The following is a 55527-nucleotide window of genomic DNA, read 5'->3' on the forward strand; positions in this document are numbered from 1 at the left end:
GTTGCGCCAGGTGATCGACAAACCGTTCGACAAGCCGTTGCTGCACACCGTGCACGGCGTTGGTTACCGCCTGGCCGAGGGCCGTGATGGAGTTTAAGCAGAGTCTTGCCCAGCGCATCATCATCGCCTTTGCCCTGATGAGCGCGTTGGTGGCGGGGGCCTTTGCCATGGGGATCGTCGCCACGGTCCACCTGGTCGAGGAAAAACTCATCTCTGCCGGCCTGGGTGGGGATCTGCAGCGCCTGCTGTTGATGGACAGCGTGGGGGACTGGAGCCACCGGCCCGAGCCCGACCAGTTGTTCTACTACAGTGGCGGCAAGGGCGATTTCGAGTTGCCCAAGGATTTGCGCCACCTCGATCCCGGATTTCATGAAGTCTTTCGCGAACAGCTGTCCTATCACGCCATGGTCGAGGTCGTCGACGGCCGGCGCTACGTGCTGCTGCAGGACCAGAGCGACTTCGAGGAGCGCGAGCGGGTGCTGTTCGCGGTGGTGCTGGTGGGATTTGTCCTGGCCCTCGCCCTGGCGGTGTTCCTCGGCTGGGTCCTGGCCCGACGGGTGATGGCCCCGGTGGTGCGGCTGGCCCGCCAGGTACGTCACCGTGACCAGTTGCTCGGGCTCGCACCGCCCCTGGCGCCCGACTATGCGGCGGATGAGGTGGGTGAGTTGGCGGTGGCGTTCGACGCGACGCTGGGACGCTTGCGTCAGGCCCTGACCCGCGAACGGCTGTTTACCAGTGATGTCAGCCACGAGTTGCGCACGCCCCTGATGGTGCTGGCCAGTTCCTGCGAGCTGCTGCTGGAAAACCCGGCGATCGATCAGCGCGGGCGTAATCAGGTCGAACGTATTGCCCGGGCCTGCGAGGAAATGCGCGAGCTGGTGCAGACCTTCCTGATGCTGGCCCGTGCCCAGCGTGAAGACGCCAGCATGTCACCGCAGGTTTCGCTCAAGCTGGTGGCCGAGGATCTGATCGGCCTGTGGCGGGCGCCTATCGAAGAGAAAGGCCTGGAGCTGATCTTCGAGCCGGGCAGTCCCCTGGATACCCGTTACAACGCGACCTTCCTGCATGCGGTGATGGGCAATCTGTTGCGCAATGCCCTGCACTACACCGAACACGGCTTTATCCGCCTGACCCTCGAACCGTCGGGGTTCGTGGTCGAGGACAGCGGTGTCGGGATCCCGGAAGAAAAGCGCGCGGCGATGTTCCAGCCTTTTGTGCGGGGTGATGAGAAACGGGGTGAGGGCCTGGGGCTGGGGCTTTCGCTGGTGCAACGGATCTGCGAGAACCAGGGCTGGTCTGTCAGCCTGACGACCATGGAGCCCAGTGGTTGCCGCTTCCATGTGGACCTGGCGCGGCCCGCTGCCTGATTTCCTGCCGTGCCCTGTTTCTTCAGGGCACAGACTTCGTCGAAGTGTACAGATATGGCCCTCGGCTATCACGTCTAGCCTGTAAAACTTTGTAATGGTTTGTTCGGGACAGAACAAAATTTTCACGAGGGGACGACCTGTCGCTAACACGCACCGACCTAATGTAGCGCTGTCAGCTACAGGAGATGGTGATGAATTCCCCGATAAAACTTGAATTTTCCGACAAGTACGACGACAAACATGCTCAACAGTATCTGCTCAAGCACAAGGATGGCTTGGCTCGTCGGTTGTCCCACAAGCGTGATGAGCAACTGGCGCGTGCCGCGTTGGCCCTGGCGGGCGAGCCGGGCCTGGTGCTCGACTTGCCCTGTGGGGCCGGACGGTTCTGGCCGCTGCTGGCGGAGAAGCCCAACCGGGTGATCATCGGTGCCGATAACTCGGCGCCCATGCTGGAAACCGCGCTCAAGGCGCAGCCGGCCGAGGTGGTCAAGCGGATACGACCGCTGCAGACGTCGGCATTTGATATCGACTTGCCTGATAACGCCGTCGACAGCATTTTCTGCATGCGTCTGCTACACCATATCGGCGAATCGGCGCATCGTGTGGCATTGCTGGAGGAGTTCCAGCGGGTAACCCGTGACAGCGTGATCGTTTCACTCTGGGTCGACGGGAATTTCAAGGCCTGGCGGCGCAAGCGGCTGGAGCGCGAACGACAGGCCGACGGTGCACAGGACGGTTACCAGAACCGCTATGTGTTGCCTGCGGCCAAGGTAGAAGAAGAATTCAGGCAAGCGGGTTTTCGCATCCAGGAACACCTGGATTTTTTCCCGCTCTACGCCATGTGGCGGGTTTATATATTGCGCAAGAGGTAACAGGATGACCGTTGAGTACGTATCGCACGCGAAAGATGTCACCGAGAATCGCTTCGAATATTTCTGGCAACAGAAGGGCGAGTGGGTTGAAGAGCCCAACCAGCGCCGAGGCGGGGAAAGTGGTGTCCAGCGGTTGATGGGTACGAGCGGTCGACTGTTGTATGTGAAACGCCAGGTGGGGCATACCTACCGCAGCCTGTTGCACCCCTTCGGCCGACCGACGGTCCTGCGCGAGCAGGCTGCGCTGAAGGGGTTGCGCATGCTTGATGTGGCGGTGCCCGAGTTGGTGTTCTGCGGCGCCCGGCGCAGCAGCGAGGGGGCATGGCAGGCCCTGCTGGTGACGGCGGCCCTGGACGGTTTCATCGAGATCGAGAACTGGTATGCCGAAGGTGGTCGCGAGCGCCACGGCGAGGCCGTGCATGATCGTGTGCTGCAGGAGCTGGCCGGCACCCTGGCGCGGATGCATCGCGGTCGCTGGCAGCACGGCTGCCTGTATATCAAGCACGTGTTTGTCCGGGTCAGTGGCGAGGGTGAGTCGGCCAATGTCGAGGTGGCCCTGCTGGACCTGGAGAAAGCCCGCCAGCGCCTGAGTCGTCGTCGGGCGGCCGCCCATGACATGAAACAACTGCGGCGCCATTCGTCGTGGAATGACACGGACTGGAACAAGCTGAGCTACTTTTACGGTATGGCGTTCGGCAGCACCATCAAAGGTTTACGGCGATGAAGTTAGAAATAGCTCGAGGTTTGTTTTTGCTCAGTGCACTGGCTATTGCGTCGCTGGCCCTGGTGGCCTGGGAGCAGCCAGGCACCCGGATACTCACCACGGCCAATGGCACCGGGCACTGTCCGTTGCCGCGGGTGGCCAAGGTGGGTGGGGACGTCAAGCCCGATCATGATCTGCTGTTGTTCATGTTCGGTCTTTCCCAGGGACTGAAGCCGCAAAGTTGACGCGCCCTTGCCCTCTCGAAAAGCCTCGTGACCCACGAGGCTTTTTCCTTTGTCCGGCCGGTCTGTCGGTACGGCCCGTCGAGGCTAGCGCCTCGCTGACAGATAGGCGTCGTAGTCCGGAACCCGATACTCGTGGGCCTGTTCCATCAGCGGGCTGCTGAGCAGGTAGTCGGCGGTGCATTCGTTACAGGCCACGGGAATGTTCCAGACCGCCGCGACCCGCAGCAAGGCCTTGATATCCGGATCGTGGGGCTGTGGTTCGAAGGGATCCCAGAAAAACACCAGCAAATCGACACGCTGCTCGGCGATCCGCGCGCCGAGCTGCTGGTCGCCGCCCAGCGGGCCGCTGATCATGCTTTCCACCGGCAGGCCGAGGCGCTTGTTCAGCAGCAGGCCGGTGGTGCCGGTCGCCACCAGTTCGTGCCGGGCCAGGCGCTCCTTTTGCCGCTCGGCCCAATCGAGCAGGAATACCTTGCAGTGATCATGGGCCACCAGGGCGATACGCTTGCGCGCCGCCATGGTGTTGCGGGTAAAACTGATACCTATCATCGGTCCTGCTCCCTGCCCGTCGCTTCGTTGCCTGTGCGCTTATTCCGCGTTGCAAAGAGCCAGGCAGTTATCCAGCATGCGGTTGGAGAAACCCCACTCGTTGTCGTACCAGGCCAGGACCTTGAGCAGCTTGCCGCTGGCCTTGGTGTGGTTGGCGTCGAAGATCGACGATAGCGGATTGTGGTTGAAGTCACTGGAAACCAGCGGCAGGGTGTTGTAGCCGAGGATCTTCGAGTGCTGGCTGGCTTCCTTGAGCAGTGCGTTGACCTCGTCGGCGCTGGCTTCGCGCTTGAGCTGCACGGTCAGGTCGACCAGCGATACGTTGATCACCGGCACACGCACGGCCATGCCGGTCAGCTTGCCCGCCAGTTCCGGCAGTACCAGGCCGACGGCTTCGGCGGCACCGGTCTTGCTCGGGATCATGTTCTGGGTCGCCGAACGCGCGCGGTACGGGTCGGTGTGGTAGACGTCGGTCAGGTTCTGGTCGTTGGTGTAGGCATGGATGGTGGTCATCAGGCCGCTTTCGATGCCCAGCTCGCGGTGCAGCACCTGGGCCACCGGGGCCAGGCAGTTGGTGGTGCACGACGCGTTGGAGATGATCTGGTGCGACTGGCGCAGGATGTCATGGTTGACCCCGTACACCACGGTGGCATCGGCGCCTTTGGCCGGTGCGGAAATAATCACTTTGCGGGCGCCGGCGCTCAGGTGCGCGGCGGCCTTGGCACGGTCGGTGAACAGACCGGTGCATTCGAAGACCACGTCGATCTTTTCGGCGGCCCAGGGCAGTTCGGCCGGATTGCGGATCGCGCTGACCGAGATGCGGTCGCCGTTGACGGTCAGGCTTTCGTTGTCATGCTCTACGCTGGCATCGAAGGTACCGTGGACGGTGTCGTACTTGAGCAGATGGGCATTGATGGAGCTATCGCCCAGATCGTTGATGGCGACGACCTGCAGGTCCTGGCGGTAACCTTGGGTATAGAGTGCGCGCAGGACGTTGCGGCCGATACGGCCAAAACCGTTGATTGCGATTCGTAGCGTCATGAGGAAAGCGCCTGTCGTAGTTTTGTTGTTGGAATTACAAGATTATTCGCATAAAAATAGAAAACAAGCCTTTTTAGTGGCAATATTTTGTTTTATCTACAACGAGTGACCTGATTCAACAGGTCCAGATGATTGAAAAGCCCTGTCCTGCGCGGCTTTCGGTCAGCTTGGAACCACAGGTCGCCACATCCGTTAGCCTGGAGTTCTACACATGCATCCCCGCGTTCTTGAGGTCACCGAACGTCTTATCGCCCGCAGTCGCGCCACCCGCGAGGCATACCTGGCACTGATTCGCGGCGCCGCCAGCGACGGTCCGGTACGCGGCAAGCTGCAGTGCGCGAACTTCGCCCACGGCGTGGCCGGGTGCGGCACCGAAGACAAAAACACCCTGCGCATGATGAATGCCGCCAACGTGGCAATTGTTTCGTCATATAACGACATGCTCTCCGCCCACCAGCCTTACGAAACCTATCCGGAGCAGATCAAGCAGGCGCTGCGCGAGATCGGCTCGGTCGGCCAGTTCGCCGGCGGTGTGCCGGCGATGTGCGATGGCGTGACCCAGGGCGAGCCGGGCATGGAGTTGGGGATCGCCAGTCGCGAAGTGATCGCCATGTCCACTGCCGTGGCGCTGTCCCACAACATGTTCGATGCCGCGCTGATGCTCGGTATCTGCGACAAGATCGTGCCTGGCCTGATGATGGGCGCGCTGCGTTTCGGTCACCTGCCGACGATCTTCGTGCCGGGCGGGCCGATGGTCTCGGGCATTTCCAACAAGCAGAAGGCCGACGTCCGCCAGCGTTACGCCGAAGGCAAGGCCAGTCGCGAGGAGCTGCTGGAGTCGGAGATGAAGTCCTACCACAGCCCGGGCACCTGCACGTTCTACGGTACCGCCAACACCAACCAGTTGCTGATGGAAGTCATGGGCCTGCACCTGCCGGGCGCGTCCTTCGTCAACCCGAATACCCCGCTGCGCGATGCGCTGACCCGCGAGGCGGCCTTCCAGGTCACGCGCCTGACCAAGCAGAGCGGCAGCTTCATGCCGATCGGCGAAATCGTCGACGAGCGCTCGCTGGTCAACTCCATCGTGGCCCTGCACGCCACCGGCGGTTCGACCAACCATACCCTGCACATGCCGGCCATCGCCCAGGCCGCCGGGATCCAGCTGACCTGGCAGGACATGGCCGACCTCTCCGAGGTGGTGCCGACCCTGTCCCACGTCTACCCGAACGGCAAGGCCGACATCAACCACTTCCAGGCGGCGGGTGGCATGTCGTTCCTGATCCGCGAACTGCTGGAAGCCGGCCTGCTCCACGAAAACGTCAACACCGTGGCCGGTCACGGCCTCAGCCGTTATACCCGCGAGCCGTTCCTGCAGGACGGCGAACTGGTCTGGCGGGAAGGCCCGATCGAAAGCCTCGATGAAAACATCCTGCGTCCGGTGGCCCGTGCCTTCTCCCCCGAGGGTGGCCTGCGGGTGATGGAAGGCAACCTGGGCCGCGGTGTGATGAAGGTCTCCGCCGTGGCTCCGGAACACCAGGTCGTCGAAGCGCCGGCGGTGGTGTTCCAGGACCAGCAGGACCTGGCCGATGCGTTCAAGGCCGGTCTGCTGGAGAAGGATTTCGTGGCGGTGATGCGCTTCCAGGGCCCGCGCTCCAACGGTATGCCGGAGCTGCACAAGATGACCCCGTTCCTCGGCGTGCTGCAGGATCGCGGCTTCAAGGTCGCGCTGGTGACCGACGGGCGCATGTCCGGCGCCTCGGGCAAGATCCCGGCGGCTATCCATGTCTGTCCGGAAGCCCATGTGGGCGGCGCGCTGGCGCGGGTACGGGACGGTGACGTGATCCGTGTCGACGGTGTCCACGGGACGCTGAAGGTGCTGGTCGATGACGCCGAATTCGCCGCGCGCGAGCCGGCGATCGGTCTGCTGGGTAATAATACCGGCTGTGGCCGCGAACTGTTCGGCTTCATGCGCATGGCCTTCAGCTCGGCGGAGCAGGGGGCCAGTGCGTTCACTTCGGCCCTGGAGACCCTGAAATGAAATTGGCCCTGGTTGGCGATATCGGCGGCACCAACGCCCGCTTCGCCCTGTGGAAAGACAACGGCCTGGATTCGGTCAAGGTGCTCGCCACCGCCGATCACGCCTGTCCGGAAGACGCCATCAAGGTCTATCTGAGCGAGCTGGGACTGGAATTGGGCGCGGTCGGCGCGGTCTGCCTGTCGGTGGCCGGCCCGGTCAGCGGTGACGAGTTCCGTTTCACCAACAATCACTGGCGTCTGAGCCGCAAGGCCTTCTGCGCGACCTTGCGGGTCGATGAGCTGTTGCTGGTCAACGATTTCTCGGCCATGGCCCTGGGCATGACCCGCCTCGAGCCCGGTGATTTCCGCGTGGTCTGCGAAGGCACCGCGGAGCCGCTGCGCCCGGCCGTGGTGATCGGTCCGGGAACCGGCCTGGGGGTTGGAACCTTGCTGCACCTGGGCGACGACCGCTTCATGGCGCTGCCGGGCGAGGGCGGACACGTCGACCTGCCGTTGAGCAGCCCGCGGGAAACCCAGCTCTGGCGGCACATCCACGATGAGATCGGCCATGTCAGCGCCGAAACCGCATTGAGTGGCGGTGGCCTGCCGCGGGTCTACCGGGCCATCTGCGCGGTGGATGGGCATGCACCGGTGCTGGAGACGCCGGAAGCGATCACCGCCGCGGGGTTGGCGGGCGATCCGATCGCCCTGGAAGTGCTGGAGCAATTCAGCTGCTGGCTGGGCCGGGTCGCGGGCAACAACGTGTTGACCACGGGCGGACGGGGTGGCGTGTATATCGTCGGTGGCGTGATTCCGCGCTTTGCCGACTTCTTCGTCAAGAGCGGCTTTGCCCGCAGCTTCGCCGACAAGGGCTGCATGAGCGACTACTTCAAGGGCATCCCGGTATGGCTGGTGACGGCACCGTATTCCGGCCTGATCGGCGCGGGGGTGGCCTTGCAGCAGGCGTTTGCGAACTGATCCGCAATGTTGATGGTTCCTGCGTGGTCCGTAGGAATCATCAGCGATCAGTACAGGCAACACAGCTTCACGGCTTAATCGATTAAGGCATAATCCGCGTTTCGGTCCTACCCACAACAACAAGGACGCCCACCGTGAGCGCAGTCAGTAAGTCCATTCTTCTGGTCGACGATGACCAGGAAATCCGTGAACTGCTGGACACCTACCTCAGTCGTGCCGGTTTCCAGGTGCGCACGGTCGGTGATGGCGCCGGTTTTCGCCAGGCGCTGAACGATGCCCACAGCGACCTGGTCATCCTTGATGTGATGCTCCCCGACGAAGACGGCTTCAGCCTCTGCCGCTGGGTCCGCCAGCACCCGCGCCAGGCCCAGGTGCCGATCATCATGCTCACCGCCAGTTCCGACGAAGCCGACCGGGTCATCGGCCTGGAGCTGGGTGCCGACGATTACCTGGGCAAACCCTTCAGCCCCCGCGAACTCCAGGCCCGGATCAAGGCGCTGTTGCGTCGTGCCCAGTTCGGCCAGGAACGCAGCGGCAGCGAAGTGCTGGCCTTCGACGAGTGGCGCCTGGACACGGTCAGCCACCGGCTGTTCCACGTCGACGGCGAGGAAGTGATTCTCTCCGGCGCCGACTTCGCCTTGCTCAAGCTGTTTCTCGACCATCCCCAGGAGATCCTCGATCGCGACACCATCGGCAATGCCACCCGTGGCCGTGACCTGATGCCCCTGGACCGGATCGTCGACATGGCCGTCAGCCGCTTGCGCCAGCGCCTGCGGGACACCGAGAAACCTCCCCGGCTGATTCGCACGGTGCGCGGCAGCGGTTATCAGTTGGCCGCCAACGTCACCACCGCCAATGCTCTCTGATCTGCGCCGGCGCTTGCCGGTCCCGCGTTCGCTGCTGGGGCGGATGCTGCTGTTGACGCTGTTCGCGGTGCTGCTGGCCCAGACTCTGTCCAGTGCCATCTGGCTTTCGCAACTGCGCGCTACCCAGCTCGAAGGCCTGGTGACCAGTGCCCGCAGCCTGGCGCACTCGATGACCGCCAGTGTCAGCTACCTGCGCTCGTTGCCCCTGGCCTACCGGCCACTGGTGCTCGACCAACTGCGCAGCATGGGGGGGACGCGTTTCGTCGTGACCCTGAACGACAAGCCGCTGGACATGAAACTGCTGGGACCGACCCCGCGCAAGACCGCGGTACTCGATGCCGTCCACGAGGTGCTGCGCCAGTCGTTGGGCAACGATGTCGATATCTCGGTGAATTTCGTCAGCCCCGACGACCTGCGGATCTTCAACGGTGGCCTGAAGCTCGACGAGCTGCCGCGTTCCTGGGCCCACTACGCGCTGACGCTGGAGCCGGTCAATCCGCCGGTGCTGGTGACGCAGATCCAGATGTCGCCGGGCGAGTGGCTGTATATCGCCTCGTTGCTACCCGAGCCCTACACCAGCCTGGAGGAGGAGGGGCTGCCGTCCCAGCAGCTGTGGTTCATCCTGCTCACCAGCGGTTTCCTGCTGTTGTTCATCGGCCTGCTGGTGCACTGGCAGAGCCGTCCGCTCAAGCGCCTGGCCCGTTCGGCCCGGGATATGTCGCTGGGGGCGGAGGAAGTGCGGCCGGTGCTGGAGGGCGGCGGCAGCGAAGTGATGGAGGTCGGCCGGGCCCTCAATACCATGCGTGAACGCATCAGCCGCTACCTGACCGAGCGCAGCCAGTTGTTCAGCGCTATTTCCCATGACCTGCGCACACCCATCACACGCCTGCGACTGCGGGTCGAACTGCTCGAGGACGAGAAGCTGCAAGTGAAGTTCGGCCGTGATCTCGACGAGCTGGAGATGCTGGTCAAGGGCGCCTTGCAGTGTGTGAAGGACACCGATATCCACGAGAATATCGAGCCGGTGGACCTCAACCACGCCCTCGATTGCCTGATCGAACCCTACCTGCCGCCCAACGGCAACGGCCGGGTCACGCTGGATGGTCGTGCCCTGGCGGCCTTTCCCGGCAAGCCGCTGGCGCTGCGTCGTTGCATGGGCAACCTGATCGACAACGCCCTCAAGTACGGTGACAAGGCTCACCTGCATATCGAGGACGATGACGAGGTCTTTGTCCTGCACGTCGATGACGAAGGTCCCGGGGTGCCCGAGCAGCGCCTGGAGCAGGTGTTCGAGCCGCATTTCCGCCTGTCCGGCCAACAGCAGGGCTACGGCCTGGGGCTGGGCATCGCGCGCAATATCGCCCACAGCCATGGCGGCGAAGTGAGCCTGCAGAACCTGCGTGAAGGTGGCCTGCGGGTTACTTTGTACTTGCCGCGAAATGCCGACTGATTGATAGCAGCGCCTGTTCCGGACTGATCGTCAGCGACGCTTCCGGGGTGTTCGGCAACTGGCTGTCGGCTGAGGCGGCCGTCTGCCGGGCCTGGCCGATGGCGGCCTGGATACGGTGCTCACGCAGGCGCGAATTGGTCTGGCTGAAGTGTTGCTGCAGGGTTTCCATGGCCTTTTCATAGGGCTCGTCACACAGCGCCAGCTGCCGTTGGCGTTCAGCCAGGGCTAGGCGCTTGGCCTGTTCCTCGCCATAACGCTCGACACTGAAACTCCTGCTCAGGCTGTAGCCGTGAATCCGCGTACTGGCGCGCCAGTAACCGGTGTTGTTGGACTCCACCCGCAGGACACCCGGATGACCGCTGGTGTTGTGCGGCAACAGGCGTTGGCGGCTTTCGGTGGTGGGCATGGGCTGCATCTTCAGCACCAGCGCATTGCGACATGACTCGGCCGCCAGGCGCGCGCCCTGTTCGCCACCATGCTCGGCGAAGGTGAAGGTCTTGCTCAGGGGCTGGCCGTCGCGTCGCACTTCCACTTTCCAGGCGTACTGCATCCCTCCCCGGTGCAACGGAAAAATGCAGCACTGACGGGCCAGGTGCGGGTTGTCGTTAACCATGGGGCATGCCTCCTTGCGGGCGTGGGCTTTCATGGGTCATGTCATGGATGAAGTCTGGAAGGTTCGCCCAGGCAACGGCGGCCTTCAATGTGGGAAAACTGCTTAGGGAGCGCTCCTACACTGAAAAGGGACGCGGCCTAATCGGCGTTTTTCCTACCGGATGGCAAAAGCCCTGATGCGGCGGATTGTCGGGACAAGGCATTGTCACCGGCTGGTGACATTTTCACCGGCCTTCGTTACCTGTTGTCCGCGGGGTGCTGGTTAGAATCCGCAGCATGGCGGGCCTGCGACCCGGCTCTGAACAACAAGACTGAATAACAAGAAAAGGCGACGCCCATGACTGGCGACAGCGTTGAATTTCCGTCCGGCAGTTGGCTGGATGCTCCTGCTCACCACGCCTGGTTGATGGCAGAAGGACAGCGCCTGCTGTCGTTCGCCAAGGCCTCCAGGCTGCCCGAAGGTTTCGGCAATCTGGATGCGCGTGGCTGCCTGCCGCCCGGGTCCATGGCCGAAACCATGAACACCGCGCGCATGACCCACAGTTTCGCCATGGCCCATGTCCAGGGGATTCCCGGTTGCCGCGAGCTGGTCGACCACGGTGTCGCCGCGCTCTGGGGGCCGCTGCGCGATGCGACCTTCGGCGGTTGGTATGCCGTGGCCGAGCATCGCGATGGCAACAGTGGCAAGGCCGCCTACCTGCATGCCTTCGTGGCGCTCGCCGCCAGCTCGGCGGTGGTCGCCGGCAGCCCGGAAGCTCCCGGCCTGCTGGCCGAGGCGATCCGGGTGATCGACACGCATTTCTGGAGCGAGGAAGAGGGCACTCTGCGCGAGTCCTTCACCCGTGACTGGAGCAACGAGGAAAGTTATCGCGGCGCCAACAGCAACATGCACGGCACCGAGGCTTTCCTCGCCCTGGCCGATGTCACCGGCGACAGCCGCTGGCTCGACCGCGCCCTGCGCATCGTCGAGCGACTGATCCACCAGCAGGCGGCGGCCAACGGCTTCATGGTCATCGAGCATTTCGATCGTCACTGGCAACCCTTGCCGGGTTACAACGAGGACAACCCCGCCGACGGTTTCCGCCCCTACGGCACGACCCCGGGTCACGGTTTCGAATGGGCGCGGCTGGTGCTGCACCTTGAGGCCGCCCGCCGTGCGGCCGGGCTGGAGACGCCGCAGTGGCTGCTGGCGGATGCCCGTGAACTGTTTGCCAGCGCCTGCCGCCATGGCTGGGCGGCGGACGGTGCGCCCGGTGTGGTCTACACCCTGGACTGGGAAAATCGCCCGGTGGTCCGCGAGCGCCTGCACTGGGTGCATTGCGAGGCGAGCGCGACGGCGGCGGCACTGCTGCGGCGCACGGGCGAGGAGCAGTACGAAACCTGGTACCGGCGCTTCTGGGACTTCAACGAGCTGCACTTTATCGACCGGCTGCACGGCAGCTGGCATCACGAACTCGATGAGCATAACCAGCCCGGTGCACGCATCTGGGGTGGCAAACCCGATCTCTATCATGCCTACCAGGCGGTACTGTTACCCTGCCTGCCACTGGCACCGAGTCTCGCGAGCGCTCTGGCACGGGCCTCGGCGCCAAAAAAACGGTTATAGATACATGTAACCATGCCGTGACATTTGCACGTCCCTTCGTTACCTGCGACGGGGCGTGCCTTGACTAGAATCCCATGCAGCGCAAGCACCAGACTTGCATGCATAACAACAAGAAAGGTACTCAGATGAATTCGATTTCTCGCCTCGCCGCAGTGATTTCTCTCGCCTCGTTGTTTCCTCTCAGCGCACAGGCCGCAGACTCGAAAGGGACTGTGGAAGTGGTTCACTGGTGGACGTCCGGTGGTGAAAAAGCGGCTGTCGATGTGCTCAAGGCCCAGGTTGAAAAAGATGGTTTCACCTGGAAGGACGGCGCTGTCGCCGGCGGTGGCGGCGCCACGGCCATGACCGTGCTGAAAAGCCGCGCGGTTGCCGGCAACCCGCCAGGCGTCGCGCAGATCAAGGGTCCGGACATCCAGGAATGGGCGTCCACCGGTCTGCTCGATACCGACGTCCTGAAGGGCGTTGCCAAGGAAGAGAAGTGGGACAGCCTGCTCGACAAGAAAGTCTCCGATACCGTGAAGTACGACGGTGAATACGTGGCCGTGCCGGTGAACATCCACCGCGTCAACTGGCTGTGGATCAACCCGGAAGTCTTCAAGAAAGCCGGGATCGAAAAACCACCGACCACCCTCCAGGAATTCTACGCTGCCGGTGACAAGCTCAAGGCCGCGGGCTTCATTCCGCTCGCCCACGGCGGCCAGCCTTGGCAGGACAGCACCGTTTTCGAAGCGGTGGTGCTCTCGGTCATGGGTGTCGATGGCTACAAGAAAGCCCTGGTCGACCTGGACAACGCCACCCTGACCGGTCCTGAAATGGTCAAGGCGCTGACCGAGCTGAAGAAAGTCGCGACCTACATGGACGTCGACGGCAAGGGCCAGGACTGGAACCTCGAAGCGGCCAAGGTCATCAATGGCAAGGCCGGCATGCAGATCATGGGCGACTGGGCCAAGAGCGAGTGGACCGCGGCCAAGAAAGTCGCTGGCAAGGACTACGAGTGCGTAGCCTTCCCGGGCACCGACAAGGCCTTCACCTACAACATCGACTCCCTGGCGGTGTTCAAGCAGAAAGACAAGGGCACCGCTGCCGGTCAGCAGGACATCGCCAAGGTCGTGCTGGGTGAAAACTTCCAGAAAGTCTTCAGCATCAACAAGGGTTCGATCCCGGTTCGCAACGACATGCTGAGCGACATGGGCAAGTACGGTTTCGACTCCTGCGCCCAGACCGCGGCCAAGGACTTCCTGGCAGATGCCAAGACCGGCGGCCTGCAGCCGAGCATGGCGCACAACATGGCGACCACGCTGGCGGTACAGGGTGCGTTCTTTGACGTAGTGACCAACTACATCAACGACCCGAAAGCCGATCCGGCCGATGCCGCCAAGAAGCTCGGCGCGGCGGTCAAGTCCGCCAAGTAACCGGAAACCCCCTGTAGGAGCTGGCTTGCCAGCGATAGCGGAATGTCATCCAGCGGATTTATCCACTGACACACCGTCATCGCCAGCAAGCCGGCTCCCACGAGGGATCTGCATGTAGTCTTTTTCCCTGTACTGGATTTTCCCATGAGTTCTGTTGCTGTGTTCAGCAAAGCCTCGCCGTTCGATGCATTGCAGCGCTGGCTACCCAAACTGGTGCTGGCGCCCAGCATGTTCATCGTCCTGGTGGGCTTCTACGGCTACATCCTGTGGACGTTCGTTCTGTCGTTCACCAACTCGACTTTCCTGCCGACCTACAAATGGGTAGGCCTGGCGCAATACGCGCGGTTGTTCGACAACGACCGCTGGTGGGTGGCGAGCAAGAACCTGGCGGTCTTCGGCGGGTTGTTCATCGGCGTCACCCTGGTGATCGGCGTGCTGCTGGCGGTGTTCCTCGACCAGCGCATCCGTCGCGAAGGCTTCATCCGCACCATCTACCTGTACCCGATGGCGCTCTCGATGATCGTCACCGGCACCGCCTGGAAATGGCTGCTCAACCCTGGCATGGGCCTGGACAAACTGCTGCGTGACTGGGGCTGGGAAGGCTTCCGCCTGGACTGGCTGATCGACCCCGACCGCGTGGTGTATTGCCTGGTGATCGCCGCGGTATGGCAAGCCTCGGGCTTTATCATGGCGATGTTCCTCGCCGGCCTGCGTGGTGTCGACCAGTCGATCATCCGTGCCGCCCAGATCGATGGCGCGAGCCTGCCGCGGATCTACTGGAAAGTGGTGCTGCCCAGCCTGCGTCCGGTGTTCTTCAGCGCGGTGATGATCCTGGCGCACATCGCGATCAAGAGCTTCGACCTGGTGGCGGCGATGACCGCTGGCGGTCCTGGCTACTCGTCCGATCTGCCGGCCATGTTCATGTACTCCTTCACCTTCAGTCGCGGCCAGATGGGCATGGGCTCGGCCAGTGCGATCCTGATGCTCGGTGCGATTCTCGCGATCATCGTGCCTTACCTGTACTCCGAGCTGAGGACCAAGCGTAATGACTAGTTTCGCCGCCAAACCTTCCATCAGCCTGAGTCGCATCGCGATCTACGCGGTGCTGATTCTCGCCGTGCTGCTCTATCTGGTGCCGCTGGTAGTGATGCTGCTGACCAGCTTCAAGTCGCCGGAAGACATCAGTACCGGCAACCTGCTGAGCTGGCCGACGGTGATCACCGACATCGGCTGGGTCAAGGCCTGGGCCACGGTCAACGGTTACTTCTGGAACTCGATCAAGATCACCGTCCCGGCGGTATTGATCTCCACCGCCATCGGTGCGTTGAACGGCTATGTGCTGTCGATGTGGCGCTTTCGTGGTTCGCAGCTGTTCTTCGGGCTGCTGCTGTTCGGTTGCTTCCTGCCGTTCCAGACCGTACTGCTGCCGGCCTCGTTCACCCTTGGCAAGATGGGCCTGGCCAGCACCACCACCGGCCTGGTGTTCGTCCATGTGGTCTACGGCCTGGCGTTCACCACGCTGTTCTTCCGCAACTACTACGTGAGCATTCCCGATGCGCTGGTGAAAGCGGCACGCCTCGATGGCGCGGGTTTCTTCACCATCTTCCGGCGGATCATCCTGCCGATGTCGACCCCGATCATCATGGTCTGCCTGATCTGGCAGTTCACCCAGATCTGGAACGACTTCCTGTTCGGCGTGGTGTTCTCCAGCGGTGATTCGCAGCCCATCACGGTGGCGCTGAACAACCTGGTCAACACCAGTACCGGGGTCAAGGAATACAACGTTGATATGGCAGCGGCGATGATCGCCGGGCTGCCGACCCTGCTGGTCTATGTGGTCGCAGGCAAGTATTTCGTGCGCGGGCTGACGGCCGGCGCAGTCAAGGGGTAATCATGGCAACGCTCGAACTTCGCAATGTAAACAAGACCTACGGCACCGGCTTGCCGGACACCCTGAAGAACATCGAACTGTCGATCAAGGACGGCGAGTTCCTGATTCTCGTAGGGCCTTCGGGCTGCGGCAAGTCGACCCTGATGAACTGCATCGCGGGCCTGGAAAACATCACCGGCGGCGCCATCATGATCGGCGACCAGGACGTCAGCGGCATGAGCCCGAAGGACCGTGACATCGCCATGGTGTTCCAGTCCTACGCGCTGTACCCGACCATGAGCGTGCGCGAGAACATCGAGTTCGGCCTGAAGATTCGCAAGATGAGCCAGTCGGCCATCGACGAGGAAGTCGCGCGGGTCGCCAAGCTGCTGCAGATCGAACACCTGCTCAACCGCAAGCCGGGCCAGCTGTCCGGCGGCCAGCAACAGCGCGTGGCCATGGGTCGGGCACTGGCGCGGCGGCCGAAGATCTACCTGTTCGACGAACCGCTGTCCAACCTCGACGCCAAGCTGCGGGTCGAGATGCGCACCGAAATGAAACTGATGCACCAGCGCCTGAAGACCACCACCGTCTACGTCACCCACGACCAGATCGAGGCGATGACCCTGGGCGACAAAGTGGCGGTGATGAAGGACGGCATCATCCAGCAGTTCGGCACGCCGAAACAGATCTACAACGATCCGGCCAACCTGTTCGTCGCCAGCTTCATCGGCTCGCCGCCGATGAACTTCATTCCGCTGCGCCTGCAACGCAAGGATGGTCGCCTGGTCGCCCTGCTGGACAGCGGGCAGGCCCGTTGCGAGTTGCCGATGAACATGAGCGACGCCGGCCTCGAAGACCGTGAGGTGATTCTGGGCCTTCGCCCCGAACAGATCGTGCTAGCGTCCGGCGAGACTGCGGGTGTGCCGAGCATCCGTGCCGAGGTGCAGGTCACCGAGCCGACCGGCCCGGACACGCTGGTCTTCGTCACCCTCAACGACAGCAAGGTCTGCTGCCGCCTGGCGCCGGATGTGGCGCCCCAGGTGGGTGAAACCCTGACACTGCAATTCGACCCGGCCAAGGTGTTGCTGTTCGATGCCAAGACCGGTGAACGCCTGGGCCGAGTGGGCAAGCCCGAAGCGCAGGCGCATACCGACAACGTGGCGCAATTCAAGGGCCGCTGAGTTAGCAGCGGGTGGTTCGCCACCCGTCGCGATCGATGTAAACCACGTTCAATAAAAACTGTTAATAAAAATAAGACGAGGATGTAGGGATGAAAAAGAAGAACACCAACGCCCAACTTATCTGCCAGTTGTCAGCGGTGGCGGCGTTAATGCTGGCCGGGAGCGCGCATGCAGCCGACGCTTTCAGCTCTGATTCGAAATGGATGACCGGTGACTGGGGTGGTGAGCGGACCAAGCTGATCGAGCAGGGTATCGATATCCAGGCCGACTATGTGGGTGAAGTTGGCGGCAACCTCGGCGGCGGCTACAACAACGACAAGACGGCACGCTACAGCGACCAGTTCGGTCTGGGCGTCAAGTTCGACCTGCAAAAGCTGCTGGGCTGGGATAACACCCAGGCCAAGATCCAGCTGACCAACCGTAATGGCCAGAACATCTCCAACGACCGTGTGGGCGACCCGCGTGCCGGCACCCTGAGCTCCTCGCAGGAAGTCTACGGGCGTGGCCACATGGTCCGCCTGACCCAATTGTGGGTGCAGCATCAGTTCCTCGACGGCAAGCTCGACGTCAAGGCCGGCTACTTCGGTGAAGGCGAAGACTTCAACACCTTCCCATGCGACTTCCAGAACCTGGCGTTCTGCGGTTCCCAGGTGGGTAACTGGGCGACCGGTATCTGGTACAACTGGCCGGTCAGCCAGGCGGCACTGCGCGTGAAGTACAACATCACGCCTGAGTTCTACGCGCAGATCGGTGCGTACAACCAGAACCCATCGCAACTGGAACACGGCAACGGCTTCAAGCTCAGCGGCAGCGGCACCAAGGGCACCGTGCTGCCGGTCGAACTGGTCTGGTCGCCGAAGGTCAACAACCTGCCGGGCGAGTACCGTGTGGGCTACTACAAGAGCACCGCCGACGCCAATGATGTCCGCGAAGACAGCAATGGCCAGGACGCCGCCACCACCGGCAACGGTTTCCGCGTTCACAACAGCAAGCACGGCTACTGGTTCGTTGCCCAACAGCAACTCACCAGCCACAACGGCGACGCTTCCCGCGGTCTGAACGTTGCGGCCAACGCCACCTTCCACGACAAGGACACCAACGTCGTCGACAACTACCAGTCGCTGATGTTCGTGTACAAGGGCCCGTTCGATGCCCGTCCGAAGGATGACATCGGCATCGGCTTCGCCCGTATCCATGTCAACGATGACGTGAAGAAGAACGCCGAACTCGCCAACGCCGCCATTGGTGTGAGCGACTACGACAACCCGCTGTACTCGCCACTGCGCGACACCGAGTACAACTATGAGCTGAACTACGGCATCCACGTCACCAACTGGCTGACCGTACGTCCCAACCTGCAGTACATCACCCATCCGGGTGGCGTGGACAAGGTGGATAACGCCGTGGTCGCCGGCCTGAAAATTCAGTCGGTCTTCTAAGGCTCCGGCTGATAAGCTCTCTCTCTATGTGCGCATCTTGCGGATGGTCCACCAGACCGTCCGCTTTTTTTTGGTGGGTGCGGTGAGGACGGTTTGCCAGGGCAATACGCTTGGCAGACGCCGCATAACCTGTGGGAGCCGGCTTGCCGGCGAAAGGGCCCTCGAGGTCGCCAAAAGCTTCGTGGGTAAGCTCCGCTCCCACAGTCACATGGATACGGCAAAACGATTTTCAGGATTCGCGGCACATGCACGAGCAACCGCTACAACGCTTTTTCAAATCGCGGCGCGAACAGCCGGTCTTCCAGTGGGAGCGCTTTCAACAGCGCGAAGTGCTGGTGATCGACCATCCACTGTGCCAGGCGGTGTTCAGTCGCCAGGGTGCGCAGTTGCTGCATTTCCAGCCACGGGGACAGAAACCCTGGCTGTGGTGCGCGGCGAAGTGGCCGCAGGTCGGCGCGATTCGCGGTGGCGTCCCCGTATGCTGGCCCTGGTATGGCCGGCACCCGAGTGAAAATGCCTGGCCCTCCCATGGCTGGGCCCGGCTGATCGACTGGAAGCTGCTGCAAAGCAGTTCCGATGACGAAGGAGTCAGCCTGCATTGGCGCCTGCAGTTGTGCGACTGGCAGGTCGACCTGCATGCTCGCCTCGGTGAAACCATGGAACTGCGCCTGAGCACCGAGCACCAGGACAGCGAACCCTGTCAGCTGAGCCATGCGCTGCACGCCTATTGGCGTATTGGTGACGTTGGCGAGGTAGCGCTGTCTGGGCTGGAAGGCGCCCAGGGCTATGACCAGTTGAATCGCCAGGTTTGCCAGCAGGAAGGCGAACTGCGGGTCGATGGCGGTTGCCAGCGGGTGTTCCAGCACGAGGGTGAATTGCACCTCAAGGATCACGCCTGGCAGCGCGAGTTGTGCATCGATACCGGTGACAGTGCCGACACCGTGGTCTGGCATCCGGGGCACCGGCCGTTGCTGGGGGTGAGCTGGAACGAAGTGATGGGTTTTGTCTGTGTCGAGGCCGCCAGTGGCGGCACCGACAGCCTGTGCCTGGCGCCGGGAGAGCGCGCGCACCTGAGCTTGCAGGCGCGGGCTGCCTGAAGCGGCGTCAGTCGAACTCGTCACCCACCGGGTAACGACTGGCGTTGAGGCTTTCCTTGATCTTGCGCAGGTGCGGCTGGAAGTCCACGCCACGGCGCAGGGTCATGCCGGTGGCCAGCACATCGAGCACCGTCAACTGGACGATTCGCGAGGTCATCGGCATGTAGATGTCGGTGTCCTCGGGCAGCGGGATATTCAGGCTCAGGGTGCTGGCCTTGGCCAGTGGCGAGCCGGCGGCGGTCAGGCCGAGTACCGAGGCGCCATTGGCGCGGGCGATGCGTGCCACCTCCACCAGTTCCCGCGTGCGTCCGGTGTAGGAAATGATCACGAACAGCTCGCCGGTATGAGCGACCGAGGCGATCATGCGCTGCATCAGCACGTCGACGTGGGCGGTGACCGCCATGTTGAACCGGAAGAACTTGTGCAGGGCGTCCATGGCCACCGGCGCCGAGGCGCCCAGGCCGAAGAAGTGGATCTGCCTGGCCTGGGTCAGCAGGTCGACGGCGCGGTTGATCAGCGCCGGGTCGAGGACCTGGCAGACACTGTCCAGCGAAGCGATGGCACTGCCGAAAATCTTCTGGGTATAGGCTTCGGCGTTGTCGTCGGCCTCTACCGCGCGGCTCACATAGGCCGCACCGCTGGCCAGGCTCTGGGCCAGTTGCAGCTTGAGTTCGGGATAGCCGCTGACGTCGAACGAGCGACAGAAACGGTTGACCGTCGGTTCGCTGACCGAAGCCGCCTGGGCGAGGGCGGCGATACTGTAGCGGGTCGCCTGCTGCGGGTTGAGCAGGATGACTTCGGCGACTTTGCGCTCGGCCTTGTTCAGGTCTTCGAGACGGCTCTGGATCTGTTCCAGCAGGTTGCGGATGCGGTCCATGTGGGTGTTCCTTGGTTCTGCGATGCCTATAAGAACGTGCTTTGGCGGCTTTCGGCGGTGGCCTATCCTACTGATGGCGTCTGTGGACCACCACTCGCAATCGTCATTTTGATAAAATGTTATGGTTATTACTACATTTTTCCTTGAGTGATGCCTCGAAAAAAGGTATTTATCGTTTAACTTGATAAAAGAACAAACATCATGCCTTCGATAACGGTTGAACCGTGCACCTTTGCCTTGTTCGGCGCCCTGGGTGACCTCGCGCTTCGCAAGCTTTTTCCTGCCTTGTATCACCTCGATAGCGCCGGTCTGCTGCACAAGGACACGCGCATCCTCGCGCTGGCCCGTGAACCGGGCAGCGTCGACGAGCACCTGGCGACCATCGCCACCGAGTTGCGCGAGTTCGTCGAGGCCAGGGAAATCGACGAAGTGGTCGTCGAGCGTTTCCTCGGCCGCCTGAGCTACCAGCACGTGGATTTCCTCAAGGCCGACGACTACGTGGCCCTGGCGGAAACCGCCGGCACGGCCGAGCGGCTGATCGCCTATTTCGCCACGCCGGCCTCGGTGTATGGCGCGATCTGCGAGAACCTGGCGAAAGTCGGCCTGGCCGAGAACACCCGGGTGGTGCTGGAAAAGCCGATCGGCTCGGACCTGGAGTCGTCACGCAAGGTCAATGACGCGGTGGCGCAGTTTTTTCCGGAAAACCGTACCTACCGTATCGACCACTACCTGGGCAAGGAGACGGTGCAGAACCTGATCGCCCTGCGTTTCGCCAACAGCCTGTTCGAAACCCAGTGGAACCAGAACTACATCTCCCACGTGGAAATCACCGTGGCCGAGAAGGTCGGGATCGAAGGTCGCTGGGGCTATTTCGACAAGGCCGGCCAGCTGCGGGACATGATCCAGAATCACCTGCTGCAGTTGCTCTGCCTGATCGCCATGGACCCGCCGGCCGACCTCTCGGCCGACAGCATCCGTGACGAGAAGGTCAAGGTGCTCAAGGCCCTGGCGCCGATCAGCCCGGAAGGCCTGACCACCCAGGTGGTGCGTGGCCAGTACATTGCCGGGCACAGCGAAGGCAAGTCCGTGCCGGGCTACCTCGAAGAAGAGAATTCCAATACCCAGAGCGACACCGAGACCTTCGTCGCCCTGCGTGCCGACATTCGCAACTGGCGCTGGGCCGGTGTGCCGTTCTACCTGCGTACCGGCAAGCGCATGCCGCAGAAGCTGTCGCAGATCGTCATCCACTTCAAGGAACCGTCGCACTATATCTTCGCCCCCGAGCAGCGCCTGCAGATCAGCAACAAGCTGATCATCCGCCTGCAACCGGACGAAGGTATTTCCTTGCGCGTGATGACCAAGGAGCAGGGCCTGGACAAGGGCATGCAACTGCGCAGCGGGCCGCTGCAACTGAATTTCTCCGACACTTATCGCAGTGCGCGGATCCCGGATGCCTACGAGCGTCTGTTGCTGGAAGTGATGCGCGGCAACCAGAACCTGTTTGTCCGCAAAGATGAAATCGAAGCCGCGTGGAAGTGGTGTGACCAGTTGATCGCCGGCTGGAAAAAGTCCGGGGATGCGCCCAAGCCGTATGCGGCCGGGTCCTGGGGGCCGATGAGCTCCATTGCACTGATCACGCGGGATGGGAGGTCGTGGTATGGCGATATCTGAATTGAAACTGCCGCAGGGCGTGACCGGGCACGAATTCCGTACCCCGGCGCTGTTGGCCGAGGGGCAGGCCAGGGACGTGGCGCAACAGTTGCGCGCAGCCATTGCCGCCCGTGGCGTAGCGACCCTGGTGGTTTCCGGCGGGCGCAGTCCGGTGGCGTTTTTCCAGGGCCTGGCCAAGCAGGACCTGGACTGGAGCAAGGTAGTTATCAGCCTCGCCGACGAGCGCTGGGTGCCGGTCGAGCACGCCGACAGCAATGCCGGCCTGCTCAAGCGCTACCTGTTGCAAGGCCCGGTGGCCAAGGCGCGGTTTATCGGCCTGTACAACGCCGCGGCCAATCTGGAAGAGGCCGCGCAGCAAGCCGATCAGTTCCTCGCCGAGTTGCCGGATATCGATGTACTGGTCCTAGGCATGGGGGATGACGGTCACACCGCGTCGCTGTTCCCCAACAGCCCGAACCTGGAGGCCGCCTTGCAGGTGGATGGCAGCCGGCGGGTCTGGCCGATGCTGGCCCCGACCGTGCCGCACCAGCGCCTGACCATGAGCCGGGCCCTGCTGTCCTCGGCGACCTTTACCGTGCTGGCGATTTCCGGCCAGTCGAAATTGACCACCCTGGACGCCGCGTTGGCGGGCGACGAGCTCGCCGTCATGCCGATTCGCGCGTTTCTGAAACCTACTTTAGAGATTTACTGGTGCCCATGAGCCAAGGATCAGCTGCTATGAAAAACAATGCCCCGACCGTCTCCATGGCAGACAAGGTCGCCCTGATCGACGAACTGTGCGGCCGTGCGCGGATTCTCCCGGTCATCACCATCGCCCGCGAACAGGATGTCCTGCCGCTGGCCGATGCCCTGGCCGCCGGCGGCCTGACCGCCCTGGAAGTGACCTTGCGTTCGCAGTTCGGCCTCAAGGCCATCCAGATCCTGCGTGAGCAGCGTCCGGAGCTGGTGACCGGTGCCGGTACCGTGCTCGATCGCCAGATGCTGGCGGCGGCGGAGGCGGCGGGCTCGCAGTTCATCGTCACCCCGGGGATTACCCGCGACCTGCTGGAAGCCAGCGTCGAGAGTCCGATCCCCCTGTTGCCGGGCATCAGCAATGCCTCGGGCATCATGGAGGGTTATGGCCTGGGCTATCGCCGCTTCAAGTTGTTCCCGGCGGAAGTCAGCGGTGGCGTGGCGGCGATCAAGGCGCTCGGCGGTCCGTTCGGCGAAGTGAAGTTCTGCCCGACCGGCGGCGTCGGCCCGGCCAATATCAAGAGCTACATGGCGTTGAAAAACGTCATGTGCGTGGGCGGTAGCTGGATGCTGGATCCGGAATGGGTCAAGAACGGCGACTGGGCCCGCATCCAGGAGTGCACCGCCGAGGCCCTGGCCTTGCTGGATTGATTCACCGCTACTGAATTCGTTGTGTGTTCTACGGCTTTACGGTGCGCTTGGTCGGCGCACCGTTTTTTTTTGCCAGCAGAAAGCCCCTCGCTTGCCTGGGGGCGAGCCACCCTGTGGGAGCGGGCTTGCCCGCGAAGAGGCCCTTGAGGCTTACAGCGCCCTTGCGGCCGTCTTCGCGGGCAAGCCCGCTCCCACAATGGCCTGGTCAACCTTGTATACGCAGTCAATACAAACCCTGCGTGCTGGCTTGCTGGCGATAGCAATAGGCCTGGCAATTACGGCCTTCAGCTCATGCGCTCAAATCGGCGAGGGCCCTTGTCAATAAGCCGATATCTTCGGCCGAGGTGGTGAACCCCGGGGTAATGCGGATGCACGGCCCGCAGGCCGAGCCGCTGCGGGACACGGTGAACAGGTTGTAGTCCTGCAGTAGCCGATCGACCATCGCCTGCTGGTTCGCCTGCCGGGTAAAACGCATCGAGGTGATCGCGCAGTACAGGCGCGGGTCGTCCGGTGTCAGCACCTCGATACCGGGCATCTTGCGTGCTTCGCCGACCCACAGGTCGCGCAGGTAATTCAGGCGTGCGCCCTTGGCCGCCGCGCCGCCGATCTGCCGATGCTCGTCGAACACCATGGGCAGGGTCATCAGCGCCGGAATGTTCGGTGTGCTGTGGGGCGTGCGCGAGCGGACATCCGTGACCGGGTAATGCATTTCGCCCATGTCCGGGTCGATATCGGCCAGGCGCTCGGGATCGATATGGATCACCCCCAGGCTCAATGGCGCGCCGATCCACTTCTGCAGGTTGAAGCCGGCGAAGGCCACGCCCATCGCCCGCAGGTCGAATTCGATCTGCCCCAGGGCATGGGCGCCGTCGAGAATGACATCGACCCCGTGTTCCTGGGCCGCCTCGGCAATCGCCTGGACCGGCATCACCAGTCCGGTACGGTGGGTGACATGGGTCAGCGCCATCAGCTTCAGGCGCGGATGGCGCACGAACGCCTCGCGGTAGGTCGCCAGCAACGACTCGAAACTCGCCGGGTGGGCATGCTCGATGCGGATCACCTGGACCCCACGATGGCGTTCGAGCCAGTTCAGCGCGCCCTTGACCGTGTCGTATTCCAGGTCGCTGTACAGCACCTGGTCGCCCGGTTGCAGGCGATTGTAATTGCGGATCAGCGATTGCAGGGCGTCGGTGGCGCAGCGGGTGAGGGCAATCGCCTCGTCGCTGACGCCCATCAGTTCGGCCAGTTCGGCGCGAATCGCGACGCTGCCGATCTTGTCGAAGTGCTGGCGGACATGCAGCGAGTTGCTGCGGTTGATGAACTCGATGTTGTGCCGGTAATCCTCGATCACCCGGCGGCTCATGCGACCGAAGTAACCGTTTTCCAGATTGAGCGGGCCGGGTTCGACATCGTAGCGCTGGGCCACGGTTTGCCAGAAGTGTTCGTCGCGGGCGTTGTCTTCATTCCTTGGCATGGCGGGGCTCGTCGGGTCAGTGGCGGGGTTTGGGTTTGCCGTGCTTCGCACGTAGCGGGTCGAGCAGGTCGGCGAGGCCGTTGTGGTCGATCTCCTGCATCAACGCCAGCAGGCCGCCGAGTTCACCCTGGGGAAAGCCTTCGCGGGCGAACCAGTTCAGGTACGGTCCGGGGAGGTCGGCGATGATCCGCCCCTTGTACTTGCCGAAGGGCATTTCGCGGGTGACCAGCAGTTCGAGTTTTTCGGGGTTCATTCGGGGACTTGCCTCCGGTGTTCAAGCGACTGGAAAAATACAGGCATTCTGCATGCAGGCCAATTGACAGATCATGCAAATAACAGGGATACAGATTTTTCGATTATTTATAAGTTACTGAAATTAAACATAAAAACTATAAGCTGAAGGCTGGCATGGCGACTGCAACGGTATACCCAACTTCCACCACCAGAAGGAATTGAGTCATGACCAACTTGAACAAAGAAACCATTTCGGTTCTCAACCACCTGATTGAAGTCAGCAAGGATGGCCAGGAAGGCTTCAAGACGTGCGCCGAAGATATCAAGAACCCCGAGCTCAAGGCGCTGTTCCAGAAACGTTCGAGCGAGTGCGCGTCGGCGGCCGTGGAATTGCAGGCCGAAGTGCGCAAGCTCGGCGGCGATCCGGAAACCTCCACCAGCGTCTCCGGTGATCTGCACCGTCGTTGGGTGGACGTGAAGGCGCTGTTCACCGGCAAGGGCGAAGAAGCGGTGCTCAACGAAGCCGAGCGTGGCGAGGACCACGCCAAGAAGGCTTATCGCGAAGCGCTGGAGAAACTGGCCAAGCACGACACCCTGCTGAGCTTGCGTGACCTGGTGGATCGTCAGTACCAGGGCGTGCTGCGCAACCATGACCAGGTCAAGGCACTGCGTAATATCGCTCGCGCCAGCTAAGTCGCCGATATTGCCCCTATGGGGCTGGCTTGCCAGGGAAGGCGAGCCTCAAGGCCCTCTTCGCTGGCAAGCCCGCTCCCACACAGGGATCGGCGTTTCGACACAACTGTCGCGGCTGCCTCCAATCCCCTGTGGGAGCTGGCTTGCCAGCGAAGAGGGCCTCATGAGCGCTGCAAGCCTCAAGGTTCTCATCGCCAGCAAGCCGGCTCCCACAGTTTTTGTCATCATCAGCCAATGGTGATCGGTGGCGGGCTGGTCAGGGTCACGGTCTGCTGCTTGCGAGGGGCGAGGATTTCCGCTTCGCCGTCGACCACCAGTTCATCGCGCTGGTTGAATACGCGGGTGGCGATACGCACACGAAACTTCGGCAGTTTCTCGAGGATTTCCAGGCGCACGGTCAGGGTGTCGCCAATCTTCACCGGCTTCTGGAAGCTCATCTGCTGGCCCAGGTAGATGGTGCCCGGTCCGGGCAGTTCGCACGCCACCGCGGCGCTGATCAGCGCGCCACTGAACATGCCATGGGCGATGCGTTCCTTGAACATGCTCGCGGCAGCGAATTCGGCATCCAGATGCACCGGGTTGTGGTCACCGGACATCGCGGCGAACAACTGGATATCGCGTTCTTCCACGGTCTTGCTGTAGCTGGCGGTCTGGCCGACTTCGAGGGCTTCGTACGGCGTATTGGTCACCTGGGTCATCTGATACCTGTCCTGTGAAAGTTTGTTAAAATCAACTAATTGATTTTAAAGGAAAATAATCATTCTGAGCGGGCTGGTCGACGGTGCGCCAGGGTCTGCTCCAGCCAGTGCAGCACGTCGGCGGTCACTTCATCGCGATTGGTTTCATTGAAAAGTTCGTGCCGCGCCTGTGGGTAGACGCTCAATTGCAGGTTTTGGCTACCGGCTTCGCGCAAGGCATCGGCGAGATCCTTGAGGCGCTTGCCTTCGCTGACCGGATCGCGCTCGCCACCCATCACCAGCAACGGCAGGCCGGGGTCGATCTGCTTCAGGTTGCGCGCCTTGCTGATCTGTTGCAGGCCGCCCAGCAGATCGATCCACAACTGGTTGGTGCAGCGGAAACCGCAGAGCGGGTCGCTGACGTACTTGTCGACTTCCTCCGGGTCGCGGCTCAGCCAGTCGAAGGCCGTGCGGGTGGGCTTGAAGGCCTTGTTGAACGAACCGAACGACAGCCAGTCGATCAGTGCGCTGCGGCCCGTGGCGCCCTGGCGCCAGCGTTCGCCGCGGGCGATCGCGGAGGCGGCGCGGTATAGCGCCACCGGCTGGAAGTTCGAGCCGCTGAGGATCGCGCCCTGCAGGCTGGCGCTGTGGTGCAGCAGGTAGGCCTGGGCAATGTAGCTGCCCATGCTGTGACCGAGCAGGATGATCGGCTTGCCCGGCTGCTCTTCGCCAATGCGCTGGTTCAGGCTCGCCAGGTCGCTGACCACCGCGCACCAGCCGTCGCGATCGGCGAAATGCCCGAGCACGCCGTGTTCGGCGGTCTTGCCGTGTCCGCGCTGGTCATGGGCGTAGAGTCCGTACCCGGCCTCGCACAGGGCCGCGGCCAGGCGGGCATACCGGCCACTGTGTTCGGCCATGCCATGGGACAGCAGGACCAGTGCCTTCGGCTCGCCTTCCGGCAACCAGCGATTGACGTGGAGGCGGCTGTGGTCACTCACGGTCAGCCAGAAAGTGTCATGGGTCATGGCGGTTCCTTTGCTCAAGATGAGACGGCGGCACGGGACGAGACAGGGCACGGGATGGCATGCGGAGTCGATCCATTGTATAGCGCATCCTCGCCGAGGAAGCAGGTCATGCTGCGCATTGGCAGCAAGATTCATGATGTTGATGACTGTGTCCGCCATATTTGCCTGATTCCACATTGCTGCTAACGTCCGCTAAGCACCGCTTTTTCGCTTCGCGCGAACGCGGCCCCGGAGAGGCTCAGGCAAGAGGACAAGAACAATGCAAGCTGATTTCTGGAACGACAAGCGCCCCGCCGGCGTACCCCTGGATATCGAGGCGGGCGCCTATAGATCCGTGGTCGAGGTATTCGAGCGCTCCTGCAAGAAATTCGCCGACCGTCCGGCCTTCAGCAACATGGGCGTGACCCTGACCTACGCCGAACTCGAACGCTACAGCGCGGCCTTTGCCGGCTACCTGCAAGCCAATACCGACCTGCAGCCCGGCGACCGGATTGCCGTCCAGTTGCCCAACGTCCTGCATTATCCGATTGCCGTGTTCGGCGCCATGCGTGCCGGGCTGATTGTGGTCAACACCAACCCGCTGTACACCGTCCGCGAGATGCGCCACCAGTTCAAGGACTCCGGTGCCCGGGCGCTGGTCTACCTGAACCTGTTCGGCGCTCGGGTCCAGGAAGTGCTGCCCGATACCCGGATCGAGTTCCTGATCGAGGCGAAGATGGGCGACCTGATGGCGCCGGCCAAGGGTTGGCTGACCAACCTGGTGGTCGACAAGGTGAAGAAGCTGGTGCCGCCTTACCAGTTGCCCCAGGCGATCTCGTTCAAGAGTGCCTTGCACCTGGGCCGGGGCCAGAGCATCCAGCCGCTCAAGGTCAGCCTCGATGACCTCGCGGTGCTGCAATACACCGGCGGCACCACGGGCCTGGCCAAGGGCGCGATGCTCACCCATGGCAACCTGGTGGCGAACATGCAGCAGGCGCGGGCCTGCCTGTCCCAGCCCGGGCCCGACGGTCATCCGCTGCTCAAGGAAGGCCAGGAAGTGATGATCGCGCCGCTGCCGCTGTACCACATCTATGCCTTCACCGCGAACTGCATGTGCATGATGGTCACCGGTAACCACAACGTGCTGATCAGCAATCCACGGGATATCGGCGGCTTCATCAAGGAGCTGAAAAAGTGGCGCTTTTCCGCGCTGCTGGGGCTCAACACCCTGTTCGTGGCGCTGATGGAGCACCCGGACTTCAAAACCCTGGATTTCTCCAGCCTGAAGCTCACCAACTCCGGCGGCACCGCCTTGGTCAAGGCCACCGCCGAGCGCTGGGAGAAGGCCACCGGCTGCCGCATCACCGAGGGCTACGGCCTGACCGAGACTTCGCCCATTGCCTGCACCAACCCTTATGGCGACAAGGGCCGCCTGGGCTCGGTCGGCATCCCGGTGCCCGGCACCAGCCTGAAGATCGCCGATGACAACGGTGTCGAGCAGCCGCTGGGCGAGCGCGGCGAGTTGTGCATCAAGGGGCCGCAGGTGATGAAGGGCTACTGGCAGCAACCGGAAGCGACCCGCGAAGTGCTGGATGCCGAAGGGTGGTTCAAGACCGGCGATATCGCGGTGATCGACCCGGATGGTTTTGTCCGTATCGTCGACCGCAAGAAGGACATGATCATCGTCTCCGGTTTCAATGTGTACCCGAATGAAATCGAAGACGTGGTGATGGCCCACCCGAAAGTTGCCAATTGCGCGGTGATCGGCGTTCCGGACGAGCGTTCGGGCGAGGCGGTGAAGTTGTTCGTGGTGGCGCGGGAGGCGGGGGTCAGCGTTGAAGAACTGAAGGCCTACTGCAAGGAAAACTTCACCGGCTACAAAGTACCCAAGCATATCGTGCTGCGGGATTCGCTGCCGATGACGCCGGTGGGCAAGATCCTGCGGCGGGAGTTGCGGGATAACCCGTAGGCCACGATCGATGGGAGGTTATTGAGGAGCCCTTCACGACACCGCGGCAAGCCCGGTTCCTGCAGTTTTCGGTGGTACGCAAATAAGGTGCACAACTGCGAACTGCAGGAGCCGGGCTTGCCCGCGAAGTTTTAGAAAAGGGCTGAAACCCTCGAAGCAGAGCTGAATTCCGGGTAATAGACTTTTTACTCTAAAAATGACCATTGCTGTTTCTTGAGTCATATTCATGACCGGCGAGCCCGTCTTTGGCTCTAGGCGACCCTTGGCAAAGCTGCTACTCTCGGCGCGCTTTGTGACTTCTCGGCGTAAGTTAAAGCCAGATTCACCCAATAAAAAACACAGATAAATAATAATCGCATCAAATGCGGTGCTGAATTCGCGTTGCTGAGGAGTGGGCTTCCATGATCGAAGACTTTTGGAAGGATAAGTACCCGGCTGGGATTGCTGCCGACATCAATCCCGATGAGTACCCGAATGTTCAGACGGTATTGAAACAGTCTTGCCAACGATTCGCCAGCAAACCGGCCTTTAGCAACCTCGGCAAGACGCTCACTTATGGTGAGTTGTACGAGTTGTCCGGTGCTTTCGCCGCCTACCTGCAACAGCACACGGACCTGCAACCGGGCGATCGGATCGCCGTGCAGTTGCCCAACCTGCTGCAATACCCGATCGCCGTGTTCGGTGCCATTCGCGCCGGGCTGATCGTGGTCAACACCAACCCGCTGTACACCGCGCGGGAAATGGAACACCAATTCAACGACTCCGGCGCCAAGGCCCTGGTGTGCCTGGCGAACATGGCGCACCTGGCCGAAGCGGTGGTGCCCAAGACCGGCGTGCGGCATGTGATCGTCACCGAAGTGGCCGACCTGCTGCCCCCGCTCAAGCGTGTGCTGATCAACAGTGTCATCAAGTACGTGAAGAAGATGGTGCCGGCCTATCACCTGCCCAAGGCCGTCAGGTTCAACGACGTGCTGAGCAAGGGCCAGGGCCAGCCGGTCAAGGAAGCCAATCCGGCCAGCAGCGACGTCGCGGTGCTGCAATACACCGGCGGCACCACCGGCGTGGCCAAGGGCGCGATGCTCACCCATCGCAACCTGGTGGCGAACATGCTGCAGTGCAAGGCACTGATGGGTTCGGACCTCAATGAAGGCTGCGAGATCGTCATCACCCCGCTGCCGCTGTACCACATCTATGCCTTCACCTTTCATTGCATGGCGATGATGCTGATCGGCAACCACAACATCCTGATCAGCAACCCGCGCGACCTGTCGGCGATGGTCAAGGAACTGTCGAAGTGGAAGTTCAGCGCCTTTGTCGGCCTCAACACCCTGTTCGTCGCCCTGTGCAACAACGAGACATTCCGCAAGCTGGACTTCTCCGCGCTCAAGGTCACCCTGTCGGGGGGCATGGCCCTGCAACTGGCGGCGTCCGAGCGTTGGAAGGCGGTGACCGGCTGTTCCATCTGCGAAGGCTACGGCATGACCGAAACCAGCCCGGTGGCCTCGGTGAACCCGAGCCAGAAGATCCAGCCCGGTACCATCGGCATTCCGGTGCCGTCGACCCTGTGCAAGGTGATCAACGACGAAGGCGTCGAGCAGCCGCTGGGTGAGATCGGCGAACTGTGCATCAAGGGCCCGCAGGTGATGAAGGGCTACTGGCAGCGCCAGGACGCCACCGACGAGATCCTCGACAGCGAAGGCTGGCTGAAGACCGGCGACATCGCGATCATCCAGCCGGACGGCTACATGCGCATTGTCGACCGCAAGAAGGACATGATCCTGGTGTCCGGTTTCAACGTCTATCCGAACGAACTGGAAGACGTGCTGGCGACCTTGCCGGGTGTGCTGCAATGCGCGGCCATCGGCGTGCCGGACGAGAAGTCGGGCGAAGTGATCAAGATCTTCATCGTCGCCAAGCCGGGCGTGACCCTGACCAAGGACCAGGTGATGGAGCATATGCGGACCAACGTGACCGGCTACAAAGTGCCGAAGTCCGTGGAATTCCGCGATGCACTGCCGACCACCAACGTCGGTAAGATCCTGCGCCGCGAGCTGCGCGATGAAGAACTGAAGAAGCTGGGCCTGAAGAAGATCGCCTGACCCTGCATAAACGACAAAGCCCCGCCGATGCGGGGCTTTGTCGTTTATGCCTGGCGAGCAGGCTTGTGTCGGAGCCGTGCTTGTCGGAACGCCGCTCGCCGCGAAGCTTCCAGCGTCCTCAAGGGCCTTATCGCCGGCAAGCCGGCTCCTGCAGGTTTCAGGGTTGCTGGAACTGCGCGAATCCTACACCGGCCCCCGCCGGCCGCACGTCCTTGAGGAACGAGTCCTTGTCGGCGCTCAGTTCCAGGCTCAGCTCCGGCTTGCGCTTGCCGGCGTTGCGCACCACCAGGCCCTCCATCCGTTCGCGCAGGAACACGGTCGGCACCTTCAGGTGCAGCAACTCGTCGGTGGCCGGGGTATGCAACAGCAGGTGCACCCATTCGTATTGGCCGATCGCCAGGCGCGCCAGGGGGATATCGAACCACCAGATGTTGCGGTTGCGGTTCAATTCGGTGAAATGGCAGTTGTTCACGCCGAGCACGGCACCGCCCAGTTCCTGGTTCCTGCGGGCAATGGCCTGCTTTTTATCGAGTTTCATCACTTTCCTACCGTTATCGATCTTCAGCGCCTGAGCCTGAATCTGGCGGCTATTCTCATGGGTCGGCGGGCAAACATAAAGGCAAACCTGCTGTCTGTGATCAACAACCGGTCGAAAATAATTGAAACTCCGTGCAAAAGCCTCGGGTCAACCTTATGTCGGGACACTGACGCCCCGCACTCAACTGATGGAGAACGACCATGAGCAGCACTGGCGATAAGATCAAAGGCACAGCGAATCAAGCGGTTGGTAACGTCAAGCAGGCCGTCGGCAAAGCCACCGACAACAACCGGCTGCGCGCCGAAGGCAAGGCCCAGGAAGTGAAGGGCGACGCGCAGAAAGCGGTGGGCAAGACCAAGGAGGCGATCAAGAAGGCAGTCGATAAATAGACCGCGTTCCGATCGATCGAGCGGCCATCCCAGGATGGCCGTTCTTGTGTATCGCAGTTGCAAACGAGACAGGGCAATTGTTCAGCGCTGGCCAACTGCGCTACCGTGGGACCTATTACCCTAGGCAAGAAACCAGCCCTTGAGTCGCCTGCTGACCTGGCCCCCATGATTGCGGCGAAAGGAGACGCTATGATTTTTCCGGACTTGCGTGGTCTTCCCCTGCACCGAGTGCTGATACGCACGGTTCAGGAGTTCGTCGACGACGAAATGTCGACCTATGCCTCGGCACTGGCCTACCAGATGCTGTTTTCGCTGTTCCCCTTCCTGCTGTTCCTGATTGCCCTGATCGGCTTCCTGCATCTGCCGGACTTCTTCACCTGGCTGCGCATGCAGTCGGAGCTGGTGCTGCCGCCCCAGGCGCTGGACCAGGTCAACCCGGTGATCGATCAGTTGCAGCAATCCAAGGGCGGCCTGCTCTCGGTGGGTATCGTCATCGCCCTGTGGACCGCCTCGGCCGGCGTCCGGTTGATGATGAGCGCGATGAACGCCGCCTACGACGTGGTCGAGGCCCGGCCGATCTGGAAGCGCTTCCCGCTGTCGATCTTCTACACCGTGGGCATCGCCGGCATGTTGCTGGCCGCCGCCGCGCTGATGGTCCTCGGGCCGCAGGTGATGAGCTGGCTGGCCGGGCAGATCGGCATGGAAGACTTCGTGGTCACCCTCTGGACCATCCTGCGCTGGCCGGTGATCGTGCTGTTGCTGATGTTCGCCGTGGCCCTGATGTACTACGTGATGCCGGACGTGAAGCAGAAATTCGTGTTTATCACCCCCGGCTCGGTGCTGGCGGTGGTGGTGTGGATCGTGGCATCGCTGGGTTTCGGCTACTACGTGAAAACCTTCGCCGATTACAACGCGATGTATGGCAGTATCGGTGCGATCATTGTGCTCCTGCTGTACTTCTATATTTCCGCGGCGGTGCTGCTGCTGGGCGCGGAAATGAATGCGGTGATCGAACATATGTCGTCGGAAGGCAAGAATCCCGGCGAGAAGGACTTCCACGAACACCACGACAAGATGCCCGTCTCCGGACTGGGGCGCGACCATTCCCTGAAACCGACTACTGACGAAACCTGATCATGATCCGTGAAATCCTGAAAATGGGCGACGAGCGCCTGCTGCGCATCGCCCCGCCGGTTCCCCCGGAGATGTTCGACAGCGCCGAGCTCTGGCAACTGATCGACGACATGTTCCAGACCATGGAGCATGTCGGCGGGGTCGGCCTGGCCGCGCCGCAGATCGGCGTCGACCTGCAACTGGTGATCTTCGGTTTCGAGCACAGCGAGCGTTATCCGGACGCCGAGGCGGTGCCCCAGACGATCCTCATCAACCCGCTGATCACACCCCTGGGGCCGGAGCTGGAAGAGGGCTGGGAAGGCTGCCTGTCGGTGCCGGGGATGCGCGGTGCGGTGGATCGCTACGCGCGGATCCGCTACGAAGGTTTCACGCCCAAGGGCGAGCCGCTGGTGCGTAGCGCCGAAGGTTTCCACGCGCGTGTCGTGCAGCACGAATGCGATCATCTGATCGGTCGCCTGTATCCGTCGCGGATCAGCGACTTCCGCAAGTTCGGTTTTACCGAAGTGCTGTTCCCCGACCTCGATCCGAGCGCCGACGACTGATCCTCAGCGGGCCGCCACCTTGCCGGGCTTGACGAAGCGCAGGGTCAGGCGGTCCGACTCACCGATGGCCAGGTACCTGGCCTTGTCCTGCTCGCCCAGGCGCAGCGACGGTGGCAGGGTCCAGACCCCAGCGGCATAGTCCTTGGTGTCCCTGGGATTGGCGTTGATCTCGCTCTGTCCCTCCAGCACGAAGCCGGCATCGGTGGCCAGTTTCACCACGTAGGCGGTGGGCAGGTAGCCGCTCTGCCTGATGCTCTCCAGATCCGCACCGTCCCTGGCCCGATGATCCACCACGCCCAGCACGCCGCCGGGCTTGAGCACCTTGAAGAACGCCGAGAACATGGCCGGCGCATCGTCGGCCATGACCCAGTTGTGCACGTTGCGGAAGGTCAGCACGCGGTCGGCCGAGTCCGGCTTGCCGAGCACCGGCGCCTGGGGATCGAACTCGACGACGGCCGCCTTGGCGTAGTGCGTCGGGTCCTCTGCGAATTTCTGTTTCAGGCCGTCGGCCGAGCGCCTGGCGTAATCGCTGCTCGAGGCGGCCTGCACGGCGGCGATGTACTGCCCGTGATCCTTGAGCAGGGGCGCCAGCACCTCGCTGTACCAACCGCCGCCGGGGGTGATTTCGATCACCGTCTGGTTGGCCCGCAGGCCGAAGAACTGCAGGGTCTGCCGCGGGTGGCGATAGACGTCACGGACGCTGTTTTCCGGGGCACGCCAGCTGCCGGCCAGGATCTTGGCGTACTGGGCGTCGCTGATGACCGCCGTGACGGCGGCCTGGCCGAGGGCTGGAGCGAGCAGGGCGGTGAAGGATAAAGCCACGAGGGTGCGGTTCATGATCATCCTGGCAGGAACGGGTGGACGAACGAGGCTATCACGCAGCCCCGAGCGGCCGATCACACATTTTTCTCGGTCGATCTAACCAATGGTTCTATGCCCAGTGCCACCAGCGGCTTGCTGCGCGAGTAGCGTGCCAGACGGTCCGCCAGGGGTTGGGGCAGGGTCGTGGCGAGGCTGAAGCCCTGGCGCGTGTAGAAGTCCCGCAGGTCAGGATGGCAGAACAGCCAGACCGGGCCCTCGGCATCGCGCCGCGCCCGGGCGATCAACTGGCCGGCGATGCCCTGGCCCCGCCAGCGCGGATCGACCAGCAGGCCGGTCAGCCAGAAACCTTCGGCGACCGCGGTGAGGGACAGCCCGGCGATGATCCCGTCGCACCGCGCGACCCACAGTTGGCCGTCTCCGGCAGAGCGCATCGACGAGTTGTGGGCGCGATAGAACTTGTTCAGCAGCGGTCGCAAGGGCTCCGGGAGCTGGGCGTAGTCGGCGGTCGGCATGAGGGGCGGGCAACGGCAGGGCGGGGGCCGATTATAAAACAGCCGGCGCCCGCGGATAGGTGTATACCTGAATCTAAATCCTGACGGAGTGCGCATCATGAGCAAGGGCATGGATTCAAAGAAAGCCGCGAAGAAGAAACCGGCCAAGACCGCCGACGAGAAACGGGCGGAGAAGAAGGTCAAGAAAGCCAACGTGTTCGGGCACTGAGTTGCAATCGTTCTAAGCTGATAACCAATCGATCTGCAAGATTTTGCGTTGCTGATGCACATCAGGGGATAAAGCCGGGGTTTGTCCCTCGGCCTGTCCTGTGCGAAGCCGATCGATGCCCAACTACCTCGACCCTGTTCACCGTGAAGAAATCCTTTCCCTGTCCCGCACCTTTACCGGGCGTACCGAATGGCCGACCTGGCTGTTGCTGATCGCCGTCCATGGCGGCTGGTTCGCTGTCCTGCTCGGCAGCCCGCACCTGGGGCTGTGGCCGAGCACGCTGTTGCTGATCGTGCTGGTCGCGTTGTGGCTGTCGGTGCAGCACGAACTGCTTCACGGTCACCCGACGCGTTTCGACGGCTTGAACAAGCTGCTGGGCTACGCGCCGTTTGCCGTGTGGTATCCCTACACGCTGTATCGTGACAGCCACCTGATCCATCACCGCGACGAAGACCTGACCCTGCCCGGTATCGACCCCGAGAGCCGCTATCTGCGGCAGCAGGACTGGCAGCGCTGTTCCCTGTTCGAAAAGGCCCTGCACCGCTTGAACAAGACGGTCTTCGGTCGCCTGCTGGTGGGCGCGCCGCTGGCCCTGCTCACCCTGGTGCGTGAAGAAAGCCGGCGCTTGCGGCGCGGCGAGCGCCGGGCCTGGCTGATGTGGCTGACCCACGGTGCATTGACCGTGCTGATGCTGGTGTTTGTCGCCCGCCACAGCATTATCCCGGTCTGGCACTACCTGCTGCTGGTCAGTATCCCGGCGTTGTCGGTGGCCATGCTGCGTTCCTACTACGAACATCGTCCCCACGCCGAACCCGAGCAGCGCACGGTGATCAACGAAGCCGGCTGGCCCTGGAGCTGGTTGTTCCTCAACAACAACCTGCACTTGATGCACCACGACCTGCCGAAGCTGCCCTGGTACTTCCTGCCCCGGGTCTACCGCGCACGCCGTGACCAGTGGCTGGCGCGCAGCGGCGGCTTTCTAGTAAAAGGCTACGGCGAGCTGCTGCGGCGCCATGCCGTGAAAGCCATCGACAGCCCCCAACACCCGTTTTCCTGAGGAGTCGCCATGACTGCCCGCTACGCCGAATTGCTCATGTACGTGGCCCCGCCAGCCGTGCAGCAGGTCAACGAACAATGGCTGGGGCGGATTCTCCAGACGCTCGGCGTCAGCCGCCTTCCGGCCGCGGAGCTGGACCTGAGGCAGCTGTGGCTGTCCCCGCAATTGCTGCTGACGCAGACCTGCGGCTACCCGCTGATGACCCTGCTGCGCGGCCAGGTGACGGTTATCGGGCGCCCGCGTTATGAACTGCCGGACGCCAGCGCGGGCAATCATTGCAGCCTGCTGCTGACCCGCGAAGACAACCCGCGCGTGACCCTGGAGGACTTTCGCGACAGTCGCGGCGTGCTCAATGACGAAGGCTCCAACAGTGGCATGAACCTGCTGCGCCAGTGCCTGGCCCCGCTGCAGCGCGATGGCCGCTTCTTCGCCAGCGTCGACTACAGCGGCGCCCACCGTGAAAGCCTGCGCTGGCTGCGCGAAGACCTGGCCGACCTGGCGGCGGTGGACAGCGTGACTTTCGCCTATCTGGCGCGCTTCGCCCCCGAGGAAGTGGCCGGCCTGAGGGTAGTGCAACGCAGTGCGCCGAGCCCTTGCCTGCCGTATATCGGGCCGGCGGGCCTGGACGAAGAACAGCTCGGGCGGTTGCGCGAGGCGATGAACCAGGCCTTGCGCGAGTTGCCCGCAGTGGCCGAGGTGCTGGGCCTGGCCGAGGTGCTGCCGGCCAGCGAGGCGGACTACCAGATCCTCCTCGATTACCGGGATGAAGCCCAGCGGTTGGGGCTTGTCCGACTGGGCGCATGACGCCCTCTGTCAGCGTCCCCCTGTAGGAGCCGGCTTGCGGGCGATAGCGGTTTATCAGGCGACAGCGATGTCGACCAAGCGCTCGTGAGCGCCAGCAAGCCTGTCGCTGCCTGAATGCATATGGTTATATAAAAATACCTTTTAAGTATTATTAAAGAATAAGCCGTGTTGGTAGCATCCTGCCACCGGAACACCGGACATACAGCGCAACTCTCTTGATCTGGAGCCATCATGTCCGGCGCCGACACACCTCACAGCGATTACGTGGGCGGGTTATTCCGCACGCATTACGATTGGCTCTGCGCCCGCTTGCGCCGCCATCTCGATTCCAGCGCCAGCGCCGAAGACATCGCCGCCGACACCTTCGTGCAACTGCTGATGGCCGCGGACAGCCTGCCGATTCGCCAGCCCCGTGCGTTGCTGACCACCATTGCCCAGCGATTGATGTACCAGCTCTGGCGCCGCCGCGACCTGGAGCGTGCCTACCTCGACGCCCTGCAACAGGAGGACGAAGCGCAGGTGCCGTCACCGGAAGACCTGGCCCAGATGCTCGAAGCGCTGGAGACCATCGACCGCCTGCTCAACGGCTTGCCGGACAAGGTCAAGGCGACCTTCCTGCTGTCCCAGGTCAATGGCCTGACCTATCCCGAGATCGCGGTCGAGCTGGGTATTTCCCAGCGCTCGGTCAGTGACTACATGACCCGGGCAATCAGTCGCTGCCTGCGTGCGAGGCTGGACTGAGATGAGCCGCGAACAGGACCCGGACCCGCTGATCGAAGAAGCCGCGCGCTGGATCGTCCGCCTGCGTTCCGGCCAGGCCAGCGACGCCGACCGGCATGCCTACCAGCAATGGCGCAATCAGGATCCGCGCCATGAGCAACTGTGCAGCCAGCTGGAAACCCGTCTCGGGGTGTTCCGGATTCCCATCGACCAGGGCATCAGCGGCGAACTGCTGCAACGGGCACTGAGCGCTCCGGCCAGTCGCCGCAAATTGTTGCAGGGCGCCTTGCTCGGCGTCGGCGTGATGCTCGGTGCCGGCCTGCTGCTGGGCGGCGCCGGCACCTCCCTGGCCGAACTGACGGCCGACCTGCGTACCGGCACCGCCGAGCGCCGCAGCCTCGAATTGCCCGATGGCAGCGAGTTGCAACTCAACGCCAGGAGCGCCGCCGATATCGACTTCGACCACCAGCGGCGGCAGGTGCGCCTGCTCGATGGCGAACTGTTGGCGAGGATCGCCAGGGATGCCTCGCGGCCCTTCGTGGTCCAGGCCCCGCAGGCCCGGGTACACGCCTATGGCGATCACCTGCTGGTCCGTGAGCGGGACGGCCTGGGTCATGTGGTGGCCTTGGGCGGGGCCCTGGAAATCGTCGGTCCGACGGGTGAGCGCCTGCAATTGCCGGCCGGCCATGAAGTCTCCTATGACCGCTATCGGTTCGGCCCGATCCGTCCCAGTCACGGCAGTGCCACGGCCTGGGTCGACGGTCTGCTGGAAGTGCGCGACGGCACCCTCGGCGAAGTGGTCGAGGCCCTGCGGCCCTGGCGTCCGGGTGTCTTGCGCCTCGACCCGGCGATTGCCTCGCTGCGGGTCAGCGGCCTGTTCCGGCTCGACCGGCCTGAGCAGATTCTCGACACCCTGGCCCGCACGCTGCCGATCCGGGTCGACCGGCATACCGACCTGTGGGTGACCTTGAGCCCGGCGTAGCGGGTTGGTTCTAAGACCATAACCAAAGGGTCTGCAAGTTTTTCGTCGGTCACTGCACATCACTCCCGTAAGCGCTGCCGAGGGAGCAGCGTTGTTCGATTCCATGGGGGGAGTCATTTTGCGTTCGTCCAACACCACGACCTATTCGCGTCATCCGCTTCGGGCCCTGGCCATCGCGCCGCTGGCCGGCCTGCTGTTCGCCACGGGGGCCTGGGCGGCCGAAGACGCCCGGCAGGTCTATCACATCGCCTCGGGCCCGCTCGACGAGGTACTGCTGAGCATCAGCCGGCAAAGCGGCCAGGTGATTTCCTTCACGCCGCAGTTGAGCAACTACTCCTCGGCCCAGGTCGACGGTTCCCTGTCGGCCCGGCAGGCGGTCAGCGAAGCGCTGCGCGGCACCGGCCTGCAATTGCAGGTCAGCCCGGACGGCGCGTTCATCATCCAGGAAGGCGCCACGCCGACCCAGGCCAGCGCGCAGTCCAGGGCCCAGACCAATGCCAAGGTGCACACCAGCGAGGCAGCCGTGCCGACCCTCGACCGGGTCATCGCCCTCGGCACCCGCCGCAACGATGCCACGGCACTGACCAGCGCCGCGCCGGTCGATGTGCTCACCAGCGAAGAACTGAAACAGACCGGCGCCACCAGCCTCAATCAGGCGCTGTTCCAGCTGCTGCCCTCGTTCAACTACCCGCAGAACCAGAGCGCGACCCGCGGGCAGAACCCCAAGGGCGCCTCGCTGCGCGGCCTGGCGCCGGACCAGACGCTGGTGCTGATCAACGGCAAGCGGCGGCATGCCTCGGCGGTGGTGAACATCTCCGGCGGCGTGCCGTTCATTGGCGCGCAGCCGGTGGACCTGGACATGATTCCCCTCAGCGCCATCGACCATGTCGAGGTGCTGCGTGACGGCGCCTCGGCCCAGTACGGCTCCGATGCGGTGGCCGGGGTGGTCAACATCGTGCTCAAGGAGCGCGACAGTGGCGGCCAGCTCAACACCCAGCTGGGCAAGTACTCCCAGGGCGACGGTTTCAGCAAGACCGCCGACGGCTGGTACGGCATCGGCTTGCCGGGGGACGGTTTCCTGACCCTGAGCTTCAACAGCCTGAACAACCGGCCCGACGATATCGGCGACAAATACATTGCCGACGGCCGCGAGCAGGACCCGCGCTGGGGTGGCGCCGGGCGCAACAAGTACAACCTGGTGGCGAATGCCGAGGTCGGCCTGAGCGATCAGTGGCGCCTCTACAGCTTCGCCACCTTTGGTCAGGACACCTCGGTCAACAACACGCCGCCGCTGCTGGCTGGCAACCCGAACAACGTGGCGGCGATCTATCCCAACGGCACCATTCCGAAGTACCGCTACCGCTATGAAGACGGTGCGTTGACCGTTGGCAGCCGCTACGAGGACGCGAGCCTGGGACGCTTCGACCTGAGCGCCACCTACGGTCGCGATACCCACGACGAACTGGCCTACAACACGGTCAACCCGAGCTTCGGCGCGAACAGCCCGACCAAGTTCGACGTGGCGACGCTGATCAATGAACAGACCAACCTGAGCCTGGATTACGCCAAGGACCTGGACGTCGACTGGTCCAAGCATCCGCTAACGATTTCGGCCGGCGTCGCTTACCGCAACGAGCGTTACCGGCTCGAAGCGGGAGATGCCGACTCCTACTCGTTCGGCGGGATCAACGGCGTCCAGGTCGGCGCGGTGCAGGCTTCGGGCCTGACCCCGGACGATGCCGGGACCTATACGCGCAATGTCGGCGGGGTGTACTTCGGCCTGGAAAACCAGTTGACCGACAAGTTCCAGTTCGGTCTGGCCGGGCGTACCGAGCATTACTCGGACTTCGGTTCGGCGACCACCGGCAAGGTCTCGGCGCGGTATGACTTCACGCCGCAGGTCGGCCTGCGCGCCACCGTCAACAACGCCTACCGTGCGCCGACCCTGGGCCAGATCGGCACCTCCTGGACCACCACCACCAACGTCGATATCAACGGCAACCCGGTGCTGACCCGCATGCTGCCGGCCGACAACCCGGCCGCCCGGGCCCTGGGCGCGCAGCCATTGAAACCGGAGAAGTCCACCAACTTCTCCCTTGGCCTGGTGCTGCGTCCGACCGACCAGGCTTCGCTGACCATCGATGCCTACCAGATCAGCATTCGTGACCGCCTGCTCTACAGCGGCGGCATTTCCGGTCCCCGGGCCGAGCAGATTCTCCAGGCCGCCGGCTACGGCCAGTACACCTGGGCGCAGTTCATGACCAACGCCGCCGACACCCGCACCCGTGGCGTGGACATCGTCGGCAAGTACAACCTCGACCTGCAGCAGTACGGCGGCCTGACCCTGAGCGCGGGCTACACCAAGGCCAAGACCATCATCGAGCGCATCAACTCCAACCCGTATGGCTTCGATGTGCTGACCCGCGAGGCGCGCGGCTTCCTCGAACACGGCTACCCGGAAGACAAGCTGGTATTCGGCGCGACTCACCGCTACGGCCCGTGGACGGTGGCCCTGAACGAAACCCGCTATGGCGAGTACCGCAAATACGCGGCCTCCGAAGCCAATGCCCAGTACGACCAGACCTTTTCCGCCCAGTGGACCACCGACCTGGATGTGAACTACGCGTTCAGCAAGCAACTGCGCCTGTCGGTCGGGGCCAACAACCTGTTCAGCAGCACGCCGGATGACTTCAACAAGCAACTGCGCCAGACGCCGGGCCAGCAATACAGCTACCTGTCGCCCGCGGCACCGGAGGGGGCCTTCTACTACACGCGCCTGAGCTACGACTTCTGAACCTGACACCGACCGTTCCCGGGCGCTGCTCGGGAACGATCACCACGCTGTTTCTTGCTTCACCCAACATGAAAACCAAACCACCACGAGGTGACCATGACATCCATCAAGACCCTGCTCGGCGGTTCGCTACTGGCCCTGGGCCTGCTGGCCCAACAGGCGCCCGCCGCCGACAAGCCGGCACCGATCCATTTCGGTGACATCACCTGGGAAAGCGGCAGCCTGATCACCGAGGTACTGCGGCTGATCGTCGAGAAAGGTTACGGTTATCCGACCGATACCTTGCCCGGCAGCACCGTGAGCCTTGAAGCCGCCCTGGCCAAGAACGATATCCAGGTGATCGGCGAGGAATGGGCCGGCCGCAGCCCGGCCTGGGTCAAGGCCGAAAGCGAAGGCAAGGTGTTCGGCCTCGGCGATACCGTCAAGGGCGCCACCGAAGGCTGGTGGGTCCCGGAATACGTGATCAAGGGCGACCCGGCACGGGGCATCAAGCCACTGGCGCCGGAACTCAAGTCGGTGGCCGACCTGCCGCGCTACAAGGATGTCTTCGCCGACCCCGAGGACCCGTCCCGCGGCCGCTTCCTCAACAGCCCCACCGGCTGGACCTCGGAAATCGTCAACAGCCAGAAGCTCAAGGCCTATGGCCTGACCGACAGCTTCGTCAATTTCCGCACCGGCTCCGGCGCGGCACTGGACGCCGAAGTCAGCTCCTCGGTCAAGCGCGGCAAGCCGGTGCTGTTCTACTACTGGTCGCCAACCCCGCTGCTGGGGCGTTTCAACCTGGTGAAACTGGAAGAGCCGCCGTTCGATGCCGAAGCCTGGAAAACCCTGGCCGATGCCAACAACCCGCACCCGCGTGGCACCCGCTCGATGCCGGCGCACCTGGCAATCGGTGTCTCCGCCGCGTTCAAGCAGCAATACCCGGAACTGGTCGGGGTCTTCGAGAAAGTCGACCTGCCCATCGACCTGCTGAACCGCACCCTGGCGCAGATGAGCGAGAAGCGCCTGGAACCACGCCTGGTGGCACAAGCCTTCCTGCGTGAGCAACCCCAGGTCTGGAGCCAGTGGGTACCGGCCGCGGTGGCCGAACGTGTGAAGGCGAACCTGTGATGATCAAGCGTATCTGGCTGTCAGCGATCCTCGGCCTGGTGACCGGCCTGGCCCAGGCCGGCGACCCCGCGACCTTGCGGGTCGGTTACCAGAAGAGTTCGGTGAGCATGGTCCTGGCTCGCGAGCACAAACTGCTGGAACAGGCCCTGCCTGGCACGCAGGTGCAATGGATCGAGTTTCCCGGCGGGCCGCAGATGATCGAGGCCGTCAACGGCGGTAGCGTCGATGTGGGCAATATCGGCGATATCCCGCCGATCTTTGCCCAGGTCGCGGGTATCGACCTGCTGTATATCGGTGTCGAGCCGGCCAACGGCAAGACCGACGCGATCATCGTGCCGGCGGCCAGCACGGTGCGCGGCGTGGCGGACCTCAAGGGCAAGCGTGTCGCCTTGCTCAAGGGCTCCAGCGCTCACAATCTGTTTCTCAAGAGCCTGATCAAGGCGGGCCTGCAACTGAGCGACGTGAACCTCGCCTACCTGTCGCCGGCGGATGCCCGGGCGGCCTTCGAGCAGGGCAAGCTCGATGCCTGGGTGATCTGGGACCCTTACTACTCGGCGGCACTGCTGGACGGCAGCGCGCGTCTGCTCAGCGACGGCCAGGACCTCAAACCCAGCGGTACGCTGTATATCGCCAGCGGTGCCTTCGCTCGCCAGCACCCGCAGAGCATCGCGCCGGTGCTCAAGGCCCTTGGCCAGGCCCAGCGGCTGTCTTTCGACCAGCCGCAGCAAAGCATCGACCTGATGACCCAGGCCCTCGGCCTGCAACGGGCGGTGGTCGAGCGCTATTTCGAGCATCGCTCGCGGGCGCCGCTGCAGACCATCGACCAGTCCACCATCGATACCCAGCAACGCACCGCCGATCTGTTCTTTGCCAATCACCTGATCCCAAAGGCGATCAAGGTGCAGCAGATTGTCTTCAAGGCCGACTGAGCCACGCAGAGGAAACCACCTTCCATGCAACCTGTTTATATCGACTTTCTCAACGGGCTGGATATCGCAGCCCTGGATCTGGGCAATGACGAGATCCTCGCCGCCATTGAAGCCAGCCTGGCTATCCAGGGGCGCGGCGAAGCGGTGATCGAGCCACGCACGCACCTGATTCCCGGAGGCGGGATCAACGGCCATTTCAACGTCCTGCGCGGCGTGCTGGGCGGTGATATCGGCTATGCCGGGGTCAAGGTGGTCGGCGACTTCGTCGACAACTATCGCCAGGGACTGCCGTCGGAGCTGGCGATTCTCAACCTGCTGGACCCGGCCACCGGCGTGCCGAAGGCGATTCTCGACGCTTCGGCGATCACCGATATGCGCACCGGCGCGGTGACGGCCATCGGCGCCAAGTACCTGGCCCGGCCCGACAGCAAGATCCTCGGTCATATCGGCGCGCGGGGCACCGCCTACTGGAACGTGCGGCTGCTCGATCACCTGTTCGACTTCGACGAAATACGCGTGCATTCGCGCCGGGAGGAAAGCCGCGAGGCCTTTGCCGAGAAGCTGCGCCGCGACCTGGGCAAGCCGGTCATCGTGACCCATGACTGGGAGAGCACGGTGCGTGGCGCCGATATCGTGGTCGAGGCCTCGCGCCTGGACCAGCCGCAACCGTTGCTGCATACCGAGTGGATCGCGCCCGGCGCCTTTGTCGTGCCCTACGGCACCATGAGCGCGGTGGAGCTGTCGCTGACCGATATCATGGCCAAGCTGGTGGTCGACGACTGGGGCCAATGCAAGGGCGGGATGTTCGGTTCGCTGCGGGCCCACGTGGAAGCGGGCAAGCTCAGCGAGCAGACCCTGCATGCCGAACTGGGGCAGATCGTCGCCGGCTTGAAGAGCGGTCGGCAGAGCCCCGAGGAGCGCATTCTGTTCTGGCACCGCGGCTTGAGCCTGAGCGATATCGCCCTGGGCCACGCCTTGTTGCAGAAGGCCGCGCGCCTGGGGATCGGCCAGCGGCTGCGCTTCGCATGACGACGATCGAGCTCGACGGCCAGGGGCTGTCCCCACAGGCGCTGTTGCGGGTGGCGCGGGACGGCGCACCGCTGCGGTTCAGCGTCCAGGCGCGGCAACGGATCGCTGCGGCCCACGGCTTGCTGCTGGCCCGGGCCGAGGCGGGCGAGGCGATCTATGGGGTCACCACGGGCCTTGGCGCGGCAGTGGATATCCGTCTGCTGGCGGATGATCCGGCGGTGCAGCAGCGGATCCCGCTGGGCCGCGCGGTGGGTGTCGGGCGCCTGGCCAGTCGCGAGGAAGTACGGGCGATCGCCTGTGCCCGCCTGGCCGGACTGGCCCAGGGCCGTTCTGGGATTTCCCTGGAGACGGCGCAGGCGCTGCTGGCGTTGCTCAATGCCGATATCTGCCCGGAGATACCCCTGACCGGATCGCTGGGCGAAAGCGATCTCGCGCCCCTGGCGCACCTGAGCCTGGGCTTGCTGGGCGAGGGTTGGGTGCAATGGCAGGGGCAGCGTTTGCCGGCGGCGCAGGCCCTGGCCCGCAGTGGTTTGCCCGTCGCGCGGCTGTCCGGCAAGGACGGCCTGGCGCTGGTCTCGGCCAATGCCGCCAGTGTCGGCCTCGGGACCTTGCTGCTGGCAGAGGCCGACCGGGCCCTGGATTCGCTGCTGGCGGCGCTGGCGTTGTCCTGTGAAGGCTACCGGGCCAACCTCAGTCCGTTCCAGCCGTGGGCGGCGCGACTGCATCCGGCCAGTGGGCACGCGCGGCAATGCGCTGCGTTGCTGGCGCTGCTCAAGGGGGGGGAACTGGAGCAGCCGCAATCGGCCAGACGCTTGCAGGATCCCTTGAGCTTTCGTTGTGGCGGCGTGGTCCAGGGCGCTGCCCGACACGCCTGGGAGCAACTGCGTGAAACGCTGTCGATGGAGCTGGCGAGCGGGGCCGACAACCCGGCGTTGATTGTCGAAGAGGGACAGGTGCTGGCCAACGCCAACTTCGACAGCACCCATCTGGCGTTGGCGAGCGAAGGGCTGGGGTTGGCGTTCAGCCGACTGGCGGTGTGCTCCGCGGAGCGCCTGGCCAAGCTGCTGTCGCCGGGTTCCAGCGAACTGCCGCGCTTCCTGATCGAGACACCGGGGCATGTCGGCCTGGCGGCGTTGCAACGGACCTCGGCGGCCCTGGTGGCGCAGATCGGCCATCTGGCCAATCCGATGCCGGCGGTATGCATTCCGGTGGCCGACCGGGTGGAAGACTACGCCGGCCAGGCCCTGGCGGTGATCGAGAAAACCCGCGAGCTGACCCGACTGCTGCAGACCCAGGCGGCGATCGAACTGATTGCCGCCGCCCAGGCAGTCGACTTGCGTGGAGAACGGCGGCTGGGGCAGGGCAGTGCCTCGATCTACCAGGCGGTGCGCAGCCAGGTGCCCCGGCTGGATCGGGATCGGCCGGGGGCCTGGGACGTACAGGCGTTGCTGGCGCTGATCGAGACCCGCGGCTGGCCGGAGATCGTCGGCTGATCGTCAGGCGGCCTGCTCGATTTCCAGCGCGGCCTTCACCGCGGCTCGCGCGCCGATCCGCACCATGAAGCGGCCCAGCGCCGGCCAGGGCAGCAGGTCGATGTCGAAGAAGCGGTTCCAGCGCATCACGGTGAACAGGTAGATATCCGCCACGCTGAAGCCGTCATCGAGCAGATAGTCCTGGCGTGCCAGGGTGTTTTCCAGCAGGGCGAAACGCTGGAACAGACGCGCCCGGAAGATCGCCTTGACCTCGTCGGGGATCGCCGGATTGAACAGTGGGCCCATGGTCCCGTGGACCTCGCTGCCGAGGAAGTTCAGCCATTCCTGCAGGCGCACCCGCTGCCAGCTGCCATTGGCCGGCGCCAGCCCGGCGTCGGGCTTGAGGTCGGCGAGAAACTGCACGATGGCGCCGCCTTCGGTCAGCACCTGGCCGTTGTCCAGTTGTAGCGCCGCGACATACCCCTTGGGATTGATGGCGAGGAAGTCGTCACCGTGCTCGGTGAGTTTGCTGCGGTTGTCGACCCGTACCAGTTCGAACGGCAGGCCGAGTTCGCGCAGCACGATATGCGGTGACAGCGAACAGGTTTCGGGGGCGTAGTACAACTTCATGAAGGAGGACTCCAGGGCGGACGGGATGGGGGCCCGCATTCTCGTATTGGCCCTGGCTCCCGGTATAATTAATACTTCATAAACCAACCATAAGGGCAGCTACTGGCATGATGAACCTGATGCACTGGCGCCTGCTGGTGGCGGTCCTCGATACCGGCACCATCAGCCGTGCCGCCGAGCAGGTCGGCATGACCCAGTCGGCGGCCAGTCAGGCCCTGGCCGCGATGGAGGAGGGGCTGGGCGCGCAACTGTTCGTGCGCGAAGCGCGGCAGGCCGTGCCCACGGCTGTCGGCCTGCAGGTGCTGGAAGAGGCGCGACTGATGCTCGGGTCGCTGCAGAAGATTCGCCAGCAGGTCGACAGGGCCCGGGGGCTGACCCACGGCACCCTGCGCCTGGCGAGTTTTCCCATGGTCCTGAGCACGTTGCTGCCGCCGCTGTTGCGGCGCTTTCGCCAGCGCCACCCCGGTATCGAGTTGGTCGCGCTGGAGGTCAGTGATCATGAGGTGGAGAGCATGCTCGCCAGTGAACTGGTGGACGTCGGCGTCGTGCTCAACCCCGAGCCGGGGCGGGCGGCCCGCGAGTTGGGACGCGACAGCTGGGTCGCGGTGGTTTCCATCGAGCATCACCTGGCGGCGCGTGGTGTCGACGGGTGTGTCAGTCTGGCGGAGCTGGTCGCCGAACCCTTTGTGCTGGCCACCGGCGGCTGCACGGTCAATGCGCGCAGTATTGCCGCTGAAACCGGCCTGCGGCTCGAAGATATAAGGGTTGAAGTCCGCGAGTGGAACAGCGCCTTTGCCCTGGTGCGGGAGAACCTCGGGGTGAGCCTGGTGCCGGAGCTGACCTTGCCGAAGGAGCGCAAGGGGCTGCGCATCCTGCGTCTGGAAACCCCCGTCGAGCGCCGGTTCGCGCTGGTGGCTTCGGTGGCCGGCACGAACTCGGCGGCGGTGACGGCGTTGTTCGATATGCTGGGTTGAATCACCCTCGGTAATGTCTCGGTACTGTTGCCGGCAGGAGTAGCTGGCGATTGGCTTGCATCCGGCCCGCGGCTGTCTATGCTCTTGGGCAGGATTGTATGAGGAATGCCATCAAACGCGTGCTTATTACTGTCCCCCAAGTAGCCATGTTTATGTCCTGCATAAACGACAAGCTGTTGTTCTGAGGAAGATTGCCTGTGCAATCAGGACGTTGAGTCACGGATAGCTTGATGAGAACGATACCCAGGGATACCCGGATCAAACATCGTTCAATGCTCTGTTACTGCCCCCGGGCGGTGGGAGTGTGCCTGTCAGGTGGTTTGGCGATAAAGAGCGTGTTTACTGAAGCGAAGTTATCAACTCCGAGTGTCTTTCGACAGTGCTAAAGGGATTTGAGCCATGTTTGATTCTCATCGCAAGTCCGACCTGCTGGAAATTCAACGCTTTTCCTGCGCGCTGTCCGAGGCCAACGCCAAGTTGGCGGCGATTGGTCGTTCCATGGCCATGATCGAGTTCACGCCAGACGGTCATATCCTCGAAGCCAATGCAAACTTCTGCAAGGTCATGGGCTATTCGGCGGATGAGATCCGTGGCAAACATCATCGGATCTTCTGCGAAGAGGACTTTGCCAAGAGCGAGGACTACGCCCGCTTCTGGCGCGACCTGGCCCGTGGCGAGCCGCTGAGCGGGACCTTCCTGCGGCTCGACAAGAATGGCCGGGAAGTCTGGCTGGAGGCCAGTTACATGCCGGTGATCAATGCCGACCGGCAGGTAGAAAGTGTGATCAAGGTGGCGTCGGATATTACCCAACGCATTCACTACGAACATGAGAACCAGAGCATCGTCAATGCACTGGGACGTTCCATGGCGTTGATCGAGTTCAGCCCGGACGGCCGGGTGATCACCGCCAACGAGAACTTCCTCAAGACCATGCACTACTCGCTCAACGAAGTGGTGGGCCAGCACCACAGTATGTTCTGCCATCGCAGCGAGAGCGAGTCCCAGGGCTACAAGGCCTTCTGGGCGTCGCTCAATCGCGGCGAATATCATTCGCGGCGTTTCGAGCGCGTCGACAAGCATGGGCATACGGTGTACCTGGAAGCCTCCTACAACCCGATCTTCGATTCCAAGGGCCGTCTGTACAAGGTGGTGAAGTTCGCCAGCGATATCACCTCCCAGGTGATCAGCCTGCAATCGGCGGCGGAGTCGGCGCACAGCACTTCCGTACAGAACGACGCCTGTGCCCAGAAGGGGTCCCAGGTGGTGCAGCAGACGGTGGAAATCATCCAGGAGATTTCCCGCAACCTGAATGACGCCGCCGAAAGCATCGATGCGGTGAACCGTCAGTCCGACATCATCGGCACCATCGTCCAGACCATTCGCGGCATCGCCGACCAGACCAACCTGCTGGCCCTCAATGCGGCGATCGAGGCGGCGCGGGCCGGTGAGCACGGACGCGGTTTCGCTGTAGTGGCCGACGAGGTACGCAGCCTGGCGGCGCGCACCAGCCAGGCGACGCTGGAGATCGTCGCGGTGGTCAGCAAGAACCACGAACTGTCCCACAGCGCGGTGAGCAGCATGCAGTCGAGCCTGAGTCGAACGGGGCGCGGAGTGGAACTGGCGAACGAGGCGGGGGAAGCGATCCTGGAAATCCAGCAGGGCTCCAAGCATGTGGTGGATGCGATCAGCCAGATCAACGCGACATTGCAGTTGCCCTGAGTCTGTGTGGGAGGGGGCTAGCCCCCGAGGCTTTTGCCGCTCTCGAGGGCCTCTTCACGGGCACGCCCGCTCCCACGCAGGCCCGCTCCCACATCAACCCGCTCCCGCGGTTAGTTGTTGGTCGCCAGGAACGCGCTGGCAGCCTGCTTGTCGACCGGGTTCGGGCTGTTCTTGTCGGTCTGGGCGCTGAACTGTTCCTTGATGCGCTCGGCAATCTTGTTGTTGATCGCCTGCTGCTGTTCCGGTGGCAAGGCGTTGAAGCTTTCCTCGGTCAGCCCCTGTTCCTTGAGCATCTGTTCGCGCAGGCGCTCGACCGGCGACTTGCTCATGTAATCCTTGAATTCCTTCATCGCATCACTGTCATTACTGGTGGCAGTGGGTGCGGTGCGGGTGGTCGGCGGGGTGGCGGTCATGGTCGCGGCAGCGGCCACATCCGGCACCTTGGCCTGGAGGTGTACGCGGGTCTTGGCGAACGCGGCGTTGACGTTATCGGCCACCTTGTCGGCCGCCTTGTTGGCGGCGTTCTGGGCGGCCGGGGCCGAGGTAAGGCCGGCGGCGGCCTGGGCGCTTTGCACAAAACCGCTGGAAAGCGCGTTATTGGCGGCGGTGGTCGGATCCAGGTCGGAACGGTTCGACGGCTGGATCGCGTGAGTCTGGTTGCGGGCATTGACCAACATGGGATAAACACCTGGGTTTGAGAATACCCTCGGCTACGAGCAATTTGTATGCCGATTGCTACAAAGCCCGGTCTGTCGCGCTCTGGCCGATACAGACCTGCAGTCCCTGGCCGGCAAGCGGAAAACCCTTGCCGCCGTGCTTGCCGCTCGGGCGGCGGGAAATTTCATTTGCAGTCCGGCCCGATAGTGATTGCACTGGTCGGTGTTCTGACGCCATGACCCCTCGATGCAGCCATCTGAATTGGCCATCTGAACTGGAGAGTACTGATGACAAACGCAAGCTACGTGAACACCCGGCTCCTGATCGACGGCGTGTGGTGCGATGCCCGCAGCGGCAAGACCCTCGACGTGCTGAATCCGGCCACCGGCCTGGTGATCGGCAAGGTCGCCCATGCCGACATCGCCGATCTCGATCTCGCCCTGGCGGCTGCCCAGCGTGGTTTTGACAACTGGCGCTGGGTCCCGGCCAACGAGCGCGCGCTGATCATGCGCAAGGCCGCGGCGCTGGTTCGCGAGCGGGCCGAAACCATCGCGCAACTGATGACCCAGGAGCAGGGCAAGCCGCTCGCCGAGTCGCGTGTGGAAGTGAATTCCGCCGCGGACATCATCGAGTGGTTCGCCGACGAAGGGCGGCGGGTCTACGGTCGCGTCGTCCCGTCGCGCAACCTGGCCGTGCAGCAGACGGTGGTGCGCGAACCGGTCGGCCCGGTCGCGGCCTTCACGCCGTGGAACTTCCCGGTCAACCAGGTGGTGCGCAAGCTCAGCGCCGCCCTGGCAACCGGCTGCTCCTTCCTGGTCAAGGCCCCCGAGGAAACCCCGGCATCGCCGGCGGCATTGTTGCAGGCCTTTGTCGACGCCGGCGTGCCGGCCGGTGTGGTCGGGCTGGTTTTCGGCGACCCGGCGCAGATCTCGTCCTACCTGATCGCGCACCCGGTGATCCGCAAGGTGACCTTTACCGGTTCGACCCCCGTGGGCAAGCACCTGGCGGCGCTCGCCGGCCAGCATATGAAACGCGCCACCATGGAACTGGGCGGGCATGCGCCGGTGATCATTGCCGAGGACGCGGACGTGACGGCGGCGGTCAAGGCCATGGCCGGCGCGAAGTTCCGCAATGCCGGGCAGGTGTGCATCTCGCCGACGCGTTTCCTGGTGCACAACAGCATCCGCGCCGAATTCACCCGGGAGATGGTCCGGTATGCGCAGGGCCTGAACGTCGGCAACGGTCTCGAGGCGGATACCACCCTGGGCGCCCTGGCCAACAGCCGTCGCCTGACCGCGATGGGCCGGGTGGTCGAGAGTGCGCTGGCCAGCGGGGCACGCCTGGAGACCGGCGGCGAGCGGATCGGCACCACGGGTAACTTCTTCGCGCCGACCGTACTGGCGGATGTTCCTCTCGACGCCGATGTGTTCAACAACGAACCCTTCGGTCCCGTTGCCGCCATTCGCGGATTCGATTCGCTCGACGAGGCCATTCTTGAAGCCAACAGGCTGCCGTATGGCCTGGCCGCCTACGCCTTCACGCGTTCGTTCGCCAACGTGCATCGCCTGACCCAGCGGGTCGAGTCCGGCATGTTGTGGATCAACCAGGCGATGACGCCCTGGGCCGAGATGCCGTTCGGTGGCGTGAAGGATTCGGGCTACGGCTCCGAAGGCGGACCGGAGGCCCTGGAACCGTACCTGGTGTCCAAGTCGGTGTACGTCAACTCTCTCTGAAGGGGCGGCCATCCGTCGCGGCGGATGGCCGAATCGCTCTTCAGCGGTGGAGTGCCTGCACGGGTACGGGGATAGCGAAGGTCTGGAAGCTGTCGTCCAGCGGTTGATAGCCCAGGACCCGGGTGGTCTCGCTCAGGTCCAGGCGCCTGAAGCGGTTGTCGGAAATGCCGTGGGCCACCAGGTGCTGGACGTCCTCCACTTCAATGGCCCGTTGCAGCAGTTGCACGGCATCGCGCGGGCTGAGCCAGGTGTTCAGGTCGACGTCGTGCAGGTCCTGGCTGTCGGGGAACTCGAAGGCGCCGATGCGCAGGGCGATGGTCGACAGGCCCCGACGGGTGGCATAGAACGCACACAAGGCCTCGCCATAACATTTGCTCACGCCATACAGGTTGGCGGGCATCACCGGCATGCCCGGGGTGACCTGGCGATCCTGCGCGTAACCTTCGATGGCCTGCGCGCTGCTGGCGAACACCACGCGCTTGCACCTGGCCCTGGCGGCGGCTTCCAGGAGGTAGGTGGTGGCCATGATGTTGTTGGGCAGCAGTTCTTCGAAGGAAGAGTCCGCGTAGGGAATGCCTGCCAGGTGCACCACCACGTCGATACCCTCGACCAGCGCGCCTACCTCGTCCTTGTCGTCCAGGTCGAGGCGGACGAAACGATGCTCGCCGATGGCAAAGTCCGGTTGGTGGCGGTCGGCGAGGACAAAGTCATAGCGGTTCTGCGCAGCCAGGAAAAAGGTCTTGCCAATACGGCCACAGGCGCCTGTAAGCAGGACTCTGAGCGGATTCATACTGACTTCCTAGTAGGAACTCTGACAGGGAGATGACGGTTCGGTGAATACTCACAGTAGACCATTGTCCGAACCCTGCCTGAAAATCCCCGGCCTTGTACGGTATCGCCGGACCTGCGGCTCCCCGTGCGATCACGAGTCAGGCCAGAGGTATCGTGGGGGCAGTGGCCGGGGGAGGGCTGACCGACCGTCGGCCAGCCCTTGGTGAGTCTCAACTGCTCTCGCGCACCATCAATTCGAAGCCCATGTCCACCACTGGCTGGGGCACGGGATTACCGGCCATCAGGTTGAGCATCTGCTCGGCCGCGCGCTGGCCGATGGCTTCGCGCGGGGTGCGGATGCTGCTCAGGCGCGGCACCATGAAGGCCGAGCCGGGCAGGTCGTTGAAGCCCAGCACCGCCACTTGTTCCGGCACCTTGATGCCGCAGCGCATGGCTTCGAGCAAGGCGCCCTGGGCCAGGTCGTCGTTGCCGAAGAAGATCGCGTCGACCTGTGGATGGCTGCTCATCAATTGCAGGAACAGTTCGCCACCCAGGCCCACCGACGACGGACGCGGCGTCAGCAGTTCCAGGTCCGGGTCGTAGAGCCCGGCCGCCTGCAGCGCCCGGCGGAAGCCTTCGCCGCGCAGCAGGGTGCGCTGGTCGAGTTGCGCGCCGATATAGGCCAGGCGTCGCCGACCACGGGAGATCAGGTGCTCGGCGGCCGTGGCCCCGGCGCTCTGCTGGGAGAAACCGACGCAGTTCACGCCGGCGCCAGGGTCCAGGTCCATCATGTACACGCACGGCACATTGCTCGCCTCGATCATCCGCCGGGCGCTTTCCGAGCGGTCGAAGCCGGTCAGCAGCAGGCCACGGGGCTGGTAGGCCATGTAGTTGCGCAGCAGGTTTTCTTCTTCGTCGCGGGAATAGTGGTAGTTGCCGATCAGCACTTCGAAGCCGCGGGGCCGCAGGACCTTGTGGATGGCTTCGAGGGTATCGATGAACAGCAGGTTGGACAGCGACGGCACCAGTACCACCACCGAATGGCTCTGGGCCGAGGCCAGGGCGCGGGCCGCCGGATTGACCACGTAGTTCAGCTCATCGGCCGCCCGTCGGACTTTTTCCACCAGTTCCGTGGCCACGCTGCTGATCCCGCGCAGGGCCCGGGACGCGGTGATCGGGCTGACACCGGCGAGGCGCGCGACTTCATTGAGGGTGGGACGTCCCGTGGTACGGGGATTCTTGTCGTTCTTGGTCGAGGTCATCGGACGGCTTGCCAAACAAAATTCGAGGCACTAAGGTAGCGCTGTCTCGACGGGCCTGCAAATGCCCGGGCGCGGTTTGCCTGAACTCGCCTGGTCCTGTTGGAAAGCTTGACCGCGGCAACCCATAAAAATGACAAGAAGGCGTCGGCGACGCGTGTTTTGTGCTTTGCTTTTGCAATATTGAAAGCTCTGGCAAAGACAGCGCTGTCTGCGTGCTGAGGTGTTACATGAGTCAACCCATCACTGCCCTGGTTATCATGGGTGTTTCCGGTTGCGGCAAATCCAGCGTGGGCGAGGCTATCTGCCAGCTCAGCGCGGCCACCCTGATCGAAGGCGACAGTTTTCACCCCGCCGCGAACATCGCCAAGATGAGCGCCGGCACTCCCCTCACCGATGAAGACCGTGCCGGCTGGCTCGACAGCCTGTGCGACGAACTGCGGCGTGCCGTGGCCGCCGGCCAGCGCCCGGTACTGACCTGTTCGGCGCTGAAGCTGCGCTACCGCGAACGCCTGCGCGGCGCCGTGCCGGGCCTGGGCTTCGTGTTTCTCGAACTGACCCCGGCTGTCGCCGCCGAGCGGGTCAATCATCGTCCCGGTCATTTCATGCCGGGGACCCTGATCGACAGCCAGTTCGCCGCCCTTGAGTCGCCGGTGGGCGAACCGCTGACCCTGGCGCTCGATGCGACCCGGGAAGTGGCGCAACTGGCGCAATCGGCCAGTCGCTGGTGGCAGGCCCATGGCCTGGAGCGCACGGCCTGATTACCGGATAAAAAATGCTGGCTGGAAAAGATAGCGCTGTCCTGAAAGCTGTCCTTCACTCACGAATACGATAAAAACAACAAGCAGGAGACACCTTATGTTTGGATTGTCCCACGAGACCTATCTGCTCCTGGATGCAGTGGTCACCATTATCGGGCTGATCGTGCTGATCACCCGCTTCAAGACCCACCCCTTCATTGCCCTGATCATTGCCTCGGCGTTCCTCGGCCTGACCTCGGGCATGCCGGCGGACAAGATCATCAAGGCCTTCCAGGACGGTTTCGGCGGGGTGCTCGGGTTTGTCGGAATCATCCTCGCGCTGGGGACGATGCTCGGCAAGATGATGTCCGACTCGGGGGGCGCCGACCAGATCGCCCAGACCCTGATCCGCGCCTTCGGCAAGGAGCGGGTGCAGTGGGCGATGATGTTCGCGGCGTTCCTGGTGGGGATTCCGCTGTTCTTCGAAATCGGCTTCGTGCTGCTGATCCCGCTGGTGTTCATCGTCGCGCGGCGCACCGGTGTGTCGTTGATCAAGATCGGCATTCCGTTGCTGGCCGGCCTGTCCGCGGTGCATGGCCTGGTGCCGCCGCATC

Annotated in this window: 54 protein-coding genes and 1 pseudogene (2 of these 55 running past the window's edge); 40 read left to right on the forward strand and 15 right to left on the reverse strand. The window is 63.2% G+C overall.

Going from position 1 to position 55527, the window contains the following annotated elements; all coding sequences use genetic code 11:
- From colR to ACL9RJ_RS24685, 5 genes are all read left to right on the forward strand, one after another.
- A protein-coding gene (colR, locus tag ACL9RJ_RS24665; RefSeq protein ID WP_017126245.1) for a two-component system response regulator ColR crosses the window boundary here: on the forward strand, positions 1–97 show its end. It extends 587 nt beyond the left edge of the window; the window shows 97 of its 684 coding nt (coding positions 588–684); the start codon falls outside the window, past its left edge; its stop codon occupies positions 95–97.
- Positions 87–1367 carry a sensor histidine kinase gene (locus ACL9RJ_RS24670; RefSeq protein WP_017126244.1) on the forward strand — a complete coding sequence of 427 codons (1281 nt, stop codon included), beginning with the start codon at positions 87–89 and terminating at the stop codon, positions 1365–1367. The genes colR and ACL9RJ_RS24670 overlap by 11 nt, the downstream gene beginning before the upstream one ends.
- A gap of 191 nt (positions 1368–1558) precedes the next feature.
- Complete coding sequence (locus ACL9RJ_RS24675; RefSeq protein WP_017126243.1) at positions 1559–2239, forward strand: class I SAM-dependent methyltransferase; 681 nt, start codon at positions 1559–1561, stop codon at positions 2237–2239.
- 4 nt (positions 2240–2243) lie between these two features.
- On the forward strand, positions 2244–2963 hold the full coding sequence (locus ACL9RJ_RS24680) for a lipopolysaccharide kinase InaA family protein (RefSeq protein WP_017126242.1): 720 nt from the start codon (positions 2244–2246) through the stop codon (positions 2961–2963).
- On the forward strand, positions 2960–3187 hold the full coding sequence (locus ACL9RJ_RS24685; RefSeq protein ID WP_042935314.1) for a hypothetical protein: 228 nt from the start codon (positions 2960–2962) through the stop codon (positions 3185–3187). Before ACL9RJ_RS24680 ends, ACL9RJ_RS24685 begins: the two co-directional genes overlap by 4 nt.
- A gap of 84 nt (positions 3188–3271) precedes the next feature.
- Here ACL9RJ_RS24685 and ACL9RJ_RS24690 read toward each other — a convergent pair whose 3' ends face one another.
- Positions 3272–3736 carry a methylglyoxal synthase gene (locus ACL9RJ_RS24690; RefSeq protein ID WP_017126240.1) on the reverse strand — a complete coding sequence of 155 codons (465 nt, stop codon included), beginning with the start codon at positions 3734–3736 and terminating at the stop codon, positions 3272–3274.
- Positions 3737–3775: 39 nt separating this feature from the next.
- A complete protein-coding gene (gene gap / locus ACL9RJ_RS24695) occupies positions 3776–4777 on the reverse strand; it encodes a type I glyceraldehyde-3-phosphate dehydrogenase (RefSeq protein ID WP_017126239.1) in 1002 nt (333 codons plus the stop codon).
- Between the two features lie 211 nt (positions 4778–4988).
- Between gap and edd the strand changes: the two genes are divergently transcribed.
- The 4 genes from edd (at position 4989) to ACL9RJ_RS24715 (ending at position 10087) form a co-directional block, all read left to right on the forward strand.
- Entirely contained in the window at positions 4989–6815 is a 1827-nt protein-coding gene (gene edd, locus ACL9RJ_RS24700) for a phosphogluconate dehydratase (RefSeq protein ID WP_017126238.1), read from the forward strand.
- Positions 6812–7771, forward strand: coding sequence for a glucokinase (locus tag ACL9RJ_RS24705; RefSeq protein WP_017126237.1), 960 nt, complete (start codon positions 6812–6814; stop codon positions 7769–7771). Before edd ends, ACL9RJ_RS24705 begins: the two co-directional genes overlap by 4 nt.
- 134 nt (positions 7772–7905) lie before the next feature.
- Positions 7906–8637: a response regulator gene (locus ACL9RJ_RS24710; protein WP_017126236.1), complete on the forward strand. Its 732-nt coding sequence runs from the start codon at positions 7906–7908 to the stop codon at positions 8635–8637.
- Positions 8627–10087 (forward strand): HAMP domain-containing sensor histidine kinase, encoded by a 1461-nt coding sequence (locus tag ACL9RJ_RS24715; protein ID WP_042935313.1) that lies wholly within the window; start codon positions 8627–8629, stop codon positions 10085–10087. Before ACL9RJ_RS24710 ends, ACL9RJ_RS24715 begins: the two co-directional genes overlap by 11 nt.
- On the opposite strand, the gene ACL9RJ_RS24720 is transcribed toward ACL9RJ_RS24715, so the two are convergent.
- Positions 10056–10700: an AP2/ERF family transcription factor gene (locus ACL9RJ_RS24720; protein ID WP_177084444.1), complete on the reverse strand. Its 645-nt coding sequence runs from the start codon at positions 10698–10700 to the stop codon at positions 10056–10058. The genes ACL9RJ_RS24715 and ACL9RJ_RS24720 overlap by 32 nt on opposite strands.
- 336 nt (positions 10701–11036) lie before the next feature.
- On the opposite strand from ACL9RJ_RS24720, the gene ACL9RJ_RS24725 reads away from it, so the two are divergent.
- From ACL9RJ_RS24725 to ACL9RJ_RS24755, 7 genes are all read left to right on the forward strand, one after another.
- Entirely contained in the window at positions 11037–12305 is a 1269-nt protein-coding gene (locus ACL9RJ_RS24725) for an AGE family epimerase/isomerase (RefSeq protein WP_177117782.1), read from the forward strand.
- Between the two features lie 125 nt (positions 12306–12430).
- Positions 12431–13717: an ABC transporter substrate-binding protein gene (locus ACL9RJ_RS24730; protein WP_177084448.1), complete on the forward strand. Its 1287-nt coding sequence runs from the start codon at positions 12431–12433 to the stop codon at positions 13715–13717.
- A 144-nt stretch (positions 13718–13861) separates the two neighbouring features.
- Positions 13862–14770 (forward strand): carbohydrate ABC transporter permease, encoded by a 909-nt coding sequence (locus ACL9RJ_RS24735; protein WP_042935312.1) that lies wholly within the window; start codon positions 13862–13864, stop codon positions 14768–14770.
- Positions 14763–15608 (forward strand): carbohydrate ABC transporter permease, encoded by an 846-nt coding sequence (locus tag ACL9RJ_RS24740; protein ID WP_103032781.1) that lies wholly within the window; start codon positions 14763–14765, stop codon positions 15606–15608. The genes ACL9RJ_RS24735 and ACL9RJ_RS24740 overlap by 8 nt, the downstream gene beginning before the upstream one ends.
- Positions 15609–15610: 2 nt before the next feature.
- Entirely contained in the window at positions 15611–16771 is a 1161-nt protein-coding gene (locus tag ACL9RJ_RS24745) for an ABC transporter ATP-binding protein (RefSeq protein ID WP_103032782.1), read from the forward strand.
- Positions 16772–16860: 89 nt separating this feature from the next.
- Positions 16861–18210 carry a carbohydrate porin gene (locus ACL9RJ_RS24750; protein WP_017126230.1) on the forward strand — a complete coding sequence of 450 codons (1350 nt, stop codon included), beginning with the start codon at positions 16861–16863 and terminating at the stop codon, positions 18208–18210.
- A gap of 245 nt (positions 18211–18455) precedes the next feature.
- Positions 18456–19307, forward strand: coding sequence for a D-hexose-6-phosphate mutarotase (locus tag ACL9RJ_RS24755; RefSeq protein ID WP_103032783.1), 852 nt, complete (start codon positions 18456–18458; stop codon positions 19305–19307).
- 7 nt (positions 19308–19314) lie between these two features.
- On the opposite strand, the gene ACL9RJ_RS24760 is transcribed toward ACL9RJ_RS24755, so the two are convergent.
- Positions 19315–20175, reverse strand: a complete 861-nt coding sequence (locus ACL9RJ_RS24760) for a MurR/RpiR family transcriptional regulator (protein WP_177059095.1) — start codon at positions 20173–20175, stop codon at positions 19315–19317.
- A gap of 210 nt (positions 20176–20385) precedes the next feature.
- Between ACL9RJ_RS24760 and zwf the strand changes: the two genes are divergently transcribed.
- Genes zwf through ACL9RJ_RS24775 form a run of 3 tightly spaced genes read left to right on the forward strand, consistent with a single transcriptional unit; the run spans position 20386 to position 23238 of the window.
- A complete protein-coding gene (gene zwf / locus ACL9RJ_RS24765; RefSeq protein ID WP_103032784.1) occupies positions 20386–21855 on the forward strand; it encodes a glucose-6-phosphate dehydrogenase in 1470 nt (489 codons plus the stop codon).
- Entirely contained in the window at positions 21842–22555 is a 714-nt protein-coding gene (gene pgl / locus ACL9RJ_RS24770) for a 6-phosphogluconolactonase (protein WP_042935306.1), read from the forward strand. The genes zwf and pgl overlap by 14 nt, the downstream gene beginning before the upstream one ends.
- Positions 22556–22572: 17 nt before the next feature.
- A complete protein-coding gene (locus tag ACL9RJ_RS24775; RefSeq protein ID WP_177117781.1) occupies positions 22573–23238 on the forward strand; it encodes a bifunctional 4-hydroxy-2-oxoglutarate aldolase/2-dehydro-3-deoxy-phosphogluconate aldolase in 666 nt (221 codons plus the stop codon).
- Positions 23239–23527: 289 nt separating this feature from the next.
- On the opposite strand, the gene ACL9RJ_RS24780 is transcribed toward ACL9RJ_RS24775, so the two are convergent.
- Complete coding sequence (locus tag ACL9RJ_RS24780; RefSeq protein WP_177117780.1) at positions 23528–24712, reverse strand: aminotransferase class V-fold PLP-dependent enzyme; 1185 nt, start codon at positions 24710–24712, stop codon at positions 23528–23530.
- Positions 24713–24728: 16 nt separating this feature from the next.
- Positions 24729–24965 carry a DUF3820 family protein gene (locus ACL9RJ_RS24785; protein WP_017126223.1) on the reverse strand — a complete coding sequence of 79 codons (237 nt, stop codon included), beginning with the start codon at positions 24963–24965 and terminating at the stop codon, positions 24729–24731.
- Positions 24966–25171: 206 nt separating this feature from the next.
- On the opposite strand from ACL9RJ_RS24785, the gene ACL9RJ_RS24790 reads away from it, so the two are divergent.
- Positions 25172–25639, forward strand: a complete 468-nt coding sequence (locus tag ACL9RJ_RS24790) for a PA2169 family four-helix-bundle protein (protein ID WP_017126222.1) — start codon at positions 25172–25174, stop codon at positions 25637–25639.
- 227 nt (positions 25640–25866) lie between these two features.
- On the opposite strand, the gene ACL9RJ_RS24795 is transcribed toward ACL9RJ_RS24790, so the two are convergent.
- Together ACL9RJ_RS24795 and ACL9RJ_RS24800 are read right to left on the reverse strand one after the other, a co-directional pair.
- Positions 25867–26337, reverse strand: a complete 471-nt coding sequence (locus tag ACL9RJ_RS24795) for a MaoC family dehydratase (RefSeq protein ID WP_017126221.1) — start codon at positions 26335–26337, stop codon at positions 25867–25869.
- 59 nt (positions 26338–26396) lie between these two features.
- Entirely contained in the window at positions 26397–27341 is a 945-nt protein-coding gene (locus ACL9RJ_RS24800) for an alpha/beta hydrolase (RefSeq protein ID WP_017126220.1), read from the reverse strand.
- Positions 27342–27600: 259 nt separating this feature from the next.
- On the opposite strand from ACL9RJ_RS24800, the gene fadD2 reads away from it, so the two are divergent.
- The gene (gene fadD2, locus ACL9RJ_RS24805; protein WP_017126219.1) at positions 27601–29289 is read left to right on the forward strand and encodes a long-chain-fatty-acid--CoA ligase FadD2; all 1689 of its coding nucleotides are present in this window, start codon (positions 27601–27603) and stop codon (positions 29287–29289) included.
- Between the two features lie 401 nt (positions 29290–29690).
- The gene (gene fadD1, locus ACL9RJ_RS24810; protein ID WP_177117779.1) at positions 29691–31388 is read left to right on the forward strand and encodes a long-chain-fatty-acid--CoA ligase FadD1; all 1698 of its coding nucleotides are present in this window, start codon (positions 29691–29693) and stop codon (positions 31386–31388) included.
- Positions 31389–31545: 157 nt separating this feature from the next.
- On the opposite strand, the gene ACL9RJ_RS24815 is transcribed toward fadD1, so the two are convergent.
- Entirely contained in the window at positions 31546–31926 is a 381-nt protein-coding gene (locus ACL9RJ_RS24815; RefSeq protein ID WP_017126218.1) for a hypothetical protein, read from the reverse strand.
- A gap of 200 nt (positions 31927–32126) precedes the next feature.
- Here ACL9RJ_RS24815 and ACL9RJ_RS24820 point away from each other — a divergent pair, with 200 nt between their 5' ends.
- From ACL9RJ_RS24820 to def, 3 genes are all read left to right on the forward strand, one after another.
- Positions 32127–32315, forward strand: coding sequence for a CsbD family protein (locus ACL9RJ_RS24820; RefSeq protein ID WP_017126217.1), 189 nt, complete (start codon positions 32127–32129; stop codon positions 32313–32315).
- Between the two features lie 189 nt (positions 32316–32504).
- Entirely contained in the window at positions 32505–33449 is a 945-nt protein-coding gene (locus ACL9RJ_RS24825; RefSeq protein ID WP_017126216.1) for a YihY/virulence factor BrkB family protein, read from the forward strand.
- A 2-nt stretch (positions 33450–33451) separates the two neighbouring features.
- Positions 33452–33991: a peptide deformylase gene (gene def / locus ACL9RJ_RS24830; protein WP_017126215.1), complete on the forward strand. Its 540-nt coding sequence runs from the start codon at positions 33452–33454 to the stop codon at positions 33989–33991.
- Between the two features lie 3 nt (positions 33992–33994).
- Here def and ACL9RJ_RS24835 read toward each other — a convergent pair whose 3' ends face one another.
- Both ACL9RJ_RS24835 and ACL9RJ_RS24840 read right to left on the reverse strand, forming a co-directional pair.
- Positions 33995–34828: a class I SAM-dependent methyltransferase gene (locus tag ACL9RJ_RS24835; protein ID WP_422765772.1), complete on the reverse strand. Its 834-nt coding sequence runs from the start codon at positions 34826–34828 to the stop codon at positions 33995–33997.
- 59 nt (positions 34829–34887) lie between these two features.
- Positions 34888–35325: a GNAT family N-acetyltransferase gene (locus ACL9RJ_RS24840; RefSeq protein ID WP_017126213.1), complete on the reverse strand. Its 438-nt coding sequence runs from the start codon at positions 35323–35325 to the stop codon at positions 34888–34890.
- Between the two features lie 323 nt (positions 35326–35648).
- Between ACL9RJ_RS24840 and ACL9RJ_RS24845 the strand changes: the two genes are divergently transcribed.
- From ACL9RJ_RS24845 to ACL9RJ_RS24885, 9 genes are all read left to right on the forward strand, one after another.
- The gene (locus tag ACL9RJ_RS24845; protein WP_017126211.1) at positions 35649–36590 is read left to right on the forward strand and encodes a fatty acid desaturase; all 942 of its coding nucleotides are present in this window, start codon (positions 35649–35651) and stop codon (positions 36588–36590) included.
- Positions 36591–36599: 9 nt separating this feature from the next.
- Positions 36600–37394: a phosphate/phosphite/phosphonate ABC transporter substrate-binding protein gene (locus ACL9RJ_RS24850; RefSeq protein ID WP_422765773.1), complete on the forward strand. Its 795-nt coding sequence runs from the start codon at positions 36600–36602 to the stop codon at positions 37392–37394.
- 231 nt (positions 37395–37625) lie between these two features.
- Entirely contained in the window at positions 37626–38135 is a 510-nt protein-coding gene (locus ACL9RJ_RS24855) for a sigma-70 family RNA polymerase sigma factor (protein ID WP_017126209.1), read from the forward strand.
- Position 38136: 1 nt separating this feature from the next.
- The gene (locus ACL9RJ_RS24860; protein WP_017126208.1) at positions 38137–39096 is read left to right on the forward strand and encodes a FecR domain-containing protein; all 960 of its coding nucleotides are present in this window, start codon (positions 38137–38139) and stop codon (positions 39094–39096) included.
- 118 nt (positions 39097–39214) lie between these two features.
- A complete protein-coding gene (locus tag ACL9RJ_RS24865; RefSeq protein WP_245222990.1) occupies positions 39215–41890 on the forward strand; it encodes a TonB-dependent receptor plug domain-containing protein in 2676 nt (891 codons plus the stop codon).
- A 96-nt stretch (positions 41891–41986) separates the two neighbouring features.
- Positions 41987–43000, forward strand: a complete 1014-nt coding sequence (locus ACL9RJ_RS24870; protein WP_017126206.1) for an ABC transporter substrate-binding protein — start codon at positions 41987–41989, stop codon at positions 42998–43000.
- Entirely contained in the window at positions 43000–43929 is a 930-nt protein-coding gene (locus tag ACL9RJ_RS24875) for an aliphatic sulfonate ABC transporter substrate-binding protein (protein WP_422765774.1), read from the forward strand. The genes ACL9RJ_RS24870 and ACL9RJ_RS24875 overlap by 1 nt, the downstream gene beginning before the upstream one ends.
- 24 nt (positions 43930–43953) lie before the next feature.
- Positions 43954–44958 (forward strand): ornithine cyclodeaminase family protein, encoded by a 1005-nt coding sequence (locus tag ACL9RJ_RS24880; RefSeq protein WP_017126204.1) that lies wholly within the window; start codon positions 43954–43956, stop codon positions 44956–44958.
- Positions 44955–46451 carry an HAL/PAL/TAL family ammonia-lyase gene (locus ACL9RJ_RS24885; protein ID WP_017126203.1) on the forward strand — a complete coding sequence of 499 codons (1497 nt, stop codon included), beginning with the start codon at positions 44955–44957 and terminating at the stop codon, positions 46449–46451. Before ACL9RJ_RS24880 ends, ACL9RJ_RS24885 begins: the two co-directional genes overlap by 4 nt.
- A 3-nt stretch (positions 46452–46454) precedes the next feature.
- Here ACL9RJ_RS24885 and gstA read toward each other — a convergent pair whose 3' ends face one another.
- Positions 46455–47060, reverse strand: a complete 606-nt coding sequence (gene gstA, locus ACL9RJ_RS24890; RefSeq protein ID WP_177119289.1) for a glutathione transferase GstA — start codon at positions 47058–47060, stop codon at positions 46455–46457.
- Between the two features lie 107 nt (positions 47061–47167).
- Between gstA and ACL9RJ_RS24895 the strand changes: the two genes are divergently transcribed.
- The 3 genes and pseudogenes from ACL9RJ_RS24895 (at position 47168) to ACL9RJ_RS24905 (ending at position 49753) form a co-directional block, all read left to right on the forward strand.
- Positions 47168–48034 carry a LysR family transcriptional regulator gene (locus ACL9RJ_RS24895; RefSeq protein WP_177119288.1) on the forward strand — a complete coding sequence of 289 codons (867 nt, stop codon included), beginning with the start codon at positions 47168–47170 and terminating at the stop codon, positions 48032–48034.
- Between the two features lie 399 nt (positions 48035–48433).
- A pseudogene (locus ACL9RJ_RS24900) lies at positions 48434–49201 on the forward strand (PAS domain-containing protein); the annotation flags it as partial.
- A 168-nt stretch (positions 49202–49369) separates the two neighbouring features.
- Positions 49370–49753 carry a methyl-accepting chemotaxis protein gene (locus tag ACL9RJ_RS24905; protein WP_370591019.1) on the forward strand — a complete coding sequence of 128 codons (384 nt, stop codon included), beginning with the start codon at positions 49370–49372 and terminating at the stop codon, positions 49751–49753.
- Positions 49754–49863: 110 nt separating this feature from the next.
- On the opposite strand, the gene ACL9RJ_RS24910 is transcribed toward ACL9RJ_RS24905, so the two are convergent.
- Positions 49864–50430: a hypothetical protein gene (locus ACL9RJ_RS24910; protein ID WP_017126198.1), complete on the reverse strand. Its 567-nt coding sequence runs from the start codon at positions 50428–50430 to the stop codon at positions 49864–49866.
- A 267-nt stretch (positions 50431–50697) separates the two neighbouring features.
- On the opposite strand from ACL9RJ_RS24910, the gene ACL9RJ_RS24915 reads away from it, so the two are divergent.
- Complete coding sequence (locus tag ACL9RJ_RS24915; RefSeq protein WP_017126197.1) at positions 50698–52143, forward strand: NAD-dependent succinate-semialdehyde dehydrogenase; 1446 nt, start codon at positions 50698–50700, stop codon at positions 52141–52143.
- Between the two features lie 40 nt (positions 52144–52183).
- Here the strand turns inward: ACL9RJ_RS24915 and ACL9RJ_RS24920 are convergent, their stop codons facing one another.
- Together ACL9RJ_RS24920 and ACL9RJ_RS24925 are read right to left on the reverse strand one after the other, a co-directional pair.
- Positions 52184–52933, reverse strand: a complete 750-nt coding sequence (locus tag ACL9RJ_RS24920; protein WP_017126196.1) for an NAD-dependent epimerase/dehydratase family protein — start codon at positions 52931–52933, stop codon at positions 52184–52186.
- Positions 52934–53144: 211 nt separating this feature from the next.
- Positions 53145–54176, reverse strand: coding sequence for a LacI family DNA-binding transcriptional regulator (locus tag ACL9RJ_RS24925; protein WP_017126195.1), 1032 nt, complete (start codon positions 54174–54176; stop codon positions 53145–53147).
- Positions 54177–54403: 227 nt separating this feature from the next.
- Between ACL9RJ_RS24925 and ACL9RJ_RS24930 the strand changes: the two genes are divergently transcribed.
- Both ACL9RJ_RS24930 and ACL9RJ_RS24935 read left to right on the forward strand, forming a co-directional pair.
- Positions 54404–54934: a gluconokinase gene (locus ACL9RJ_RS24930; protein ID WP_017126194.1), complete on the forward strand. Its 531-nt coding sequence runs from the start codon at positions 54404–54406 to the stop codon at positions 54932–54934.
- 97 nt (positions 54935–55031) lie between these two features.
- Positions 55032–55527 carry the 5' end (the start) of a GntP family permease gene (locus tag ACL9RJ_RS24935; protein ID WP_017126193.1) on the forward strand. 857 nt of this gene lie beyond the right edge of the window, so only the first 496 of its 1353 coding nucleotides appear in the window; its start codon is at positions 55032–55034; the stop codon falls past the right edge of the window.

This window comes from Pseudomonas sp. Mn2068 (assembly GCF_049319725.1).
Lineage (GTDB): Bacteria > Pseudomonadota > Gammaproteobacteria > Pseudomonadales > Pseudomonadaceae > Aquipseudomonas > Aquipseudomonas gingeri.

Coding starts and splice junctions, on each gene's coding strand:
- ACL9RJ_RS24860 (WP_017126208.1), top strand. CDS start 38,137: ATGAGCCGCGAACAGGACCCGGACCCGCTGATCGAAGAAGCCGCGCGC.
- ACL9RJ_RS24785 (WP_017126223.1), bottom strand. CDS start 24,965: ATGAACCCCGAAAAACTCGAACTGCTGGTCACCCGCGAAATGCCCTTC.
- ACL9RJ_RS24730 (WP_177084448.1), top strand. CDS start 12,431: ATGAATTCGATTTCTCGCCTCGCCGCAGTGATTTCTCTCGCCTCGTTG.
- ACL9RJ_RS24855 (WP_017126209.1), top strand. CDS start 37,626: ATGTCCGGCGCCGACACACCTCACAGCGATTACGTGGGCGGGTTATTC.
- ACL9RJ_RS24675 (WP_017126243.1), top strand. CDS start 1,559: ATGAATTCCCCGATAAAACTTGAATTTTCCGACAAGTACGACGACAAA.
- ACL9RJ_RS24895 (WP_177119288.1), top strand. CDS start 47,168: ATGATGAACCTGATGCACTGGCGCCTGCTGGTGGCGGTCCTCGATACC.
- ACL9RJ_RS24755 (WP_103032783.1), top strand. CDS start 18,456: ATGCACGAGCAACCGCTACAACGCTTTTTCAAATCGCGGCGCGAACAG.
- ACL9RJ_RS24845 (WP_017126211.1), top strand. CDS start 35,649: ATGCCCAACTACCTCGACCCTGTTCACCGTGAAGAAATCCTTTCCCTG.
- ACL9RJ_RS24680 (WP_017126242.1), top strand. CDS start 2,244: ATGACCGTTGAGTACGTATCGCACGCGAAAGATGTCACCGAGAATCGC.
- ACL9RJ_RS24820 (WP_017126217.1), top strand. CDS start 32,127: ATGAGCAGCACTGGCGATAAGATCAAAGGCACAGCGAATCAAGCGGTT.
- ACL9RJ_RS24750 (WP_017126230.1), top strand. CDS start 16,861: ATGAAAAAGAAGAACACCAACGCCCAACTTATCTGCCAGTTGTCAGCG.
- ACL9RJ_RS24795 (WP_017126221.1), bottom strand. CDS start 26,337: ATGACCCAGGTGACCAATACGCCGTACGAAGCCCTCGAAGTCGGCCAG.
- fadD1 (WP_177117779.1), top strand. CDS start 29,691: ATGATCGAAGACTTTTGGAAGGATAAGTACCCGGCTGGGATTGCTGCC.
- ACL9RJ_RS24850 (WP_422765773.1), top strand. CDS start 36,600: ATGACTGCCCGCTACGCCGAATTGCTCATGTACGTGGCCCCGCCAGCC.
- ACL9RJ_RS24875 (WP_422765774.1), top strand. CDS start 43,000: ATGATCAAGCGTATCTGGCTGTCAGCGATCCTCGGCCTGGTGACCGGC.
- ACL9RJ_RS24870 (WP_017126206.1), top strand. CDS start 41,987: ATGACATCCATCAAGACCCTGCTCGGCGGTTCGCTACTGGCCCTGGGC.
- ACL9RJ_RS24885 (WP_017126203.1), top strand. CDS start 44,955: ATGACGACGATCGAGCTCGACGGCCAGGGGCTGTCCCCACAGGCGCTG.
- ACL9RJ_RS24800 (WP_017126220.1), bottom strand. CDS start 27,341: ATGACCCATGACACTTTCTGGCTGACCGTGAGTGACCACAGCCGCCTC.
- ACL9RJ_RS24925 (WP_017126195.1), bottom strand. CDS start 54,176: ATGACCTCGACCAAGAACGACAAGAATCCCCGTACCACGGGACGTCCC.
- ACL9RJ_RS24745 (WP_103032782.1), top strand. CDS start 15,611: ATGGCAACGCTCGAACTTCGCAATGTAAACAAGACCTACGGCACCGGC.
- ACL9RJ_RS24735 (WP_042935312.1), top strand. CDS start 13,862: ATGAGTTCTGTTGCTGTGTTCAGCAAAGCCTCGCCGTTCGATGCATTG.
- ACL9RJ_RS24670 (WP_017126244.1), top strand. CDS start 87: ATGGAGTTTAAGCAGAGTCTTGCCCAGCGCATCATCATCGCCTTTGCC.
- gap (WP_017126239.1), bottom strand. CDS start 4,777: ATGACGCTACGAATCGCAATCAACGGTTTTGGCCGTATCGGCCGCAAC.
- zwf (WP_103032784.1), top strand. CDS start 20,386: ATGCCTTCGATAACGGTTGAACCGTGCACCTTTGCCTTGTTCGGCGCC.
- ACL9RJ_RS24840 (WP_017126213.1), bottom strand. CDS start 35,325: ATGCCGACCGCCGACTACGCCCAGCTCCCGGAGCCCTTGCGACCGCTG.
- ACL9RJ_RS24725 (WP_177117782.1), top strand. CDS start 11,037: ATGACTGGCGACAGCGTTGAATTTCCGTCCGGCAGTTGGCTGGATGCT.
- def (WP_017126215.1), top strand. CDS start 33,452: ATGATCCGTGAAATCCTGAAAATGGGCGACGAGCGCCTGCTGCGCATC.
- ACL9RJ_RS24775 (WP_177117781.1), top strand. CDS start 22,573: ATGAAAAACAATGCCCCGACCGTCTCCATGGCAGACAAGGTCGCCCTG.
- ACL9RJ_RS24780 (WP_177117780.1), bottom strand. CDS start 24,712: ATGCCAAGGAATGAAGACAACGCCCGCGACGAACACTTCTGGCAAACC.
- ACL9RJ_RS24705 (WP_017126237.1), top strand. CDS start 6,812: ATGAAATTGGCCCTGGTTGGCGATATCGGCGGCACCAACGCCCGCTTC.
- ACL9RJ_RS24740 (WP_103032781.1), top strand. CDS start 14,763: ATGACTAGTTTCGCCGCCAAACCTTCCATCAGCCTGAGTCGCATCGCG.
- edd (WP_017126238.1), top strand. CDS start 4,989: ATGCATCCCCGCGTTCTTGAGGTCACCGAACGTCTTATCGCCCGCAGT.
- ACL9RJ_RS24930 (WP_017126194.1), top strand. CDS start 54,404: ATGAGTCAACCCATCACTGCCCTGGTTATCATGGGTGTTTCCGGTTGC.
- ACL9RJ_RS24825 (WP_017126216.1), top strand. CDS start 32,505: ATGATTTTTCCGGACTTGCGTGGTCTTCCCCTGCACCGAGTGCTGATA.
- ACL9RJ_RS24915 (WP_017126197.1), top strand. CDS start 50,698: ATGACAAACGCAAGCTACGTGAACACCCGGCTCCTGATCGACGGCGTG.
- gstA (WP_177119289.1), bottom strand. CDS start 47,060: ATGAAGTTGTACTACGCCCCCGAAACCTGTTCGCTGTCACCGCATATC.
- ACL9RJ_RS24720 (WP_177084444.1), bottom strand. CDS start 10,700: ATGGTTAACGACAACCCGCACCTGGCCCGTCAGTGCTGCATTTTTCCG.
- ACL9RJ_RS24910 (WP_017126198.1), bottom strand. CDS start 50,430: ATGTTGGTCAATGCCCGCAACCAGACTCACGCGATCCAGCCGTCGAAC.
- fadD2 (WP_017126219.1), top strand. CDS start 27,601: ATGCAAGCTGATTTCTGGAACGACAAGCGCCCCGCCGGCGTACCCCTG.
- ACL9RJ_RS24790 (WP_017126222.1), top strand. CDS start 25,172: ATGACCAACTTGAACAAAGAAACCATTTCGGTTCTCAACCACCTGATT.
- ACL9RJ_RS24715 (WP_042935313.1), top strand. CDS start 8,627: ATGCTCTCTGATCTGCGCCGGCGCTTGCCGGTCCCGCGTTCGCTGCTG.
- ACL9RJ_RS24880 (WP_017126204.1), top strand. CDS start 43,954: ATGCAACCTGTTTATATCGACTTTCTCAACGGGCTGGATATCGCAGCC.
- ACL9RJ_RS24835 (WP_422765772.1), bottom strand. CDS start 34,828: ATGAACCGCACCCTCGTGGCTTTATCCTTCACCGCCCTGCTCGCTCCA.
- ACL9RJ_RS24685 (WP_042935314.1), top strand. CDS start 2,960: ATGAAGTTAGAAATAGCTCGAGGTTTGTTTTTGCTCAGTGCACTGGCT.
- ACL9RJ_RS24920 (WP_017126196.1), bottom strand. CDS start 52,933: ATGAATCCGCTCAGAGTCCTGCTTACAGGCGCCTGTGGCCGTATTGGC.
- ACL9RJ_RS24690 (WP_017126240.1), bottom strand. CDS start 3,736: ATGATAGGTATCAGTTTTACCCGCAACACCATGGCGGCGCGCAAGCGT.
- pgl (WP_042935306.1), top strand. CDS start 21,842: ATGGCGATATCTGAATTGAAACTGCCGCAGGGCGTGACCGGGCACGAA.
- ACL9RJ_RS24815 (WP_017126218.1), bottom strand. CDS start 31,926: ATGAAACTCGATAAAAAGCAGGCCATTGCCCGCAGGAACCAGGAACTG.